Source organism: Amycolatopsis sp. A1MSW2902, from assembly GCF_017312175.1.
GTDB lineage: Bacteria > Actinomycetota > Actinomycetes > Mycobacteriales > Pseudonocardiaceae > Amycolatopsis > Amycolatopsis nivea.
This window is the reverse complement of sequence record NZ_QJPO01000001.1, coordinates 5,992,239-6,048,023: the sequence shown is the minus strand read 5'-3', so window position 1 is coordinate 6,048,023 and position 55,785 is coordinate 5,992,239. Positions and strand designations below refer to the sequence as shown.

Below are 55,785 nucleotides of genomic sequence, written 5' to 3'. Positions count from 1 at the left end.
CAGGCGGAAGTCGCGAATGTCGAGTTCGTCAAAGGCACGATCGAAGCCATTCCCTTGCCGGACAACACTGTCGACGTCGTGATCTCCAACTGCGTCATCGCCCTGTCGCCGGACAAACCGGCTGTGTTCGCGGGAGTCGCACGCGTGCTGCGTCCCGGCGGCCGCCTCGGCGTGACCGACCTCCTCGCCGAGGAAACGCTGACCGCGGCGGAGCGCGCGGCCGCCGACGAGGAATGCCTCGGCGGAACACTGACAGCGGACGATTACCGAGCCTTGCTCCACGCCGCGGGTCTCGTGGACGTGGACATCCGGCGTACGCACGAGGTCGGAAACAAGCTGTACTCGGCGATCATCCGCGCCAGCAAGCCTCACTGACGAAGCAGCGGCCCCACTCCCGGAACCCGCGTGATCTCGTCCGCGAGAAAGTCCCGCAAAAGCCGCACCCGCGTCAGCTCCGCCCGCTCCGGCACGACGAGCAGATTCACTGGCACCGGCGCGCAACCGTACTCAGACAGCACCGCCCGCAGCGCTCCGTCACGCAGAAGGTCGTCCACCAGCCACCAAGGCACGGGCGCGATTCCGCGGCCAGCAACGAGCGCTTCCCGAGCCGCGAGACCGTGATCGACCCGAAGCCGAGGCGTGAAGGTCGCGACGTGCTCCGTGCCCTGTTCGTCGATCAGCGTCAGTTCGCCGCTCTTGGCGACGCTGGTCCGGCGAATCACGTCGTGCGACGAGAGATCTTCCGGCGACTCAGGCGTTCCGCGCCGCGCGAGATAATCGGGTGACGCGACCAGAATCTGATGCGCCATCCCGAGCGGGCGCAGGCGTAGTTCGCTGTCCGGCTGCGGCCCGAGCTGAATCGCGATGTCCACGCCGTCGCGGATCAGGTCGGAGCGCTCGTCGGTGAGGACGAAGTCGACGCGAATGTCCGGATAGCGATCCTGGAAGCCGAAGATCAACCGGCTCAGGTGCATCACTCCGAAGAAGGCCGAACACGAGATCCGCACTTTCCCGGACGCGCCGGTCCTGGCGTCTTCGACTTCCTGCTGAGCCTGTTCGACCAGCCGGAGGATCTCCGTGGCACGGGCGTAATAGCGGCGGCCCTCGTCGGTCAGCGAAATGCTCCTGGTGGTGCGGCTGAACACGGAGACCCCGAGCGCCTCCTCCAGGTCGCCGACATGCCGGGTGACGGTGGACTGCCCGACGCCGAGATCCCGGGCCACCGCGGAGAAACTGCCGCTTTCGGCGACCCGGACGAACGTGCGCATGCGGTCGAGCGTGACTTCTGGCTTATGCATCGCGTGGATAAATCCTCTCCGCCTACGAGGCTAAATGAATCGCCCGCCCGCGGCTACCGTCGAAATTCCGACGGAAAGAAGCGGAGAATGCCCATGGGACCCGTGCGGGCTTGGCCGGACGGCAAGAAGGTCGCGGTGAAGATCTGCGTCGCGCTCGAGTCGTGGTCCGACGGCCACTGGCCGGTCTACGCGCCGATGGCCGCCGCCTGGCCGCTGCCCGGCGTGGAGTGCCGGCACAGCATGTCGTGGGCCGAATACGGGGCGACGACCGGAGTGTGGCGGCTGCTCGAAATCCTGGACCGGCACGACCTGCCGGCCACCTTCGGCGTCAGCGGCCTTCTCGCCGAGCGACACCCCGAACCGGTGCTCGCCGCACACGCCGCCGGACACGAGATCGCCGCGCATTCCTACGCCCAGGACGTCATTCCCGGGCAGCTCGATCCCGACGCCGAAGTGGAAAACATCAACCGCTGCACCGAAATCCTGCGAGACATCACCGGCTCCAGGCCCACCGGCTGGCTCAGCCCACGCGCCACCGAATCCCGCCGCACCCCGGACCTGCTCGCCGCGTCCGGCTACCTCTGGTCCGGCGACCACAGCGACCAGGATTTGCCGTACGTCACGACCACGTCCGCAGGCCCCTTGGTCTACTTGATGCACAGCGACTTCACCGACGTACGCGGCGTCATGGCGGGCCCGCGCGCATACCGGGACATCCACGTCGACTTTCTCGATTACCTCCTCCGCCAGCCGACCCCAGGAATCCTCAACCTGACCGTCCACGCCCACGTCGGCGGACGCCCTCTGTTCGCCGACCAATTCGACCAGTTGCTCCAGGAAGTCGCCCTCCTCCGAGACGACCTCTGGATCGCCACCCACCACGAACTCGCCGAGCACGTGCTCGAGAAGGCCGCGTCATGACCCACACCCTCGTCATCGGCGGAACCGGAGCCATGGGCAGCCGTGTCGTCACCCGGCTCCTGGCCGGTACAGACGACGAAGTCACCGTGCTCACCCGCGACCCAGATTCACCGCGCGCGACAGCCCTTTCCCACGACCGAGTGCGGTTAGTCCGAGGCGACGCAAGCGATCCGCGAAGCATCGAGCGCGCGCTGAACGGCGTCTCCCGAGTCTTCTGCAACACCGATTTCTTCTCCACGCGAAGCCCGCTCGCCGAGTTCACGCAAGGCACGGGCATCCTCGAAGCAGCCCGACAACACGGCGTCGACCGATTCGTGTGGTCCTCGCTGGACAGCACCGCGACGCTCACCGCCGGCCGCGTTCTCGTGCCGCATTACGAAGCCAAAGCCGCAGTCGCCGCACACATCCAGCTGCACCGATCCGAAGAAATGATGCGCCGCGAACCGGACGGGTGGTATTCCGAGCACGTCTCGATCCTGGTGACCTCGCCGTACTTCGAGAACCTCCAGTCCCGCCTGTCACCCGAGGGCGACGAGGCCGTGGTCTTCACCCTCCCGCTCGGTACCGGCCGGTACCCCATGATCGCCCTGGCCGACATCGCCTGGTTCGCGGTACACCTGCTGGAACACTGGCAATCCTGGGGCGCACGCGATCTAGCGGTGTCCGCGGACAGCCTCACCGGCCCCGAAATCGCCGCAACTTTCGAGCGGGTAACCGGGACGCCCTCCCGCTACGAAGACCTGCCACTCGGCGCCCTCCGCACGAGCATCCCCGACGTCGGCCACGACTACGCCGGAATGTTCGGCTTCTTCCAGCAACACGACGTCGCCGCTCACGACCGCGACCTCGCCCTGCTGCGCCGCCTCCACCCCGGCCTGATGACCTTCGAAGACTGGCTGCACCGAACCGGCTGGGACGGCAGCCGCCGCGAGGTCCAGCAGTTCCGGCCTCGCCCTCGTAGCAGGCTCGCTCACAGCCCTGGACCTCGTGACTGACTCCGCCCGCCGTACCGCCCTCCATCGGAACACCGCTCGCTTCCGCGACCAGTTGACGGCTGCTGGCTTTTGCCTCCTGCCCGGCGGAACATCCCATCGTGCCAGTGATGTTCGGCGACGCGGCCGAGGCCGTCCGCGTCGCGGCATGCGGGGACGAAGCAGAGTCAGCGCACGATGCGCAGGTGGCGCCCGGTGAGCTGGTCGAGCCGGCGATTGGCGTCCTCGGCGGAAAATGCGTGCGGGTCGAAGTCGCCGGGCGAAGCCAAACCGAGCCATCCGAGCATGTCCTCGTGTTCGTCGTCGCCCGGATCGGCCAGTATCGCCTTCAGCTCCTGGTAGCCGTACGGGCCGCCGCAGTCCTCCGGCGGACACGCCCCTTTGCCGACGGTGCAGATCGCACCGGTCGTTCCGGCTTCGGCAGGCAGGATTTCCTCCAGGGTGAGGTCGTGTTCCCAGCCGTCGCCGAAGTCGTAGGTGTAGCCCAGCCGGTCGCCTGCCTCGGTCAGCAGCTGGGACAGACGCACCGCCCGCTCGTTCGCGTGGCCGAGATCCGGGTCGGGCATTCCGTACTCGGCATCGCCCGCGGAGAACACGTGCAGATGGCAGTTCTCCCAGCCCATCGCGGTCTGGATCACCTCGTGCACCTGGCCGAGGTCGAGATCGGCCGGCACCTCCAGGCGTCGCCACACCGGCGGGTGCGTCACGTCGCGCAGGGCGAGTTTGATCCGGTAACGGGCGTCAGGGCGCACCGCGGCGGCCGGTGGCGGCGCGCTCGTCCGGACGAGCGCGTCTGGTGGACTGTCGCGCCGTCTGGCCATCGGAGGGACCGGAAGCAACTTGACCAGCCGGTCGGCTGCCGGATGGCCAGTGCCGGCCAGCAGCGGCAGGATTTCCGCCAGTTCCGCTCCCGCCTGGTCCTGGAACAGGCCGGACAGCGTGTGCGGGGACAGATCGGGTGCCAGCGTGTCCTGCAGGATGCCGAGTGCGTCCACGGCGGTCCAGGCCAGATCGTTCTCGGCAGGCTCCGTGCCGTCCTGCTCGGCGAGCCAGATCCGCGCGTAGGCGCCGAACCCTTCCCTGCCCGCCCACTCCCGCCAAGCCGGGGCCGCGTCCGGGCCGCATGTGCGAGCCAGCTCCAGCGCGGCGGGCCGCTGCGGCCCCGAGGAGGATTCGCCGGCCGCGATCAGTTCAGCTGCGGCCTCGGCCGGCGAACGGGCGGACAGCCAGGGCCGCGCCAGCAGCGCGGCCACCCGGTCCGGCAGCGCGACGACCGCATTCACCAGCGTGGCGGCATCGGCTCCGGCCGCGGGGGCGTTCCGGCGGAACAGGAAATCGGTGAACCAATGTCCCAGCGGGGTCAGTTCGGCGGTTTCGCCGCGCAGGACAGCGAGACCGAACTCGGCGAGGGCTTCGACGATCTCGCTGCCGTCTTCCGTCGTGCCTGCCGGGTCATCGTGCAGGCCGGCCGCCCGCTCGCAAGACGGGCAAGTACAGCCCGGTGCGACGTCGGCGGCGAGGACCCCCGCGATGTCCTCGCTCAGGTCGTCCAGCGAGATCGCGCCGTCCCGCTCGTACAGCACGGCCAACCCGTCCAGAACCTCCGGATCGGGCTCGCCCGCCTCACCGGCCAGCCCGAAACACTCCATCGTGCACCGGGTCCAGACGGTCAGCACCTCGTCCGCGGTCCCCTTGGCCCAGGTCTCCAGCGCGGCGCCTGCCGTCGCGCGACCACGTTCCACCTCGACGAATCCGGCCGCCGACGCGGCGAACCACGCCATCATCAGTTGCCCGATGTCCAGTGCGCTGCGGGGCTTGCGGGTCGTCAGTTCGATCCCGAGCAGGTCGCACGCCTCGACGGCGGCAGCGGGCCTGAGCACTCCGCGAGCGGTCAGCGGCCGACCGGGCCCGACCCATTCGGCCAGCTTCGCCGCCTCGGCGAGCGCCGGGCAGTTTCGCGCCGCCGACGCGAGCTCTTCGGGCGAGAAAATTGGCTCTCGTCCTTCCGCGCGGGATTGCATGGAAGCACCCTAGGGGAGGCGGTCACCAGCGGAACGGCAGGCGCGGTCCCATGAAACGCAAGCGGCCGGTCCGCACGGGTGGCGGAACCGGCCGCTTGTTCGCGATGCCGGCCGGCAGACGGCCCGAGGTGGACCGAAAGCAGGCGTTTACCAGGTCAAACCCGGTCTTGCATCACACGTCGTAGTACAGCGAGAACTCGTACGGGTGCGGGCGAAGCCGCAGCGGGTCGATTTCGTTCTCGCGCTTGTACTGGATCCACGTCTCGATCACGTCGGGCGTGAAGACGCCGCCCTCGAGCAGGTAGTCGTGGTCCTGCTCCAGGGTGTCCAGCACGGTGCCCAGGTCGCCCGGGACCAGCTTGACGTTCTTGGCCTCCTCGGGCGGCAGCTCGTAGAGGTCCTTGTCGATCGGCTCCGGCGGCTCGATCTTGTTCTTGATGCCGTCGAGCCCGGCCATCATCATCGCGGAGAACGCGAGGTACGGGTTGCCCGACGAGTCCGGGCAGCGGAACTCGGCGCGCTTGGCCTTCGCGTTGTTGCCGGTGATCGGGATGCGGACGCACGCGGAGCGGTTGCGCTGCGAGTACACCAGCGAAACCGGGGCCTCGAAGCCCGGCACCAGGCGGTGGTAGGAGTTCACCGTCGGGTTGGTGAACGCCAGCAGGCTCGGCGCGTGCTTGAGCAGGCCGCCGATGTAGTGCCGCGCCGTGTCGGACAGGCCCGCGTAGCCGGACTCGTCGTGGAACAGCGGCTGGCCGTCCTTCCACAGCGACTGGTGGCAGTGCATGCCCGAGCCGTTGTCGCCGGCGAGCGGCTTCGGCATGAACGTCGCGGTCTTGCCCGCGGCGAACACGGTGTTCTTCACGATGTACTTGAACAGCTGCAGGTCGTCGGCAGCGTGCAGCAGCGTGTTGAACTTGTAGTTGATCTCCGTCTGGCCGGCGGTGCCCACCTCGTGGTGCGCGCGCTCGATCTCGAAGCCGGAGTTCGTCAGCGTGCGGACGATGTCGTCGCGCAGGTCGGCGAAGTGGTCGACCGGCGGGACGGGGAAGTATCCGCCCTTGAACTTCGTCTTGTAGCCCTGGTTCCCGCCCTCGGTGTCGGCACCGGTGTTCCACCAGCCCTCGACCGAGTCGATCTCGTGGAACGACAGGTGCTCGGCGTCCTCGAAGCGGACCGAGTCGAAGATGTAGAACTCCGCCTCGGGGCCGAAGAAGACGTTGTCGGCGACGCCGTATTCCGCGATGTACTGCTCGGCCTTGCGCGCGATGTTGCGCGGGTCGCGGCTGTAGGCCTCGCGGGTGAACGGGTCGTGCACGAAGAAGTTCAGCGAGAGCGTCTTCGCCTTGCGGAACGGGTCGATCCGCGCCGTCTCGGGGTCCGGCAGCAGCAGCATGTCGGACTCGTGGATCGACTGGAAGCCGCGCACCGAGGAGCCGTCGAAGGCGAGACCCTCTTCGTACGCCTCCAGGTCGAACGCCTTGGCCGGCACCGTGAAGTGCTGCATGACGCCCGGCAGGTCGCAGAACCTGACGTCGATCGACTCGACCTTCTCGTCGGCGATGAGGCGCTGAATGTCGTCTGGAGTAGTGGGCACCCTCGGTGACTCCTTCTCGTTCGTTACCGGCGGCTGTACTCTCTTCGGCTCACGCTAAGAGGGCGGTGTTGCCCGACCGTCACCCGAATGTTTCGCGGGTGTTAACGGGCCGCCGTCACTGCCCAGTCGACCAGGCCGGATGTGGTCCGCGCCACCGGCATACCCTGGACGGGTGGCGAGATGGACGGGTGAATGGCTGCCGGGCACGGGCGACGGCTCCACCGCGGCGGGCCCGCGCGAGGCCCCGAAGTGGCGCGGCGAGTCGATGGGCCTGCCCGAATCGGGCGTCGGCGCGGTCGCGGGCGGCGGCCCGCGCTTCCTCGCGCTCGTGCTCGACCTGGTGCTCGCCTCCCTGATCACGGCCCTGTTCGTGCGCTACGACCTGCAGAACGCCACCGCGATGCAGACGTTCAACCTCTGGGCGGGCGCCGTCTGGGCGGTCATCACGGTCATTCCGGTCACGTTCTTCGGCTTCACCCCCGGCATGGCGGCCCTCGGCATCCGGGTGGCGCGCCTGGACGGGGCGGCGATGGTCGGCGCGTGGCGCGCGCTGGTGCGGATGGTGCTCACGGTGCTGCTGCTCCCGCCGCTGGTGCGCAACGCCGACGGCCGCAACTGGCTCGACCGCATCACCAACACCGTCGTCATCCGGATGCGCTGACTCCTGGACGCGAAGACCCCCCGGTCGTGGCGGACCGGGGGTTCTCGACAACCAAGTGTCAGCGACGGCGGATGGTGCGCTGCACGTTCCGCATCTTCGCGCCCGCGGGCATCGGGCCCTTCGGCATCGCGGCGCCGCGCGAGCCGAGCGCGGCCAGCTTCGCCTCGAGGGCGTCGATCTGGGCCGGCTTGAGGTTGCGCGGCAGCTTCGTCAGGTGCGACTGCAGCTTCTTGAGGGGGACCTGCTTCTCCTCGTGCCCGATCGTCACGTCGTAGATCGGGGTGTCGCCGACCAGCCGCGACACGCGCTTCTTCTCCTGCGCGAGCAGGCTCTTCACCCGGTGCGGCGCGCCTTCGGCCACGAGGATCACGCCGGGGTGGCCGAGCACGCGGTGGACGGCGTCGAGCTGGGTCGTCGCGGCGACGGTCGGCGTGACCTTCCACTTGCCGCGCATGTTCTCCAGCGCCCAGGCTCCCGCGCCGGGCTGGCCGTCGGCCTTGCCGTAGACCGTGCGCTGCACGCGCCTGCCGAAGATGATCACGGCGAGCAGGATGCCGAGCACGATGCCCAGCGGCAGCAGCGTCCACTGGATGCCGAAGATGAGCCCGATGCAAAACAGCACACCGGCGACGACCACGATCGAACCGACCATCCAGGGGATGAGCATCGGGTCTTCGCGGCGCTGCATCTTGAACGCCTCGAACAGCTGGCCGCGCCGGGCCTTGCTCGCAGCGCGCTTTTCCCGCTTGGCCTGCTTGGCCGCTTCCTTGTCCTGCTTGCCCGCCATATGACCAGGATACGGCCGCGTGCCCGGCCGGGAATCCGTCGGCCCCCTCTGCGAGGATCGCGGGGTGGCCATCGCATCGTCTCCCCAGAGCCGGCAGAGCCGCGCGAGCCTGCTCGACGGGCTTGATCCCGAGCAGCGCGCCGCCGCGGCGGCCCCCCGCGGCCCGGTGTGCGTACTCGCCGGCGCGGGCACCGGAAAGACCCGGACGATCACGCACCGCATCGCCCACCTGGTCCGATCGGGCCATGTCGCGGCCGGGCAGGTACTGGCCGTCACCTTCACGACGCGCGCGGCGGGGGAGATGCGCACCCGGCTGCGCGGCCTCGGGGTCGACGCCGCGCAGGCGCTGACGTTCCACGCCGCCGCCCGCCGTCAGCTCCGCTACTTCTGGCCGCGCGTCGTCGGCGACCGGCCGTGGGACCTGATCGACAACAAGTTCCGGCTCGTCGCCCAGGCCGCCCAGCGCGTCCGGCTGAGCACCGAGACCGAGGTGCTGCGCGACCTGGCGAGCGAGATCGAGTGGAGCAAGGCGTCGCTCGTCTCGCCGGACGACTACCCGACGGTCGCCGCGCGGATGCAGCGCGACACTCCCGCGCCGGTCGCGCAGGTCGCCGAGGTCTACCGCTGGTACGAGGAGCTGAAGACGAACGCGCAGGTCCTCGACTTCGACGACCTGCTTCTGCAGACCACCGCGGTGCTGGAGCGGCACGAGGCGGTCGCGACCGAGTTCCGCGACCGGTACCGCTGCTTCGTGGTCGACGAGTACCAGGACGTCACGCCGCTGCAGCAGCGACTGCTCGACGCCTGGCTCGGCGGCCGCGACGACCTCACCGTCGTCGGCGACGCCAACCAGACCATCTACTCCTTCGGCGGGGCCTCGCCGAAGTCGCTGCTGGAGTTCACGCGGCGGTTCCCGGAGGCGACCGTCGTGCGCCTCGAACGCGACTACCGGTCCACGCCGCAGGTCGTCGCGCTCGCGAACCGCGTGATCGGCGCCGCGCGCGGACGTCCGGCCGGGTCGCGGCTGAAGCTCATCGGGCAGCGTCCGGAGGGGCCGGACCCGCGGTTCGCCGAGTACGAGGACGAGGCCGCCGAGGCCAGCGCGGTCGCGCGGCGGGTCCGCGAACTGCTCGACGCGGACGTGCCGGCGAGCGAGATCGCGATCCTGTTCCGGGTGAACGCGCAGTCCGAGGCGTATGAGCAGGCGCTCACCGAAGCCGGGATCCCGTACCTGGTCCGCGGCGGCGAGCGGTTCTTCCAGCGCACGGAGGTGCGGCAGGCGATGGCGGCGCTGCGCACGGCGTCGATGGAGCCGACCTCGCTGGAGCTGGTCACCGCGGTGCGCTCGGTGCTCGCGCGGGTCGGGCTCACCGAGCAGCCGCCGTCGGGCGGAGCGGCGAAGGAGCGCTGGGACGCGCTGCTCGCGCTGGTGGAGCTGGCCGAGGAGCTGGCGGCGGCGGTCGAGGACGCGGATTTGCCGCGCTTCGTCGCGGAGCTCGAACAGCGCGCGGCGGCGCAGCACCCGCCGACCGTCGAGGGCGTCACGCTCGCGTCGCTGCACGCGGCGAAGGGGCTCGAGTGGGACGCGGTGTTCCTCGTCGGGCTGTCCGAGGGCACGATGCCGATCTTGCACGCGGACGGCGACGACGCCGCGATCGAAGAGGAACGACGGCTGTTCTACGTCGGCGTCACGCGGGCTCGGGAGCACCTGTCGCTGTCGTGGTCGCTGTCGCGCGGACAGGGCAGGGGACGCAACCGGCGCCGCTCGCGGTTCCTGTACGGGCTGATCCCGGAGGACCACCCGGCGGCGCGCATCGCCCGATCGCAGCAGACGGCGAAGCCGGGGTCGAACGTCGCCCGCTGCCGGCTGTGCGGCGGTCCGCTGGTGCAGACCATGGAGGTCAAGCTCGGCCGGTGCGGGAAGTGCCCGTCCACAGTGGATGAGGATCTGCTGGAGAAGCTGAAGACGTGGCGCGGGGAGCGTTCGCGGGAGCTGAAGGTCCCGGCGTTCGTCGTGTTCACTGACGCGACGCTGATGGCGATCGCCGAACAACGGCCGACCGACGACGGCGCGCTGGTGTCGATCTCCGGGATCGGCGCGACGAAGCTCGAGCGGTTCGGCGCCGAGGTGCTCGACGTGGTCCGGTCGTCGATGCGATCTTGACCGCGTCTTCGCGGTGATCGATGCGGCGAACCTGCAGCTCGGAGGCGATCTTCAGCTTTTCGGCAGAGATTTGGGAAAATAAGTTGCCCCGGTTGCGCCGGGGCGCATAACCTGCGTAGGCACCCGGGCGAGAGCCCGGTCTGGGGAAGAACACACGACGGCTGCCGCTTCGAGCGGCGCAGTCCGAGAGAGAAAGGCGGTGCCGGTGAAATGATCAGCAATCTGATGCAGACGAACCCTGGCACCGGTCTGTCTCTCTGCATGACCGTTGACGCCCCGCGCCAGGGCACCGGTGTGTCCACGTTCGCGCACATCGACGGAACGCGTCGTCACATCGACGGATTGCGTCGCATCGAGCGCAACGGGGCCCCGGTCGGCATCACTCTCGCGAGCGCCGCCGTCGTTGCCGCGTACCCGCAGGTTGATGTCGATCTGCCGACCATCAAGCAGTTCCGTGTTCCGTTGTCGATACGGGAGCGAAGTTCCTGACCTGACGTCAGGACTCAAGGCTCACGAAGGCCGCGGAACCGGTAACCGGATCCGCGGCCTTCGTGTTTTTTTGGCTGCACAACAAGAAGGAACAAGTTGTCCAGTTCGATCGCCCACCGCCACACCACCACCGCATCGCAAAGGAGCACGGAAATGTCATCCGCCATCGCCCTCGCCGAGGGCCCCTTAGCCGAAGGGTTCGACATCGGCGACCTGCTCGAAGGGGTCGCCGAGCCGGAACTCCCCTGCCGCTCGCGAGACGCGGACCTCTGGTTCGCCGAATCGCCCGCGGAACTCGAGCGGGCCAAGGCGTTCTGCGCCGCTTGCCCGGTCCGCGAGGCCTGCCTCGCGGGTGCACTCGCCCGGCGTGAGCCGTGGGGTGTCTGGGGAGGAGAGATCTTCGAGCGCGGCGCAGTGATCGCACGCAAGCGGCCCCGTGGCCGTCCGCGCAAGAACGCCGCCCTCGAACCCGCCGCAGCAGCACGGAGCGCAGCCGCATGACCGTCGACCTCATCACCACGCGCGATTTCGAGGCCCGCACCGGAAAACCGGTCCGCGTTCAGCCGAAACCCAAGCAGAACAAGTCTCAGGAGACCACGAAGATGTTGCTTCACGAAGAACTGTCCCGAGCGCGAATACGCGACCTGATAACCGAACACGAAGCCCAACGCCCGTGGCGCCAAGCGCGAGCCGCGCGCCGCTGGTCGCGGGTAGCCCGCTGGGCGGCCAGCCGAGCGGAGCGCTACCAACCACCCAATTAATACGGACGGCCTGGTCAGGCAGGGCCGGGTCTCGGCCCGGCTCCTTGCCTGACCGGCCGCTTCGCGCCGGAGCCCCGTCTTCATGCGGGTGCCCCGGCGCGCTGCCATGTCCGGGAGCCCAGGTGTCCGCCGCCAGGATTGCCTCCAGTCCTGGCCTGCGGGTGCCGCTCGCCCGGATGCTGGATTCCGGCGCAGGTTCTTGTCGCCTGATCACCCAGCAGTTGGGTGATCAGGCGACCCATCACGTGCGACCGGTTCCGGCGCGATCCCTTCGCTGAAACGAGCCTGGAAGGTCCGTCGGGGGACAGTCCAGGCTCGTTCTCGCGCGCGGACCGGTGTTCAATGACCCCGTGTCCGGACATACGCACGACCACATCGACTGGGCTGACCGGCTGGTTCTCCTCCGCGCAGCCGATACCCTCGACGCTCCCGCCCACGCCGCCATCGCCGCACGCTTGGTGGCGAAACTCCCCGCCAACCCGACGGTAATCGACCTCGGCTGCGGAGCTGGCGGCATGAGCACCCACTTTGCCCAAGCCCTGGCCACCCAAGGCGGCGGCACGATCATCCTGGTCGACGCGACACCCGAATTGCTCCATGAGGCCGAGCGCGCCGTACGAGCCGCCGCCGATGCCGCGCAGGCCCACCGCAGGGATGGCTCAACGCAGACGCGCAACGGCCGAGTGCCTGACGGCAGCGCTGAGCCCTCGAACGGCCATCTCGCAGCAGCCGAGGACACCGCCACGACAGTCGAAGGCGGCGCATCGACAGCCGAGGGCACCGCGCCGACCATCGAGGTTCGCGCGATAGTCGCCGACCTCGCCGACGGTGCCCTGCCCGATTTGCTGCCTGCCGCGGATCTCGTATGGGCATCGCGTGTCGTGCATCATCTTCCGGACCAGCAGGCCGCGATTGGCACGCTTACCGCGGTCGCACGGGCTGGCGGCGTGGTCGCGCTGGCTGAGGGTGGGTTGTCTTTTTCTTGCCTCCCTTGGGATCTAGGACTTGGACGGCCCGGTCTGGAGGACCGGTTGCAGGCCGCGCAGGCGGAATGGTTCGTCGGAATGCGCGAGGGCATCGACGGTGCCGTGCCGATGCCCTACGGCTGGCCGCTCGCGCTCGAACGCGCCGGACTCGCTGACGTCAGCTCGTTCAGCGCGCTCGTGGACCACCCCGCGCCTGGCCCGGACGGTCTCGCCGACTACGTGCACCACCACCTTTCCCGTCTCGCAACGCACGGTGCCGACCATCTCTCTGACGAAGACCGCGCGACGCTGGCGTCCCTTCTCGATCCGGACAGCGCTCACTACCTCGGCCATCGCCGCGACCTCTACCTGCTCGGTGCCCGCACCGTGCACCACGGACGCCGACCGTGACCGCGCCTGATCCGACGTGCTCGCGGTGCGGCCGAGCACGTTCCGCCGAAACCGATCCGCTCGCGACCTTGGCCTGGGTGAGCACCAAGGAAAACGGGCAACAGCGCTGGCTCTGTCCGGACTGCGCGCGCAACCACGTCCGGGACATCGAAGGCAAGCTGCCCGACGAGTACTGGTGACTGGACCGCGTGTGCGATCCGGTTTGGGAGGCGGATCGCTTGACGAGCGTTCGTGCCCGGGTCGCGGCCAACCATGTTCGGAGCGCTGAGGTCAGGTCTCCTGACGAGTGTTGATGAGAGGTCAGGCATCCTGCCGCGTCCCGGTAATCGGCGTACGTATGCGGGCGTCAGGTTCGAGTCATGCGGCATTTCCTGTCTTGTAGACGGCGCGTACTTTCGGGCGGGGCGTGCGCGCGGCGTGGCGGTAGGCGTTGAGGAGTTCTGTGCTCATCTCCTCCGGGGATTCCCGGAGTTGGCGTGGGGTGCACCGAAACAGCACGGTGCCAGTCGCGGCTAAAGCCAGGTGGCTGAAGTCTTCTGGGCCCGCGGCTGTGCGGTAGCGCCAGGCCAAGCCGATCTCGTCCCACCAAGCGTCTGCGGTGCCGAGGCGGCGGCCGCGGCGGTCGCAGACTGCGACGTTCCATTGCGGGGTGGGCAGCGGGGTTCGCTGGAGGACTCGGAGTGCTTGCCCGTGCGCGAAGGTTTCTTGGTCGTCGAGGTTGCGCAGGACAGTGCGTACGGCGGCTGAACCGCGCTGGTTTCCGGTGTTCAGTTCGGTCGTCAGCTCGGCGCGGTCGGCCAAGCCCCAATACAGCGGCAGCGACACCAACCTGGCGATCTCGTCCGGATCGTTCTCCCGCCGGGCCAGGTCGAGGGCGGCGCGGGCGGCGCTTGCGTAGGGCAGGCCGTCGATCTGGATTGCTTCGGGCATTCGTGCGGTGCGGTAGGTGATGACGCTCGGTTCGTTGGCTGGCCTTCGGTTGTGTGGCACCAAAAGGTGGATTTCCGGAGTCCGCGGATGGCTGATTCCGTGTGCGCACAGCGCATCCGTGCCGGTGATGATGGTTCCGCGTCCGTACCGGGCGACGGCTGCGTGCAGGAGCTCTTCTCGGCTCGGAGGTTTGTCGTGCACGAGATATACGCCGGAATACACCTGTCGCCACGGCCCGCCCGGGCCGGAGAGCTGGGCGGCTCTTCGGTCGGAAATTCCGGCGACGCGCAGGTGCCGTCTGTGGAGTACGCCGTGGGAAACCAGATCACCGAAAGCGAGGGAGTCAGTGCTTGTTGTAGTCGTCATACATCGAGAATGACGCCTTGATCAACTCCGCGAAACCACTCTGCGCAATCTGTGGACAACTCGGTGTTGTCGACCCGCCTTGTGGATAACTCAGGCGGCGAACCCGGGCTGCCACCGTTCCACGATGCCGCGTGCGGGGATCTCGGCGTCGAGCTGGCAGAGGATGCCCGTCGAGCCCGCGGTGACCCGGTGGATCATCAGGTACTCCGGCGGCAGGTTCAGCGAGCGGCCGACGTGGAAGTCGTTGCCGCGCGAGTCGCCGACGCGGCCCGCCTGTCGCTGCATCCAGCGGCGCGTGAAGTGGAACGTCGGCTCGGCCAGCGGCTCGGTGAACGGCGCGAGATAGGCCAGGACCTCGTCCGCTTCCAGCGACGAATCCGCCCGCACGAAACGGTTCTCGCGCAGCAGCCGCATCAGTTCGTCGGAGTGGCCGTCCAGGGCGAGCCGCGTGATTTCGCCCAGGTGGCGCGGAATTCCGTGCGGCAGTTTCGCGACGCCGCCGAAGTCGATCACGCACAGCCTGCCGTCGCTGGTGAGCATGAAGTTGCCGGGGTGCGGGTCGGAATGCAGCAGATGCGCCCGTGCCGGCGACGAGTAGTGGAACTCCGCGAGCAGCCGCCCGGCCAGGTTGCGGGTGGCCGGGTCGCCGTCCGAGATGATCTTGGCCAGCGGCGTGCCGGTGGCCCACTCGCTGACCACGACCTTCGGCGCGCTCGCCACGACGCGCGGGATCAGGAATTCGGGGTCGCCCTCGAACGCCTTCGCGAACGCGCGCTGGTTGTCGGCCTCGGCGAGGTAGTCGAGCTCCTCGTCCATCCGCTCGGCCAGCTCCGTGAGCAGCGGTTTCACGTCGGTGCCCGGGATGAAAGCCTGGAACAGCCTGCTGAAGCGCTGCAGCTGACGCAGGTCGCTGCGCAGCGCCTCGTCCGCGCCCGGGTACTGGACCTTGACCGCGACCTCGCGACCGTCGTGCCAGGTCGCGCGGTGCACCTGGCCGATGCTCGCCGCGGCGGCGGGCTCGTCGTCGAAGTGCGAGAACCGGCCGACCCACGAGCGGCCCAGCTGCTCGGCGAGCACGCGGTGGGTCTGCCTGGCCGGCATCGGCGGAGCGGCCGACTGCAGCTTCGTGAGCGCTTCCCGGTACGGCTGCGCCATGTCGTCCGGCACCGCGGCCTCGAACACGCTCAGCGCCTGCCCGAACTTCATCGCGCCGCCCTTGAGCGTGCCCAGCACCTCGAACAGCTGCTCAGCGGCCTTGGCCGAGAGCGTCGCGCTCACCTGCTCAGCGCTCTGCCCCGCCAGCCGCTTGCCCCAGCCGCCCACCGCTCGTCCGGCGATGCCGAGCGGAAGGCTCGCCAGCTTCGCGGTACGGGCAGCGCCGCGGCGCGGCATGGCGGAATCGCGGTCTCCGGCGCGGTCGCGAAAGTCGGTCACTCTGCGATTCTGCCTTGGCAAGCACGACGCTCGCAGCCCGCTGACGGCACCCAGGTGTGTCCTACGTCTCTTGCAGCACCTCCTCGGAAGCCTCCTCCGCCGCTTCGAGAGCGTCCTCGACGGGAACTGGCGCACCGCAGCCGCAGTCCGGGTGCGGTTCCCAGATCCGGCGGTGGAGTTTTCCGTCGAAGTTGTCGATCTCGAGCGTGGCGTTCCAAGCCGGCGGCGGGGTTTCGCTCGGCGACAGCAGCCGCATCGCTTGGGCGACGGCGAGCGAGGCGCACGCCTGCACAGCACCGAGATCAGCCCCGGGTACCCGGCCTACCAGCTGCGTCGCGATCCTCGGCCACGACAGATCCGCGTCGGTCCGGTGCAGGTCACAGCAGCGGAGGCAGGCACTGCGGCCGGGCACCACGAGCGGTCCGACGATGCCCGTGCCCTCGCACACCCGGACCGGCAGGTGCGTGGTGCCCGAATCGACCAGCTCGGCCACCTCCTCCGGCGGCGGGACGAGGGTGTCGGTGAGCAGCACGAGGTCGGGGAGGCGGCGCTGGTTGCGAGCGGTGGTGACGTCGGGCGCGACCCGGGCGACGACGTTCCGTATCGCGCGTTGCCTGGGTTGGCCCAGCTCAGCGGGGGTGAACCCGGAACCGAGATCGGCTTCGGAGACCGTGCCGGACGCACGGATGTCGAGGTGCCCGACTCCGGACGTCGCGAGCAGCGCGGCGACTGCCACCGCGATGCGTCCGCTGCCGTGGACCGCGATGAGGCTCTGCCAGCGACGATCCGTAAGAGCTGGCTGGTAGTGCCGGGCACGCAGCGACCACAAGCCGGTCTCGACCCGTTTCGCCTCCTTCTTCGCCGCTTCGGTGACCAACCCGAGCGCGGACAGCTGTTTCAGCAGCAGATGGAACTGGTCCCGGTGTTCGCCTACAGCGAGCAGGACGTCCTCGAGCCCACGCCGTCCGTCCAGCCTGCGGACGCTGTCGACGATCGCCGGTGGCAGGCCGTTGGCGATGATGCCGTGGCGGCGGTCGAGGCCGAACTGGATCTCGTTGTCGTCGCGTTCGAGCACGTGGAGGCCCGGAAGCAACGTCGGGTACGCCGGGAGGAGCACGTCCGGCGGCGGAACACTGGACAGGGTCATGCGGTCAGCTTGGCAGCTCCGGAACGCCACTCGTGGGTGAGAAGCTGAGTTGTCCACAGGGAAATCTAGTTGTGGACAAGTCAGGGCTGTGACCTTTCGGCGCTCCAAGTTGTCGGTGCTGAGCCTTACCGTTGTCGAGTGGTCGAAGCACGGATGTCCTCCCTGAGAGGCAGGGGCGAGAAGGCCCCGTCGGACACTTCTCAACACAAGGTCGAGGTGCGGCGCAGCCAGCGCAGGCACCGGACGGTCACCGCGTACTGGAATGACGACACCCTGGTCGTCCTCATCCCGGCACGGATGACGCGCGAAGAAGAGAAACACTGGGTCGCGGAGATGGAGCGCAGGCTGCTGCGCCCGGGAGGACGGAAGACGGCGCCGCCCAAGACGTCGGACGCGGCGCTGCTGGCGCGCTGCGCGGTGCTCGGGGCGAAGTACCTGGACGGGAAGGCGTTGCCGGCGAGCGTCCGGTGGGTGCCGCCGATGCGCACGAGGTGGGCGTCGTGCACGCCGGTGGACGCCACCATCCGGGTCAGCGAACGGCTCCAGAAGGTGCCGCAATGGGTGCTGGACTACGTGCTGGTCCACGAGCTGGCGCACCTGCGGGAGCCGGGGCACGACCCGGCGTTCTGGGCGCTGGTCAACCGGTATCCGAAGACGGAACGGGCGATGGGGTACCTGGAGGGGCTTTCGGCGGCGGCTGGGTGGGGGATTTCGGAGGAGGACGGAGTCGGTGGCTGGGCGCGGCTGGGTCTTGGAGGGGCGGTGCGTGGCCGAGGGCGTCGGCGGAGGGGCCTGCGACCAGGTGTGGGGGAGTGAGGGGTAGGAGGGTGGCTGGGTGAGTAGTCCGTGGGCGCTGGACTGGCTTGATCGATGGTGGCGGCGGACCGTGTGAGGAGATGGAGCGGCGGAACCGGCGGCGTGGCGGAACCGGTGTCGAGGGTGCGGCAGGGCCGGTGACGAGTCAGGTTGGTGGGACTCGCGGCCAGCGGCCGTGGCGAGGCGGTGCGGCGGGACCTGCGGCGGAAGCGTCGCGCAGTTCTTCGTGTGGCGGCGTGCCCGTACTCGTGATCACGCGGTGGGCGGAACCCGTGGTGAGAGGCGAGCGCTGGCGGGACAGACGCAGCGCGGACCGTCTCAACTGAGTGAGACGGTCCGCGCTTAACGGCAGTGTGGCCGGGGCGTAAGGCGACCCCAGACGGGAAGCCTCAGGAAGGCGAGTTCCCCTCGTCCTTCTTGCCTTCGTCCTTCGGAGTCTCGCTGCCCTCGTCGGAGGAACCGGCGTCCTTGGCCTCGCCAGCCTCGCGGGCCTCCCGTTCCGCCTTCTCCGTGCGTTCCAGTTCCGCGATCGGGTCCAGGTCAGCGGCGAGAGACGGCGGTTCGGACATCCGGTCGGCGAAGTCCAGGGGCTCGTCCAGGTCGTCGGCCGTCGGCATGAGGTCGGGGTGCGACCAGAGGCCGTCGCGCTTTTCGAGGCCGTGGCGGTCTCCGACTAGCTTCCACAGGGACGACGCGGCGCGCATCCGGCGCGGGCGCAGTTCGAGACCCACCAAGGTGGCGAAGGTCTGCTCAGCCGGGCCGCCGGTCGCGCGGCGGCGGCGCAGGGTTTCGCGCAGGGCCTCGGCTCCCGGGAGACGGTCGCCGATGGCCTCGGCCACCACTACGTCCACCCAGCCTTCCACCAGGGCCAGCAGGGTTTCCAGGCGCTTCAGGGCCGCCTGCTGCTCCGGCGTGGTTTGCGGTTCCAGCAGGCCGGACGACATCGCTTCCTCGATGCTCGCCGGGTTCGCCGGGTCGATGCTTCCGGCCAGCGACTCGAGTGCGGAGGTGTCCACGGTGATCCCGCGGGCGAACTCCTCGACCGTCGCCAGCAGGCGCTGCCGCAGCCACGGGACGTGCGCGAACAGGCGCTGGTGCGCGGCCTCGCGCGCGGCCAGGAACACCAGCACCTCGCTCGCGGGCAGCTCCAAGCCTTCAGTGAACTTCTCGATGTTCGCCGGGAGCAGCGCCGACGTGGTGGCCTCGCCGAGCGGCAGGCCGACCTCGGTCGAGGTGAGCACTTCCTGCGCGAGCTGCGCCAGCGCGTTGCCGAGCTGGGAGCCGAAGGCCATTCCGCCCATCTGGCCCATCATCGACAGCAGCGGGCCCGCCGCCTGCTTGGCTTCCTCGGGCAGCGCCTGCATCCACGCGCCGGACACCTGCTGCGCCACCGGATCGCACAGTCGCTGCCAGGTCGGCAGCGTCTTCTCGACCCAGGTGCGCGCGGACCACGAGACGGTCGACGTCGCGCCCGCGGGGAGGATCGTCGCCGCGTCGAGCCACAGTTCCGCCAGGTGCGCGGCGTCGCGCACGGCAGTGGCGGAGTCGCCGCCTTCGGACGTGAAGCCGATCTTGGCGTCGTCCCGCCCGCTCAGGTTCTGGAGTGCGATCTGCTTCGCCAGGTCGTAGTTGACCGGCCCGCTCGACGAGCCCGCCTGGCTCAGCATCTGGCCCAGCTGGCTCAGCATCTGCCCGAGCTGGTTGAACGCCTCGGCTCCGCCGGGCTGGCCCGGGTTCGAGGGGTCGTTGTCGCCTCGCTTGTCGGGATCGGGCGGTCCGAAGCCGAACGGGGGATTGCTCATAGCTCCACCGTACGCGGGTGCGACCCGGCTCAGCGCGTCAACCGTGGCCTTCACCGGGAAGCGAACACAGTCACCGTACGCTGTCGCTCGTGACAAAACCGGACGAGGACACCGCGAACCAGTCCCGCCGCGCCGAGCCGTCGCGCGCGCCGGGCCGCAGTGACCGGCGGATGACCCGCCGCGGATGGACGATGCTGGTCAGCGGCGTGCTGTTCCTGGTGTTCGTCGTGGCCGGGTTCCTGGTCCAGGTGCCGTATGTCGCGATCAGCCCCGGGCCCACCTACGACACCCTCGGCCGCGACGCCGCGGGCAACCCGGTGATCCAGGTCAAGGGGCAGCAGACCTACGGCACCAGCGGCGAACTGCGGATGACCACCGTCTCGCTCAACGACGGCATCAACCTCTTCACCGCGCTCGGCCTCTGGGCCAGCGGCCGCTACGCGCTCGCGCCGCGCGAGGAGTACTACAAGCCGGGCGAGACGAACGAGCAGGTCAAGCAGGAGAACATCCAGCAGCTGCAGAACTCGCAGAGCAACGCCCAGGTCGCCGCGCTGCGCCACCTCGGCTACCCGGTGCAGGTCGTCGCGAAGCAGATCGTGTCCGGCAGCCCGGCCGACCACATCCTCGCCCCCGGCGACAAGCTCGTCGCGGTCAACGGCAAGCAGGTGCGCGAGGCCGGCGAGGTCGCCGCCTCCATCGTCAACACCAAGCCGGGCGACACCGTCCAGGTCACCTTCCAGCACCTCGGCCAGCCGGAACGCACCGTGCCGGTCACGCTCGCCCACCGCGACGACCGCACCCAGGGCTTCCTCGGCCTGACCGCCGTCGACCGCGCGGTCGCGCCGTTCTCCGTCGACATCTCGCTGCAGGACGTCGGCGGCCCGTCGGCCGGGCTGATGTTCACCCTCGCGATCATCGACCGGCTCACCCCGCCCGGGAAACCGGGCAGCGACCTCGCGGGCGGCAGGCACATCGCGGGCACCGGCGAGATCAGCGAGACCGGCCAGGTCGGTCCGATCGGCGGCATCTCGTTCAAGGTCGTCGGCGCGAAGGAAGCGGGCGCGACCGACTTCCTCGTCCCCGAGCACAACTGCGCCGAGGCCAAATCGGCCGCGCCGGAAGGGCTCAACCTCATCAAGGTGTCCAACCTCGACGACGCGCTCAAGCAGCTGGACAACCTGAAGGCCGGTCGCCCGACCGCGCACTGCTGACCCAGCGACACGGAAAAGGGCCCGTTGAAGGATCAACGGGCCCTTTTCGTCGTCAGGAAGGATCAGGGCTGCAGGGTCGTCTTCAGCGCTTCGACCAGGTTCGGCGCGAGGTCCGGGCTTTCCACCAGTTCGTCGACCGCGTTCTCGTCCTCGTTGCCCGGCTGGACCCCGCGCAGCCGCATCACGCAAGCCGCGTCGCCTTCGCGCAGGACCGCGGCCACCAGACGGGCCTCGGTGCGGCGCGGGTGGTCCGCGGCGGCGCGGCGGAGGCTTTCGGCGTCCGCCTCGGCGATTCCTTCGAGTTCCGCCTCCACGTCCGGCGGCAGCACGATGATCTCCTGCGCCAGCGCGCAGCCGACCACGATCTCCGGCCACGCGATGCGGCCGAGCGATTCGGCGAGATCGCCGTCCGGCAGCGCCTCCTGGGCCACCGGCGTCAGCGGGTTCGCCCGGTCGAGCTGACCGGCCAGTTCGGGCTGTTCGTCCAGCAGCGCCGCGGTCGGCACCAGCGCGAACAACTGCGGCGGCTGGTTCCAGCCCGCGGCGGCGACGAACTCTTCGACTTCCCGGGCCAGCCCGGCGACAGGGTGGGCGGCAGACGGCTCACTCGGTGGCATGGCGACCATCGTGTCAGGCGTCCCCGCGACGCGCCGCGCGTGCCCGGTTTGGGCGGTCCCGGGAACTCGCGGCACCATCCGTAGAGTTAGAGGTCACGGGGGACACCGCTGTCCCCGGAGAACGTGTTCACGAAGACAGGAGCATTGCCGTGGCGACTCGGCCCCCGGTGAGCCTGAAGCTGTCCCGGCGCAGCCGGATCCTTCTCATCATCGCCGCGGTGATCGTGCTGGCCCTGCTGGCCGGCGTCCGGTTGCTCGACACTTACGTGGACTGGCTGTGGTTCGGCGAAGTGCAGGCGCGGTCGGTGTTCACCACGCAGGTGGTCACCCGCATCGTGCTCTTCCTCGCGGTGGGGCTGCTGGTCGGCGGGGCGCTGGCGGTCAGCCTGCTCATCGCCTACCGCACGCGCCCGGTGTTCGTGCCGGTGTCCGGCCGCGACGATCCGCTGTCGCGCTACCGCTCGGTGATCGTCAGCCGGATCCGGCTGTTCGGCATCGGCATCCCGGTGCTCACCGGCGTCATCTCGGGAGCCTCGGCGAGCGGGGACTGGCAGACGATCCAGCTGTTCCTCAACGGCACCTCGTTCGGGCAGAAGGACCCCGAGTTCGGCATCGACCTCGGCTTCTACGCCTTCTCGCTGCCGTTCGTGAACTGGCTGCTCGGCTGGCTGTTCGTCACCGTCGTCGTCTCGTTCTTCGGCGCGCTGATCGCGCACTACATCTTCGGCGGCATCCGGCTCGCCGGCCGCGGCGGCCAGCTGGCCGGGCCGACGCGCGCGCAGCTCGCCATCACTGTCGGGCTTTTCGTGCTGCTGAAGGCGGTCGAGTACTTCTTCGACCGGTACAACCTGCTGCTGTCCGACCGGAACATGCCGCTGTTCAACGGCGCCACCTACACCGACCTCAACGCGGTGCTCCCGGCGAAGCTGATCCTGCTGTGCATTTCGGTGATCTGCGCGATCGCCTTCTTCGCGGGCGCGTTCCTGCGGAATCTGCAGCTGCCGGCGATTTCGCTGGTGCTGCTGATCCTGTCCGGCGTGCTGGTCGGCGTCGCCTGGCCGGCGATTCTCGACCAGTTCTCGGTCAAGCCGAACGCGAACGAGAAGGAAGCGACGTCGATCCAGCGCAACATGGACGCGACGCGCGCGGCGTACGGCCTCACCAACGTGAAATACGAGCAGTACCCGGGCAAGACCGAAACCACCGCGGACGCGGTGAAGGCCGACACCGGCACGGTGTCCAACATCCGGCTGCTCGACCCGAACATCCTCAGCGACACCTTCACCCAGCGCGTCGGCCGCGAGAACTTCTACGGCTTCCCGTCCAAGCTGGACATCGACCGGTACACCATCGGCGGCACCACGCAGGACTACATCGTGGCCGCCAAGGAAATGAAGACCGACGGGCTCACCGGGAACCAGAACAACTGGATCAACAAGCACATGGTCTACACGCACGGCAACGGCTTCGTGGCCGCGCCGGCGAACACGATCGACCGTGCGGTGAAGGATTCGAACTCTGACGGCGGCTACCCGATCGCCACCACGAGCGACACGAGCAACCCCACCGGCGCGGGCTCGGTCAACGGCCAGCCGGGCATCAAGGTCGACCAGCCGCGGATCTACTACGGCGAGCTCACCAACCAGTCCGACTACGCGATCGTCGGCGGCACGCCGGGCAAGGCCCCCGGCGAGTACGACACCGACGCCCAGCGCGGCTACCTCTACCAGGGCAAGGGCGGCGTCTCGCTCGACAACTGGTTCAACCGGCTGATGTTCGCCGCCGAATACCGCGAACCGAAGATCCTCTTCTCCGACGCCATCGGCGACGGCTCGAAGATCATGTACAACCGCGAACCGCGCGACCGCGTCGCGAAGGTGGCCCCGTGGCTCACCCTCGACGGCGACCCGTACCCCGCGGTGGTCAACGGCCGCATCCAGTGGATCGTCGACGGTTACACCACGCTCGACAACTACCCGTACGCCCAGCAGACGCAACTCGGCGAAGCGACCAACGACTCGCTCAACGGCGTCACCAAACAGGCGAACAACTCGATCAACTACATCCGCAACTCGGTGAAGGCGACCGTCGACGCGTTCGACGGCACCGTCAACCTGTACTCGATCGACGACAACGAACCCGTCCTCAAGGCGTGGGAGAAGGTCTTCCCCGGCACTGTCAAGCCGAGTTCCGAGATCTCGCCGGAACTGCGCTCGCACTTCCGCTACCCCGAGGACCTGTTCAAGATCCAGCGCGAACTGCTCGCCCGCTACCACGTCGACAGCCCGCAGGAGTTCTACGCGCAGCAGGCGTTCTGGAGCGTCCCGCAGGACCCGACCGAGGACGGCAGCTCCACCACGGCTGGCGCGAACGTCGCCAACCAGCCCGGGTACTACGTCCTCGCCAACGCGGCGGGCGAAGGCAGGCCGACGTTCCAGCTGACCAGCGCGCTCACCGGTCTGCAACGGCAATACCTTTCCGCCTGGATGTCCATCTCGTCCGATCCGGAGGACTACGGCACCATCCGCGTCCTGCGACTACCCCCGGCCAGCGGGGCCAACCAGGTAGACGGACCCGTCCAGGTGCAAAACCGGTTCCAGAGCGACCCCCGCGTCGCCCAAGACCGGACATTGCTGAACAACCCCAACGTCATTCCCATTTACGGCAACCTGATCACGCTGCCGGTCGCGGACGGATTCCTGTACGTCGAACCCGTCTACATCCGCCAGCGAAACCAGCTGAGCTACCCGCAGCTGGCGCGCGTGCTCGTCTCCTACGGAGCCAAGATCGGCTTCGCGTCCACCCTCAACGAGGCACTCGACCAAGTCTTCGGCAAGGGCACCGGCGCGGCAGCCACCACGCCGAAGGAAGGCGACCCCGGCACCACGACGACCCCGCCGACGTCCAGCACCGCCGCGCCGCCGCCCAGCACCGGCGGCAGCAACCCGGCCATGGACAAGGCCGTCGCCGACATCCAGGCCGCGCTCGCCAAGCTCAAGGCAGCCCAGCAATCCGGCAACTTCGCCGACCAAGGCGCGGCACTGGCCGCGCTCGACGCGGCGACCAAGGAGTACAACTCCGCCAAACCCACCACGCCGCCGCCGTCCAACGGGCCGACCTCCCAGCCCGGCGGGTGACCTCGGTTACGTAATAGGCACCTGCTTTGCGCCCGCTCGAAACCAGGGCGTAAGGTAGGTCCTACGACGCGGGGTGGAGCAGCTCGGTAGCTCGCTGGGCTCATAACCCAGAGGTCGCAGGTTCAAATCCTGTCCCCGCTACAGAGACAAGAGACCCGTCCTCGCAGAAAGCGCGAGGGCGGGTCTCTTTCGTTATTGCCCTGGGGGTCGAACCCCCAGACCCCCGCCAGGGGGCGCGCCCCCTGGACCCCCGTGTTGGGTTGCGTTGGGCGGGTGGCTTGCGGTTGGTGTGTGGGCTCCGGGGGGGGCTGCGAAAAGGCAACGATTGCCGTCGGAAGCACCATGACTTTTCTCGTTGTGGGGGTTGCGTGTTGGCTGTGTGGAATATTCCAATGCTCCCAACGGTTTTTGACTCTCTACACCGGACGCGAGTAGAGGTCTAAACCTGTCGAGTTCTGGGGGCGGCTGGCTTGCGGTCTGGGTTTTGGTCTTTGGGTGAGGTTGATCTGGCAGGGGCGGGGTGGGGTGTTTTTGCTGGTGAGGGGGTTTTGTGGGGGTGGTGTCGGAGGGGTTTTTCGGGGGTGTAGAGTTGTTTTTACAACGACGCGGGGTGGAGCAGCTCGGTAGCTCGCTGGGCTCATAACCCAGAGGTCGCAGGTTCAAATCCTGTCCCCGCTACGTGGAACGAAAGCCGGGGCTCGTGCGGATGCACGGGCCCCGGCCTTTTTGTGCGCCATTTGGCCGTCGCTCGGGTGGTGGTTGCGGCGCGGTGATCGTTTCGGCGGTGGTTGCTCAGAGTGGCAGAGTCTATTGTGGACATACCTGCGGACTGGGCTGTTAGAGGGGTTGCCGCTGGCCACAATGGACTGATTGGTGACCACTGTGGACACAGCGGCGGATAAGTGGGACCGTAGAGGGGTGTCCGAATTGAATGCAACCGCCGCCGCTCTGCTCGGTCTGCTCCACGACGGTCCCGCCACCGGCGGGCAGCTCGTGTCGGGCGCCGACGAGCGCTTCGGCGCCTTCTTCAGTGTCACCCGCAGCCAGGTCTACCGCGAGCTCCCGGCGCTCTCGAAAGAGGGTCTCGTCCGGCTCGGCAAGCAAGGGCCCCGCTCGAGCCAGCAGTACGTGCTCACCGCGGCGGGCAAGAAGGCCTTCAAGACGTGGCTCACGTCCGAGGCCGGACCCGACCACCTGCGCAGCCCGCTCATCCTGCGGCTCGTGCACGCCGGCTCCCTGACGGCCAAGCAGCGCGGCGCCCTGCTCGACAGCGCCCGCACCACCTACCAGGCCCAGCTCGAAGAGGCCAAGAACGCCGCCAAGACCGCCGACGGCCCCTACGCCAAGGCAGTCGCCGAGTTCGCCCAGGCGCAGGCCAAGGCCGCCCTGAAGCTGCTCGACTCGATCCCGCAGGCCTGAGCGCCGCCCCGGCCCCACGACCGGTTCGCGACCGGTCGTGGGTTTTGCCGTAACCTTGTCCGACGTGAGCGATGAGTTCGATGCGGCACTGAAGGACCTGACCGGCAAGCTGACGCAGATCGAGTCGGTGATGGACCTCGAAGCGCTGCGCGCGCAGGTCGCCGAGCTCGAGGAACAGGCGTCCAGCCCGACCCTCTGGGACAACGTCGAGGAAGCCCAGCAGGTCACCAGCCAGCTGTCCCACCGGCAGGCCGAGCTGCGCCGCGTCTCCGAACTGCGGCAGCGCCTCGACGACCTCGGCGTCCTCTACGAGCTCGCCGCCGACGAAGGCGACACCGGCAGCATGACCGAGGCCGAGGGCGACCTCGCCGACCTCGCCAAGGACATCGACGCGCTCGAGGTCCGCACCCTGCTGTCCGGCGAATACGACGCCCGCAACGCCGTCGTCAACATCCGCTCCGAAGCAGGCGGCGTCGACGCGGCCGACTTCGCCGAGATGCTGCTCCGGATGTACCTGCGCTGGGCCGAGCGGCACGGCTACCCCACGGACGTCTTCGACATCTCCTACGCCGAAGAAGCGGGCATCAAGTCCGCCACCTTCAAGGTGAGCGCCCCGTACGTCTACGGCACCCTCTCGGTCGAACAGGGCACCCACCGCCTCGTGCGGATCTCGCCGTTCGACAACCAGAGCCGCCGGCAGACGTCCTTCGCGCACGTCGAGGTCCTGCCCGAGGTCGAGGAAGTCGACCACGTCGACATCCCGGAAAAGGACATCCGCGTCGACGTGTACCGCTCGTCCGGCCCCGGCGGGCAGAGCGTCAACACGACCGACTCCGCGGTCCGCCTCACCCACATCCCGACCGGCATCGTCGTCTCCTGCCAGAACGAGAAATCGCAGCTGCAGAACAAGGCGGCCGCGATGAAGGTCCTCCAGGCGCGCCTGCTGCAGCGCAAAAAGGAGGAGGAACGGGCCGAAATGGACGCGCTCAAGGACGGCGGCTCCAGCTGGGGCAACCAGATGCGCTCCTACGTGCTGCACCCGTACCAGATGGTGAAGGACCTGCGCACCGAATTCGAGGTCGGCAACCCCACCGCGGTCCTCGACGGCGACATCGACGGCTTCCTCGAGGCCGGGATCCGCTGGCGCAAGCAGGCGAACGCGGCCTGATCCGCGTCGCCGCGGTGACCCGCGCCGGGACGAGGCGCGGGTCACCCAAGGCACCGGCAACCCGGGCTTAACGGGGCCCATGGGTAGGATGCCGAACCGTGATCCGGCTCGAAGAGGTTTCCAAGGTCTACAAGACCTCGACCCGTCCCGCCCTCGAACGGGTGTCGGTCGAGATCGACAAGGGTGAGTTCGTCTTCCTCATCGGCCCGTCCGGCTCCGGGAAGTCGACGTTCCTGCGGCTGCTGCTGCGCGAAGAGGTGCCTTCCAAGGGCCGGGTCATGGTGTCGAACTTCGACGTCGCCAAGCTCGCCCGGCGCAGGGTCCCCCGCCTGCGCCAGACCATCGGCTGCGTGTTCCAGGACTTCCGGCTGCTGGCCAACAAAACCGTCGCGGAAAACGTCGCGTTCGCCCTCGAGGTGATCGGGAAACCGCGGCCCACGATCCGCAAGGTCGTGCCCGAGGTGCTCGAACTCGTCGGCCTCGACGGCAAAGCCGACCGGCTGCCCAACGAGCTCTCCGGCGGCGAGCAGCAGCGCGTCGCGATCGCCCGCGCGTTCGTGAACCGGCCGCTCGTGCTGCTCGCCGACGAGCCGACCGGGAACCTCGACCCGGACACCAGCCAGGACATCATGCTGCTGCTGGAGCGGATCAACCGCACCGGCACCACGGTGCTGATGGCCACGCACGACCATTCCATCGTGGACTCGATGCGGCGGCGGGTCGTCGAGCTGCAGCTCGGTCGCGTGATCCGCGACGACGCCCGCGGCGTCTACGGCATCGGCCGCTGACGCACCCCGCCCTTTTCCGCCCCGACCCAAGGAATTACGAGAGCGATGCGTGCCAGTTTCGTCTTCAGCGAGGTCGTCACCGGTTTGCGCCGGAACGTCACGATGACCATCGCGATGATCCTCACCACCGCGGTCTCGCTCGCCATGCTCGGCGGCGGTCTGCTCGCCGTGCGCACGATCGACAAGATGAAGGCGAACTTCCTCGCCGAAGTCGAAGTTTCGGTCACGCTGGTCGACGACGTGAGCGCGAACGACAAGAACTGCACGCAGGCGCTCTGCACCGGGCTCCGCCAGTCGCTGCAGAACAACCCCGGCGTCGAATCGGTCGTGTACGAGAACCGCGACCAGGCCTACGACCGGTTCAAGAAGATCTTCGCGAGCCAGCCCGAACTGCTCGAGCTGACCGGCCCCGAGGCGCTGCCCGCGTCGCTGCAGGTGAAGCTGAAGGACCCGGACCGGTCCGACGCGATCATCAAGCAGTACACCGGCCAGCCCGGCGTCAAGAAGGTCGACGACCAGAAGAAGTTCCTCGACCGCGTGTTCAACGTCTTCAACGGCGTCCGGAACATCGCGTTCGTGATGGCGCTCATCATGGCCGTCGCCGCCTTGCTGCTGATCGCGAACACTATTCAGGTTTCGGCGTTCACGAGGCGGACGGAAGTCGGCATCATGCGCCTGGTGGGCGCGACGCGGTGGTATACCCAGCTGCCGTTCCTCCTGGAGGCGGTGGTCGCCGGCACGGTCGGCGCCGTGCTCGGGGTGGTGTTCCTGCTTTTGACGAAGCTGTCCTTCCTCGACACGGTCTTCACCGGCGAAGTGTTCCCGCAGATCACCACGCTCGAGGTGCTGTTCCCGGTCGCGCCGATCCTGCTCGCGGTGTCGATCGTGATCTCGGCGATCACCGGGTACGTCACGCTGCGCCTGTACGTGCGGCACTAGCGGAAAGAAATCCGCTGCTCGCCGTCGGACACATCACGTAAAGTGGTCGGTATGCCCAAGGAACGTGGACAGAAGGTCATCGCGTCGAACCGCAAGGCTCGGCACGACTACTCCATCCTGGACACCTATGAGGCCGGGATGGTGCTGCAGGGCACCGAGGTGAAGAGCCTGCGCGCAGGCAAAGCCTCCCTTGTGGACGCGTTCGCGACGGTGGACGACGGCGAGGTGTGGCTGCGCAACGTCCACATCCCCGAGTACACCCAGGGCACCTGGACCAACCACATGCCGCGGCGCACGCGGAAGCTGCTGCTGCACCGGCGCGAGATCGAACGGCTCATCGGCAAGACCAAGGAAAGCGGTCTGTCGCTCGTGCCGCTGTCGATGTACTTCAAGGACGGCAAGGTCAAGGTCGAGATCGCGCTGGCCAAGGGCAAGAAGGCCTACGACAAGCGGCAGTCGCTCGCCAAGCGCGACGCGCAGAAGGACATCAGCCGCGCGATGGGGCGGGCGTTGAAGGGCCGGTTCACGGAGTGACGGCGGGTCCGGCCACCGACGCCGACGTCCCGGGCTGGATCGCCGGGCTCGGCCTCGACGGAATCGTCGACCTGCACGTCCACTTCCTGCCGAAGCCCGTGCTGGACAAGGTGTGGGCGTATTTCGACCGCGCCGAGCAGCACTACGGCACGCCGTGGCCGATCCACTACCGCACGCCGGAGGCGGAACGGATCGGCACGTTGCGCGCGCTGGGCGTGAAAGCCTTCGCGCCGCTGGTGTACCCGCACAAGCCGGGCATGGCGGAGTGGCTCACGTCGTGGGTGCTGGAGTTCGCCGAGCAGGTGCCGGAAGCGGTGCCCACCGGCACGTTCTACCCGGAGCCGAGGGCGGCGTCCTATGTGGACAATGCGTTGCGCGCCGGAGCCCGGTGTTTCAAGGCGCACGTGCAGGTCGGGGCGTACGACCCGCGGGACGAGCTGCTCGACCCGGTGTGGGGCTCGCTCACCGAAGCGGGCGTGCCGGTGGTGATCCACTGTGGACACGGTCCGTTGCGCGGCGATTTCACCGGGCTTGAGGTGTTCGAGGAAGTCCTGCGACGGCATCCGCGGCTCACCGCCGTCCTCGCGCACGCGGCGATGCCGCAGTTCGCCACCGCGTTCGAGCTGCTGGCGCGCTACCCGCGAGTGCACCTCGACACCACCATGGTCGGCGTGCCGTTCGCGGAGGCGATGTCGCCGCTGCCGCCGGACTGGACGGTCCGGTTGGCGGAGGTGGCCGACCGCGTCGTCCTCGGCACCGACTTCCCGAACATCCCCTACTCCTACGCCACACAGCTGCAGGCGATCGCCGGCTGGGCAGCCGACGATCGCCTTGGCGAGCCGTTCCTGCGGGCGGTGCTGCACGACACCCCCGCGAAGCTCCTCAGCGTTTGACCGCCACGAGAGTCCGGCTGCGCGTCATCGACACCTGACGTCCGGCCAGTGCGTATCCGGCCGCGACCAGCGCCACCCAGGGCAGCGGACCGGTCAGCAGGTTGTCGTTGAGCGGGGCGAACCCGTGCGCGGCCAATCCCAGGAGACCGCCGGAGGCGAGCAGGCCCGCCAGCACCAGCTGAGGCGTCCGAGCGGTCACGACCAGGCCGTCCGGCTGCGTTTCGAAGCGCTCGAACAGGCGCAGCAGACCCAGCAGCACCGCGCCGCACACGGCGATCCAGGCGGGTGCCATCAGGAACCACATCGACGAACCCGGGGTCGGCGTCGAGTAGCCGAGGCCGAGGACGGTCACGCCGGAAACCACGACCAGCGCCGGCATGTGCCAGAGGTAGACCGACATGAACCGCGGGCTGAGCCAGCTGAGTGCCGCGGTGACGCGGGGGAGCGAGACGAGCTTCTCGCGGAACGCCAGCAGGAAGCCGATCTGACCGAGCGCGAGGAACAGCAGCAGGACGGTGGGCGGGCTCATGTTGGACACCGGCGCGCCCGGCATGCCGATCATGCTCGCCGGGTACGGACCGAACGCGACCAGCAGCGCCGTCACCCCGAAACCGGCGGCGGAAACGGCCAGCGCGGCACGGCGGCTGAGCGAGCCGAGGCGGCCTTCGACGTAGTGGAAGCCGAGCTGGTGCACGGCGACCCAGACGATGACGGCGTTGGCGTATCCGATCATCCCGAGGTCGGAGAACCGTGCCACGTCAACGAGAACGCCCAGTCCGGCCAGCACCGCCGGAACCGCGAGACCCCAGCGGCGGTGCGCGGCGACCATCAGCGGCGTGAGCAGCACGGTGAGCAGGTAGACGGAGAGGAACCAGAGCAGTTGTGCGGCGATCGCGCTGGCCACCTGGACCGGTTGCGGCGGAACTCCCATGCCGCGCAACAGATCCGGCACGACGAGCCACACCGCCATCAGCGGCAGCACCGGAACGAGCAGCCGGCGAACGCGTCCGGCAAACCAGGCGCGGGTGGATTCCGCGCGGCGCAACGAGATCAGGTTCGCCGCACCGCCTGCGAAGAACACGAGGGGCATGACCTGCGAGGCCCAGGTGATGATCCACCAGCCGGGCGTCGCGAGGGCGTTTCCGGTGGCAAGAGTGTTGCCGGAGAAGGAAAGCACCGGCATCGTCCAGTGCTGCGCGACCACCGCGAGGATCGCTCCGGCGCGTACCACGTCGAGAAATTTGTCCCGGGTCGCCCTGGTGCCGCGGGTCTGCAGCTGGCTCGTCGTCATGCTGAAGAGCCTGTCGGTTTCCGGGCTCCGGAACAGCGGTGCAGACCACCGAAAACGGGGTTGGGTCAGCAGTAGGCGAAAGGTGGGGTTTGCCCTACCGGGCTAGGACAGGGTGTCCGGCTCCGGTTCGGATTCGTGCGCCTGCACCCGGTACGCCCAGCCGTCCTCGGTGAGGCCGAGTTCGTACCGCGTCTCGATTTTCGGTCCGCCGTGCAGGTGGATGTGCCGCACGACGGTGCCCGGAACCGGTTCCTCGTCGGCGAGTTCCTGCACCCGGCCGTCGAGCGGGCCGCCGAAGAAGCGGACGCTGCGGTCGGACATCGGGTTCTCCTCGCTCGGCATCAGTCCATGGTAGGCGAGGGACCCGCGTCGGGGCTGCCGTCAGTTCGAGTGAGGGGTTTCAGCGGCCGAGGTAGGTCAGCACCGCGCGAACCCGGCGATGTTCCTCGGAACTGGCCTCGAGACCGAGCTTCGAGAAGATGTTGCCGATGTGCTTTTCGACCGCTCCGTGCGACACGACCAGCGAGTTCGCGATGGCGTTGTTGGACAGGCCCTGAGCCATCAAGCCGAGCACCTCGGATTCACGCGCGGTGAGCGCATCCAGAGGGTTGCGGCGGCCGCGAGCCATCAATTGGGCGATGACATCGGGGTCGATGGCGGTGCCGCCGTCCGCGACGCGACGGACCGCGTCCAGGAACTCGTCCACGTCGGCGACGCGCTCTTTCAGCAGGTAACCGACGCCTCCGGCACCACCGGACAGCAGCTCGACCGCGTAGCTTTCCTCGACGTACTGGGACAGCACGAGCACCGGCAGACCGGCGATCTCCTTGCGAGCGGCCAGTGCCGCGCGCAAACCCTCGTCGGTGAACGTCGGCGGCATCCGGACGTCGACAATCGCCAGGTCAGGACGGTGTTCGGTGATCGCGCCGAGCAGATCGTCGCCATTGTCGACCGCGGCGACGGTCTCGATGCCCTCGTCGGCGAGCAACCGGGTGACCCCGGCCCGAAGCAACACGGCGTCTTCCGCGATCACTACTCGCATCAAGGCCCCCAGATCAGTGAGTGAACGGCTCGCGGGCCTATTCACTCACGAGTGGGCAATCTCGGGCGCGGCAGGTCGACTTTACCGCCGAACGGGTCAGAGGTCGGCGGATTCGAGCATGTCCGAGACCGACACGCTGAGCACCGCGGCGAGCCCGACGAGCGTCGACATGCGCGGATTCGACGGGCCGGCCGCGTCCTTGCGCCCGGATGCCCGGCCCGACTCGATCAGCTGGACCTGGTTTTTCGTGACCCCAGCTTGGAAGGCGAGAGCTTCCTGGGACATCTGCCGCTCCTCGCGCAAGCGACGCAACGCGCGACCGAACTTCTTCGCCGTCGCCTCGTCCCAGTGCACCAGATCATGCTCTAAGCAAGGTCCGATAAGTGACACCCTATGAAAAAGACCTGCTATAAATTGTCTGCAAGTGCCGACAGAGGTCGCTCAGGAGACGGATATCGGCGCCCCGGCAATCCAGTCAGCATCCGGCGCGGTCGACCACAAAGACGAGCCGGGATTCGCCCGGTGGCTTCGGTAGCCCGGACGGGTGAGCGACGGTCGGCCGGAGTTGTTCTGCGCAGGGAGGGCGTAAGAGTGACTGACAATCGCGGAGCAGCGGGCGCGGGCAGCTACTCGCTGGACGCGGCGGGACTGGACCGTGTAGCGGACGAGTTCGAGAAGCTGGCAAACGAGTTCACGACAGCTGTCGGTAACGCACGGGTTATCGCGCAGATGCTGGCTCCGGCTCTGGACTACGCGAGCGGAAACAACGCGGAGACCTTTCGGAACTCAGGAGGCGTCCTGATCACGTCTCTTCAGGATCGGGCGCAGTACTGCCGTCAGCAGGCAGCCAAGTTCCGAGCGGCTACAGGCAAGTACCAGACGGTTGAAGCCGAGCAAGCGCATGACGTGAAGAAGGTCGGGGGCACCCTGTGAGGCGCGTTGCAATGCTGTCGGCGGCGACGTTGTTTGCCCTGGCAGGGTGCTCCGGGGGCGCCGGAGGGCAGGCAACCCCGATCACGTCGAACAGCGATTCGCCGGCGCCGACCAGCACCGCGGCTGATGCTCAACTGCCCGGGCCAGGAGTGCCGAAGGTGCAGGATCCGATCGACACCGCCAAAGCCTCGCAGGACCCGTGCACGGTTCTTACCGCTGAACAGGTCAAGGGCTTCCTCGGCGGTCCGGTCGCGCCCAAGTCCGAGAACGCGGGCGGAGGGCCTTCCTGCAGCTGGTTCGGCGGTCACCAGTACGAGCACGCCAGCATCAGCGTCATTGTCAATGGCGTCGACAAACGCGGGTTGACCTCCGTTTACGCGGCCAAGGGGGGTCTTTACAAGTTCTTCCAGCCGCTCCCCGCGGTCGACGGATATCCGCTGGTCGCCACCGATACCGCGGAAAAGCGCACCTTCGGCCAATGCCGGGCGTCTTTGGGCGTGCGAGACGACCAGACGATCGAGCTCTTCGTCGAACAGCCGGACTCGCGCAAGGAGAAGAAAGATCCCTGCGATTCCGTTCATGCCGTAGCCGCCGCCGTGGTCGGCAATCTCAAGGGAGGGCGATGATGCAGCCGGAGCGGTGCATGAGCGCTGCCGAGATCTACCGCGAGCTGACCGGCGGAGCCGGAGCCGGGTCGTTGGGCGATACCCAGCGAGCTGCTTCCCAGCTGAGCGATCATCTCCTCGACCTGGCCACGCGGGCCGGGACGCTCGCCGCCTTCCAGCGCGAGGCGTGGCAAGGCGAGGCCGCGAACGAGGCGGCGGCGAATTCGTGCACCCCGCTGCTCGAGACCGCCGCGGAAGACTCGGCACGGTTGGGTGCGGTCCAGGTCGTCGCCCACGAGCAGATGTCGGCTTTCCAGAATGCCAAGAACAGCGTGAAACCGGTGGCCGCGCAGGAACCCGGATTGACCGACGAGGACGTCGTCGCCCTTCTGCACGGGGACGGGCAGAAGTACACCGACCGGGTGACGCAATGGCAAGCGGATTCGCAGCACAATGTGCAGGTTTTCAGCGGATACAGCGCGACCAGCGGATCGAATAACGGCCGGGTGCCCGCGAAGTACGCGGAATTGCGGGACAGCGGGGCGCAGATCACCCTGGCCAGTGCCGAAGATCCGGCCCGGCCCGGACAGTCGCGCACTGGCGGCCAGGGCGGCGGATTGCGCCGCCCGCCGTCGTCCGGGCCTGGGCCGGTCGAGCGCGGTCCGGATCCGAGCCCGGCGCCCAGTCCGGCTCCTGCCCCGCCGCCGTCGCCGTCGCCGACGCCGGGTCCGGTCCCGACGCCAGGTCCGGTCCGTCGTCCCGGCGGCCAGCCGCCTGTACAGCCGCCGCCAGTACAGCCGCCGCCCGGTTGGCGGGTCCCGTCCGAACGCGACGACGAGAGTGTCAAGAAGCAGTCGTGGCCGCCGGTCCCGCCGCGTTTCCAGCCGGTTCCGTCGCCGAGTCCGATCAGTCTCGGGCAAGGAGACGGGACCGGCGGCCACGGCGGCGCGTTCGGCCCGCTCGGCTATTCGCCGGGCGGCGCGGGCGTCGACAGCGAACCGGGCGCGGGCGGTCGTACCGGTGCCCGGACGCCGGGTGAATCGGCCCCCGGGCGCGGCGGTGCGGCCGGGGCTCCGGGCTCGTCCGGGAAGAACGCGGCCTCGATGGCCGGTCCGTTGGGCGGAAAAGGCGGGAAAGGTGAAGAGGACAAGGAAAAGAAGGCCGCGCCCTACCTGCGGGAAGCCGATCCGGACGGAGTGTTCGGCGGCAACGAGGTGAAGCCGGTCCCGCCGGTCATCGGTGATCGTCCGCAGCGATAGCGCATCAGTTCAGGGGAGGGACGACGGTGCTGTTCGCGCGCACAACTGAAATTACACTGAGTGCTCTGCAGTATTCATTTCGTGAAGTCAAGCTGAATGACCCGCACCCGTTGTTCGGCTTCGGCGCGATGCACGTGCCGGAGTCGTTGGCGGGCGAGTTGGCCGATGAGGCTCGCGACGAGTTGCACCGGCTGGGACTTCTCGACCGCGGCCGCGTGTCCGACGCGTTCGAGGACGCGCTGTACACGCTCGCGCGGCCCGAAACGGAGTATGTGGCACGCGTCGACAACCAGGGCGAGCAGTACAGCGTGTTCGTGGGGGCTCGTGGGCGGGGCGTAGTGACTGCGGTCCATGACGGGGCTCGGGTGCTGGTGAAGGCCTCGGACAGCCGAGAGTCGCCAGCCGCCGCTCTCGTCGCGCGTCTGCCGACGTTCCGCCCGGCGAAACTCGCCTTGATTTCTCTGTCGCAACACGAATTCCGCGGCGACGACAGCGACTTCCCGGACGAGCGCAGCCGCGCCGCGCGGACCGTCGACGAACTACTCACCCGGCCTGCTTTTGGGCGTGGCGAGATCAATGTGTCGATTCGCGGGACAGGGCGGAGCAGGCGGGTCGCTGACGGCGTTCTGACCTACCGCGACCTCAGCGACGGCCGGGTCGCGTTCGAGGTCTCCGGGTCAGAACGGAACCGCTACATCACGGTCATGGCTGGGGAAGGACAGATGCTCGTTCAGCGAGTGGCCGCGCTTCGCGCCAGCCTCGACGGGTGACTTACCACTGACACGGCAGGTCCGCCCTGATGACCGTCGGCCCGCCGACCGGGCTTACGACGGTGATCACGCCGTCGATGGTCGCTGCTCGGTCGGCCAGCCCGGCGAGCCCGCCGCCGGGGCGTACTTCGGCGCCGCCGTGGCCGTTGTCGGTGATTTCGGTGATGACGTGCGTGTCCGAGCGCCACACCTTCACCATCGCCTCGGTCGCGCCGGAGTGCTTGGCGATGTTGGTGAGGGTCTCGCCGACGATGAAGTACGCGGTGGTCTCGACCGCGGCCGGCGGGCGGGGCTCGACGTCGACGTGTACGTCCACCGGGATCGGCGATTTCGCGGCCTGCGCGGACAAAGCCGCGTCGAGACCGCGGTCGCCCAGTACGGCGGGGTAGATGCCGCGGGCGAGGTCGCGCAGTTCGGAAACGGCGAGCTTGGCGTCCGAATGGGCCTCGTCGATCAGGTCGCGCACCGCGTTCGGGTCGTTGTCGAACTTCGACTTCGCCCGGCCGAGGCTCATCGCGACCGCCACGAGCCGCTGCTGAGCGCCGTCGTGCAGGTCACGCTCGATCCGGCGGCGTTCGGCCTCCGCGGCGTCCACGCCCCGAGCCCGCGACGCCTGCAGGTGCTCGGCCTTCTTCTCCAGCTTCTTCGTGCGGTTCGGGCCCAGCAGCGACAGCGCCAGGTTGCCGTGCAGCCAGCCCAGCCACGGCGTCACCCAGATCGCCATCGGCAGCAGCACGATCGACGCGAGCGCGATCGGCAGCTCGACAATCGACAGCGGGAACGCGGCCAGGAGATAAGCCAGGTCGCGCCAGGTCGTCGGGTCGGACAGCCGGGTGAGCCAGCGGCGGGTCATCGGCTGCCCTTCCAGCGGCAGCCGCTCGACCGGGCCCAGCGGGGTGCCGAGCATCCGGCGGGCCCAGCGTCGCTCGAGGTCGCCGGACCAGCGGATGAAGCCGGTGACGGCCAGCAGGATCGGGAAGCCGACCCAGATGATCAGCGTCGCCGTGCCGACGGTCGCGCCGACCACGATGAGGATGAACTGCAGCAGGCGCAGCACGAACGTCGGGATCATGTACCCGATCGTGCGAGCCGGATGCGGACGAGGGTGCTCCGGAGGCGGGTCTTGCGCAGTCATCCGGCCACCGTGATCCCGTCGATCTCGTTCCAGGAGCGCTCCATGCGCCGCCGCTGGGCAACCGTGGGCCGCAGGAACCCGGCCGCGAACGCGGCGTGCAGGGCCGCGAGCCCCTTGGTGAGGGCCACGGCGATCGCGGCGAACAGCACCCCCAGCGCCGCCCAAGGCAGCGCGGCCACCGTCGAGTCGACGACGAACCACTGCACATCGTAGCTCGGGAAGGCGTAGACCCCGTCCGGAAGGAAGCGGTAGTAGATCGGCAGCGCGACCAGGCCGAGACTGACCGCCCACACCGTCACGACCAGCACGAACTCCACCAGGCCGAGCGGGAAGAGCAGGAAAAGGTAGGACAGGTCGCGCCAGGTCGCCGGGTCCTTCAGCCGGGTCAGCCAGCGCTGCTTCTGCCCCGACGGCGGCAACGGCAGATACGGATCGTCGATGTACACGTCGAGCAGCGCGAACACCCGTCCCCGCTCGACCCGCCCCGCGGTCCGCGCGAACAGGACCAGCAGCGCGAGCAGCGGAACGCCGAGCCACACGACGATCGTCCCCAGCCCGGCCGACCCCAGCGTCACGATGAGCGTGAACGAGAGGATCCCGATAGGCAGGTTGAGCAGGAGATACGCCAGCGCCCCGCCCAACGGCGGAGTGCGGCGCCCAAAACTGCGACCGGCGGGCACGGTGACCATGGCGGGGCTCCCTCACTGCGGAAACTGACCTGCTCAGCATGGCCGGACCGGTGCCGGGCAACCAGGGGGCGAGCGGGCATCTTCGAGGTGGGGACAGCCCTACCCCGTGCCGGAATTATCGGGTTGCCGGGCGGGTTATGATGGTGAGGTTACAAGCACCTACAAGGGGGTGAACGGTTTCGACTCTGGACGTTGAATCAAGGGAAGCGTGCCGGTGCAGGCGAGAGACCACCGTAAGCGTCATCGCAACCTAATAAGCGCCAAGGCCAATAGCCAGCGCGACTTCGCTCTCGCTGCCTGATCGCAGTAGAGCAAGTCTGTCGGCCCGGGGTCGCCTCCGACCCGGTCGCCGGCATCAGCTAGGAGGCTTACCGCCGGTCCCGGCCACGGGGCCCGGTAGGGAAGCAAACAGTGGCTGGGCTCGTCACTTCAGCTTGTTCGCGTGACTGAAGGGGCCAAGCAGAGACATAGCGGACTGCGCACGGAGAAGCCTTGAGGAGGCGCTAGAGGACCCGGGTTCAATTCCCGGCACCTCCACTCGATTCGCGGGAGAGCCCTGGCCAACGCTTGCGCGTTGGCCAGGGCTCTTCTTCGTCCTTGCCTTTGGGGGTCGGACCCCCAAACCCCCGCCAGGGGGCTGCGCCCCCTGGACCCCCATCGTGGTGGTTGCGTTGCGTGGGCTGGGTGCGTTGGCCGACGGCATCAAGGAAGCAATTGCCTAGGCGGAATGGGTGTTCGGCACTGGCCCCCAGCATCGCGGGAAGCCTTCTGTGGCACCGGCTGCCCTGCGACCGGATCTCATCTTGGGCGGGTGCCGCCGATGTGTGTGGTTAGGGTTGCGGCTGTCGCGGCGACGGCTTCGGCTAGGTCGGGGAAGGTCTCTTCGCAAGGGCCCTCGTCTGGGCAGAGGTGGCGCAGTGTCACGCTGATCGCGGCCATCGGCCTGGAGCCGTGGTCGAACACTGGGGCGGCGACAGAGGCGAAGCCTGCTGTCACGTGACCGTCTTCTACTGACCAGCCGAGGCGGCGTTCGGTCGCCAAGGTGCGGCGTAGTGCGGCCAGCGAATTGGGGCCGCGTGGAGTGCGCAGGACGAACGACGTGGCGGCTGGGAACAGGGCGCGGACGTGTGCGGCTGGCAGGTGTTGCAGCATCGCGCGGCCGGACGCGGTCAGGTGTGCGGGCAGTCGCACGCCGACGTCGGTGACGAGGGTTTCCGGGCGGGCTGGGCGTTCCTTGATCAGGTACAGCGATTCGTTGCCGTGCAGGACGCCCAAATGTGCGGTGTGGCCGATGCGGTCGACGAGTTTGCGCAGCAGCGGTCCGGCCAAGCGCTCCAGTGGGTCGTGGCGCAGGTAGGCCGAGCCGAGTTCGAAGGCGGCGATGCCGAGGCCGTAGCGGCGTTCGGCGGGCAGGTGGGTGACGAAACCGGCTGCGGTCAGTTCGTTGAGCAGGTGATACGTCGTCGACCGAGGCAACTCCAGGTCGCGCGCGATGGCCGCGGCCGAGACCGGGCCCGCGTGGCCGGCGAGCAGGCGCAGCACGGAGAGGCCGTTGCGCAGGGCGGGAACGTCGGAACTGCTCACTGGGCCTCCTCCGGAAGTGGCGCGAGGGGACCCCTCGCACTGCCCGAACGGAGTATGAGGGGTCCCTTCGCGCCGGTGGTCGAGGCTCTCGCCACGTGTTGTCTTGGATACCAGACACTACCGCGAACTCCGCCCTGTCGCGCGGGCCCGCCGGGAGGTGCAATGGCGGCATGCCGGAACCAGTCCTCCTGAGCTCGAAGCCGATGACCGCGGCGCAGGTTGTCGACATCGTCCGTGGGCACGCGCACGTCGGGCTCGCCGAGACGGTCGAGAAGAACCTCGCCGCCACCCGCCAGCACATCGAAGACCTCGCCGACGCCACGTCGCCGACCTATGGGGTCTCGACCGGGTTCGGCGCGCTCGCCACGCGCCACATCCCCGTCGAGAGCCGTACCGCGCTGCAGCGCAGCCTGATCCGCTCGCACGCCGCGGGCGCCGGGCCCGCGGTGGAGCCGGAGGTGGTGCGCGCCCTGATGCTGCTGCGCCTGCGCACGCTGGCCAGCGGTTACACCGGGGTGCGCCCGCAGACGGCGCAAACGCTTGCGGCGCTGCTCAACGCGGACATCACGCCGGTGGTGCACGAGTACGGTTCGCTCGGCTGCTCCGGCGACCTCGCGCCGCTGGCCGCGGTCGCGCTCGCGTTGATGGGCGAGGGCGAGGTGTTCCACGCGGGCGAGCGGAAGCCCGCCGCGGACGCGTTGCGGGCGGCCGGGATCACGCCGCTCGTGCTGGCCGAGAAGGAGGGCCTCGCGCTCACCAACGGCACCGACGGCATGCTCGGCATGCTGCTGCTCGCTGCCGCCGACCTGCATCGGCTGCTGGACGTCGCCGACCTCACCGCGGCGATGAGCGTCGAGGCGCTGCTGGGCACCGATCGCGCGTTCGCCGCCGATCTGCAGGCGCTGCGTCCGCATCCCGGCCAGGCGACCAGCGCGGCGCGGATGTTCGCGGCGTTGCAGGGGTCGAAGATCGTGGAGAGCCACCGCGGCCCGGACTGCAACCGCGTGCAGGACGCGTACTCGCTGCGGTGCGCGCCGCAGGTGCACGGCGCCGCGCGGGACACGCTGACGCACGCGGAACTGGTCGCGGAGCGGGAACTCTGGTCCGCGGTGGACAACCCGGTGGTGCTGGCCGACGGCCGGGTGGAGTCGAACGGCAACTTCCACGGCGCGCCGGTCGCGTACGTGCTCGACTTCCTCGCGGTGCCGGTGGCGGACGTGGCGAGCATCGCCGAACGCCGCACCGACCGGATGCTCGACCAGGCGCGTTCGCACGGGCTGCCGCCGTTCCTCGCGCACGACCCCGGCGTCGACTCCGGGCACATGATCGCGCAGTACACGCAGGCCGCCGTGGTCAGCGAGCTGAAGCGGCTCGCGGTGCCCGCCTCGGTCGACTCGATCCCGAGCAGCGCGATGCAGGAGGACCACGTGTCCATGGGCTGGTCCGCCGCGCGCAAGCTGCGCAAGGCGGTCGACGGCCTGACCACCGTGCTCGCCGTCGAACTGCTCACCGCTGCCCGCGCGCTCGATTTCCGCGCGCCGCTGCAGCCCTCGCCGGTCACCGGACGCGTCCGGGACCTGCTGCGCACCAAGGTCGCGGGTCCTGGCCCCGATCGTCACCTGGCGCCCGAGATCGCGGCCGCCGAAGAACTCGTGCGGTCGGGCGCTGTCCTGGCCGCGGCCGAACTGGAGGCCTGAGCATGACTAGCACCGCCCGTACCGTCCGCGCCGCCCGCGGCACCTCGCTGACCGCGAAGAACTGGCAGACCGAGGCCGCGCTGCGGATGTTCCACAACAACCTCGACCCCGAGGTCGCCGAACGGCCCGAGGACCTGGTCGTCTACGGCGGCACCGGCCGCGCCGCGCGCAACTGGGCGAGCTTCGACGCGATCACCCGCGAGCTGACCGCGCTGGAGCAGGACGAGACGCTGCTGGTCCAGTCCGGCAAGCCGGTCGGCGTGTTCCGCACGCACGAATGGGCGCCGCGGGTGCTGATCGCGAACTCGAACCTGGTGGGCGACTGGGCGACCTGGCCGGAGTTCCGCAGGCTCGAGCAGCAGGGCCTCACCATGTACGGGCAGATGACCGCCGGTTCGTGGATTTACATTGGCACGCAAGGCATCCTGCAGGGCACCTACGAGACGTTCGCCGCGGTCGCGAAGAAGCGGTTCGGCGGAACGCTGCGCGGCACGCTCACCGTCACCGCCGGGCTCGGCGGCATGGGCGGCGCGCAGCCGCTCGCGGTCACGATGAACGACGGCGTGGCGTTGTGCATCGAGGTCGACGCCCAGCGCGCGCACCGCCGCGTCGAGCACCGCTACCTCGACGAGGTGGCCGACGACCTGGACGACGCGATCCGGCGGGTCACCGCGGCGAAGAAGGAGCGGCGTCCGCTGTCGGTCGGCGTGGTCGGCAACGCCGCCGAGGTGCTGCCGGAGCTGCTGCGCCGCGACGTCGAGGTGGACATCGTCACCGACCAGACGTCCGCGCACGACCCGCTGTCCTACCTGCCCAAGGGCATCAGCGTGGACGACTGGCAGGACTACGCGGCCAAGAAGCCGGACGAGTTCACCGACCGGGCGCGCGAGTCGATGGCCGAGCACGTCGACGCGATGCTCGGGTTCCTCGACCGCGGCGCCGAGGTCTTCGACTACGGCAACTCCCTGCGCGGCGAGGCGAAACTCGGCGGCTGCGAGCGCGCGTTCGACTTCCCGGGCTTCGTGCCCGCCTACATCCGGCCGCTGTTCTGCGAGGGCAACGGGCCGTTCCGCTGGGCCGCGCTCTCCGGCGACCCGGAGGACATCGCCGCGACCGACCGCGCGATGCTCGAACTGTTCCCGGAGAACGAATCGCTGGCCCGCTGGATCAAGATGGCCGGCGAGCGCGTCGCCTTCCAGGGCCTGCCCGCCCGGATCTGCTGGCTCGGCTACGGCGAACGGCACCTGGCCGGTCTGCGCTTCAACGAGATGGTGGCCAGCGGCGAGCTGAAGGCCCCGGTCGTGATCGGCCGCGACCACCTCGACTCGGGCAGTGTCGCGTCGCCGTACCGCGAGACCGAGGGCATGGCCGACGGCTCCGACGCGATCGCCGACTGGCCGCTGCTCAACGCGCTGGTCAACACCTCGTCCGGGGCGAGCTGGGTGTCCATCCACCACGGCGGTGGGGTCGGCATGGGCCGGTCCATCCACGCCGGGCAGGTGAGCGTCGCGGACGGCACGCCGCTGGCGGCGCAGAAGCTGGAGCGGGTGCTCACGAACGACCCGGGCATGGGCGTCATCCGGCACGTCGACGCCGGATACGACCGCGCGGCCGAGGTCGCCGGCGAGCGTGGCGTGCGGGTGCCGATGCGGGAGCAGGCGTGACCGCATCCGGGCTGCTCGGCGAGATCGCCGACGTCGGGCGCGACGCCCGGCGCGGCGGTTACTCGCGGCACGCGTTCGATTCGCCGGAACACGACCTGCGCACGTGGTTCGTCGAACGGGCGCAGCAGTTGGGCCTCGACGTCGAGACCGATCGCAACGGCAACCTGTGGGCGTGGTGGGGCGCTCCTGGCGCGGACGCGGTCGTCACCGGCAGCCATCTGGACTCGGTGCCGGGTGGCGGCGCGTTCGACGGTCCGCTCGGCGTCGTGAGTGCGCTGGCGGCGGTGGAAACGTTGCAGGCCAAGGGTTTCCGCCCGGCCAAACCGTTCGCGGTGGTGGTCTTCGCCGAAGAGGAGGGCGGGCGCTTCGGCGTGCCGTGTCTCGGTTCGCGGCTGCTCACCGGGACGATCGACGCGGACCGGGCGCGGGCGCTGCGGGATCCGTCCGGCGTCACGTTCGCGGAGGCCGCGGCGAAGTCCGGGCTGGACGTGGACCGGGTCGGCGCGGATCCGGACCGGCTCGGGATGATCGGGCAGTTCCTGGAATTGCACGTCGAACAGGGCAGGGGGCTGACCGACCTCGGGTCGCCGGTGGCGGTCGGCAACACGGTGATCGCGCACGGCCGGTGGCGATTCTCCTTTGCCGGGCAGGGAAACCACGCGGGTGCGACGTTGCTCGCGGACCGGGTCGACCCGATGCTTCCCGCCGCCGAGACCGTGGTCGCGGTGCGGCGGCTGGCGCGGAAGACGTCGGACGCGCGGGCGACCGTGGGACGGCTGGTGCCCACGCCGGGCGGGACGAACGTGATCGCGTCCACTGTGGACATGTGGCTGGACGCACGCGTTCCGGGCACTGCGACGCCGGCGCTGGTCGAGGAGATCACTCAAGCGGCGCGGGCCGCTGCCGAGGCGGAAGGGTGCGAGCTGGCGGTCACGCGCGAGTCGTACTCCGACGATGTGGTGTTCGACGAGGCGCTGCGGCGGTCGCTGGGGGAGTGGCTGGGCAATCCGCCCGAGCTGCCCACCGGCGCCGGGCACGACGCGGCGATCCTGTCGGGATTCGTGCCGTCCGGGATGCTGTACGTTCGCAATCCGACCGGGATCAGCCACGCGCCCGAGGAATTCGCTGAGGCGGACGACGTCGAGGCCGGTGCGCGGGCGCTCGCCGAGGTGCTGGAGCGGCTCGCGAGATGACCACGTACTGGTGCGAACGGGCCTGGCTGCCCGACGGGGTCGCGGAAGCGGTCCGGATCGAGATCGCCGACGGCCGGATCGTTTCGGTGACCGCCAATGCGGAGAAGACCGGAACCATCCTTAACGGACTGACGCTCCCCGGGTTCGCCAACGGGCATTCGCACGCGTTCCACCGCGCGTTGCGGGGCCGGACGCACCACGAGCGGGGCACGTTCTGGACGTGGCGGGAGCGGATGTACTCGCTCGCCGCCCGGCTCGATCCGGATTCGTACTACCGGCTCGCCCGGGGTGTTTACGCCGAGATGGTGCTGGCGGGGTACACGAGCGTCGCCGAGTTCCACTATCTGCACCACGGTCCGGGCGGCAAGCCGTACGCGTCGCCCAACGCGATGGGCGACGCGTTGCGGCAGGCCGCGCGGGACGCCGGGATCCGGATGACCCTGCTCGACACCTGCTATCTCGCGGGCGGCATCGGCGTGCCGCCGGACGAGGTGCAGCAGCGGTTTTCGGACGGTTCCGCCGAGAAGTGGGCGGAACGCGTTGCGCTGCTGAAAGAAGACGACCTGTTCCGCGTTGGCGGGGCGATCCACTCGGTGCGTGCGGTGCCGGAGTACGAGCTGCCGAAGGTGGACAACGCGGTGCCGAAGGACCGGCCGTTGCACATCCACCTGTCCGAACAGCGTGCGGAGAACGAGCAGTGCGAGGCCGCGTATCGCTGGACGCCGACCGGGTTGCTGTGGGATTACGGCGTGCTCGGCGAACGGCTCACCGCGGTGCATGCGACGCATCTGACCGAGCAGGACATCAAGTGGCTGGGTGATTCCCGAAGCGGCGCGTGCTTCTGCCCGACCACCGAACGGGATCTCGGCGACGGCATCGGCCCGGCCCGGAGCCTGCTCGACGCGGGCGCGCGGCTCGGCATCGGGAGCGACAGCAACGCGGTGGTCGACGCGTTCGAGGAGACCCGGGCGCTGGAGCTGGACGATCGGCTCGCCAGCGAGGAGCGCGGCCGGTTCAGCGCGGAAGAGCTGCTCGCCGCTGGCACCGAGCACATCTCCGCGGGCTGGCCGGAGACCGGCACTCTCGCGGCTGGCGCCGGAGCGGACCTGGTCACGGTCGCAACGGACACGGTGCGCACGGCCGGGATCGAACCGTCTGGCGTGCTGTTCGCCGCCGCGGCCGCGGACGTCCGTACCGTGGTGGTGGCCGGGCGGGAAGTGGTGCGCGACGGTGCGCACGTGCTGATCGAACGACCGGAAACCTTACTGGCCAAGGAGATCGAGGCGCTGTGGCAGTTCTGATCACCGGAATCGGCGAGCTCACCACGAACGACCCGGAACTGGGCAAGCTCCGCGACGCCGCGCTGGTGCTCGACGGCGAGACCGTCGCGTGGGCGGGTCCGGCTGCGCAGGCGCCGGACGCCGACGAGCGCGTCGACGTCGAGGGCCGTGCCGTGCTGCCTGGGTGGGTCGACAGCCACACGCATCTCGTATTCGCGGGCGACCGCACCGCCGAGTTCGAGGCGCGGATGGCCGGACAGGCTTACGCGGCAGGCGGAATCGCGGTCACCGTCGATGCGACGCGGGCGGCTTCGGACGAGCAACTGGCGGCGAATCTGCGTCGACATGTCGAGGAAGCGGCTGCGCAGGGCACGACCTGCCTGGAGACGAAGACGGGATACGGCCTCACCGTCGCCGACGAGGCACGGTCGGCGCGGATCGCGGGCGAGGTCGCGGACGAGGTGACCTTCCTGGGAGCGCATCTCGTGCCGCCGGGCGCCGACGCGGAGTCCTATGTGGACTTGGTCTGCGGCGAGATGCTGGACGCGGTCGCGCCGCACGTGCGGTGGGCCGATGTGTTCTGCGAGACCGGCGCGTTCGACGAGGCGCAGTCGGCGCGCGTGCTCAAAGCGGCGGCGGAGCGCGGGCTTGGGCTGCGGGTGCACGGCAATCAGCTCGGCGAAGGGCCGGGCGTGCGGCTGGCGGTGGAGCTGGACGCGGCGAGTGTCGACCACTGCACGTATCTGAGCGATGCCGACGTCGAGGCGCTCGCGTCGTCCAACACGGTCGCGACGATCCTGCCCGCCTGCGATCTGTCCACCAGGCAAGCGCTGGCACCGGCGCGTCGGCTGCTCGACGCCGGCGCGACGGTCGCGTTGGCCAGCAACGCCAATCCCGGCAGCTCGTACACCACGTCGGTGGCGTTCTGCGTGACGACGGCCGTGCTTCAGCTGCGGATGACCGTCGACGAGGCGGTGTGGTCGGCGACCGCCGGCGGGGCGCGGGCACTTCGCCGCGACGACGTCGGCTATTTGCGCCCGGGTGCGCGGGCGGATGTGCACGTACTCGACGCGCCGTCCACTACGCATCTCGCTTATCGGCCCGGGGTCCCGTTGACCCACTCGGTGTGGCGGAAAGGGGCAAGGGTGCGTTAATTCGGTGGCGACGGCGTCCGCGGCTGCGCTAACGTGAAAGGGAACAGGACGCGCGAAAGACCATTGTCCGGTATGGGTTAGGCCGGACGACTCATTCGCTCTGTTTCCGAGCGCCCGGCTAAGGCGGGCCGAGCCCAGTGCGTCCCTCTCGAACCAGAACGTTGGTACGGAAGGGACTTCGCTGATGGCGAATAACGTGAACAACGCGGACAACACTGTGCTCGTGATCGGGGCCGGGCTCGGCGGGCTGTGCCTCGCGCAGGGCCTGCGCAAAGCCGGGATCCCGTGCGAGGTCTACGAACGCGATTCCGCGCTGGACGCGCGTCGGCAGGGTTATCGGCTGCACATCGATTCCCGCGGCGACCAGGCGTTGCGGGAAGTTCTGCCGCCGCACCTGCACGAGTTGTTCCTCGCTACCTCGGGCCAGCCACGCAACGCCACCACGATCTACGACAGCCAGCTGACGCCACGCACCGAGTTCGTGCTGGACGACGGCGAGGTCCAGCGCAACGTCAACCGGTTCACCCTGCGGCAGATTCTGTTCGAGGGCCTCGACAACGTCCATTTCGGCAAAGAGTTCGTGCGGTACGAGAAGCACGACAACGGCGTGATCGCGCACTTCGCCGACGGCACCCAGGCGCGCGGCGCGGTTCTCGTCGGCGCGGACGGGGTGAATTCGCCGGTGCGCCGCCAATATCTCCCGCACGCGCGGGTCGTCGACACCGGATTGCGCCAGCTGTACGCGAAGATCCCGCTCACCGAGGCGACCCGGGAACTGTTCGACCCGGAGATGTTCGCCGTGTTCAGCATCGTTTCCGGGCCGCACAAGCAGATGATCGGGTTCGCGCCGGTCGACTACCCGGAGCCGATCGCCGACGCCTGCGCGCGGCTCGCGCCGAACGTTCGGCTCAGCCCTGACGAGCCGTACATGACCTGCGCTTTCGGTGCGCGGCAGGAAGTCTTCGGGCGGACGGACGACGAACTCCGCGCGCTGTCCGCGGACGAGATGCAGAAGCTCGTGCTCGACCGGGTCGCGGACTGGAACCCGCGCGTGCGCCGGATGGTCGAAAGCTGGCTTCCGGACTCGCCGTTCCTCGTTTCGATCCGGACCAGCGTGCCGATCGGACCGTGGGAGCCGTCGCGGGTGTGCCTGGTCGGTGACGCGATCCACGCGATGAGCCCGGCCGCCGGGGCGGGTGCCAACACCGCGATGCGCGACGGTGCTGCGCTCGCTGCCGCGTTGAGCAGCGGCTCGGCGGATGCGATCGGGGAATACGAGGCGGAAATGCGCCGGTATGGCTTCGCCGCGGTCCGGGAATCCGCCGCGAACGGGGCGCAGCATCTGGGGCAGAACCCATTGCCGGAAATGTCTTCGGCGTCCTTTTCCTGACAGGGTGCGGGGGCAGAGTTCCTGCCCCCGCGCCCAGCCGCGCGCGCAGTCCGGAAGCTCAAGGGCGACGATGAAAAAGGACCAGCAGGTAAACGGCGGAAAACCGGCGGCATCGGCAAGATCTCGTTCATTCAGAGTTCAACTACTGGCCACTCGCTGAGGGATCTGGAGACCCCGCCCGCGTAGGTACCGTCACTCCCGCAGGACACTCCGGACTGGAGAGCGGGCATGGACTTTTCTCTCATCGTCCTGGTGGTGATCGTCGCGGCGCTGGCCTTCGACTTCACCAACGGGTTCCACGACACGGCCAACGCGATGGCCACCTCGATCGCCACCGGTGCGCTGAAGCCCCGGGTCGCGGTCGCGATCTCGGCGGTGCTGAATCTCGTCGGCGCGTTCCTTTCGATCGAGGTCGCGAAAACCATTTCCGGCGGGATCGTCGACGACACCAAAGTCACGCCGGTGGTGATTTTCGCCGGATTGGTCGGGGCCATCGTCTGGAATCTCGTGACGTGGCTGGTCGGGCTGCCGTCGAGTTCGTCGCACGCGTTGTTCGGCGGGCTGATCGGGGCGACCTGGATCGCGTCCGGCGCGGACGCCGTGCACTTCGCGAAGGTTGTCGAAAAGGTGCTGATCCCGGCGATCGCGTCGCCGGTGGTGGCGGGAATCGTCGCGATCGTCGGCACTTTCCTCGTTTACCGGATCACCGCCAAGGCCCGGCAGGACGTGGTCGGCAAGGGGTTCAAGACCGGTCAGGTGCTTTCGGCGAGCCTCGTGTCGCTCGCGCACGGCACCAACGACGCGCAGAAGACGATGGGCGTCATCACGCTCGCACTGATCGCGGGCGGTTCGCTCGCGCCGGGGTCGAACCCGCCAGTGTGGGTCATCCTCGCCTCCGGCGCGGCGATCGCGCTCGGCACCTACTTCGGAGGCTGGCGGATCATCCAGACGATGGGCAAGAAGCTCACCGAAATCCAGACGCCGCAAGGCTTTGCCGCCGAGACGAGTTCCGCGGCGGTCATCCTGGCCTCGTCGCACCTCGGCTTCGCGCTGTCGACCACGCACGTCACCTCGGGCGGCATCATCGGCTCCGGGCTGGGCCGGAAACTCGCCGAGGTCCGCTGGGGCGTCGCGGGCAAGATGGTGCTCGCCTGGGCGCTCACGCTGCCCGCCGCCGCGATCGTCGGGGCCGTCGCCGCCGCGGTTTCCACCCGGGGCAGCTGGGGAACCGTCCTCGTCGGCGGCGTCGGAGTGCTGCTCGCGCTGGGCATCTGGCTCGCGTCGCGGCGCAACCCGGTCACGCCGGCCACCGTCAACAACGAGCCGGAGGCCGCCGAGGCCGCTCCGGCCGCGGCCTGAGGGAGCACGACATGGCGATCAACTGGGGTGCCCTGGGCATCGTTTTCGTGGTGGCACTGGCCGCGGCGGTTGTGCTGACCGGGCTGTTCGCGTACGGGGTGCGCGGCCTCTCGGAGCGGGTGACGGCGCGGGCGCACGGTGGCAGTGGCACGGTTCAGCTGACCGGCGCGGTGGTGTGTTTCGCGGTTTGTGCCGCGGTGATCGGGTACGGGATCTATCTGATCGTGGCTTAGGCGAGCGCCGCTTCGGCGCGGGTTCGCAGTTCCTCCGGAAGTTCGCCGAGCAGCGGTCGTACCGTCGCTCGGCGGGCTTCGTTCAGATGGGCCAGCACATCCAGCGCCGGTGCCCACAGCGACTCGTCCGCCGCGGCGGTGCGTACCAGTGCGGGCAGGCGATCCTCGCCGACCAGGCTGAGTACGTGGTCGATCCGGCTCCGGTCGTCCAGGACGTACGCGGTGTGCAGGAGACCGGCGTCGTCCAGCAGGCCTACGCAGCGGCGGACCGTGTCGTCCGGCAGGTGGCCGACGAAGCGGCCCAGCGTGATCCAGTCTTCGCGGCGGGTCAGTTCCTCGGCGACCGCCACGACGGTCGTCACCGGGATCCGGGTGATGATCGAAGTGGCCCGCCGCGGGTCCAGTTCCGCCGCGACCGAGGCGAGGAACTTCGGCGACAGCCGTTTCGCGACGTCGACGCCGCGTGACACGTCGACCAGTCCGGCGATCCGCGCGCACAGCAGCGGGCCGAACACCTTCTCCGCGATTTTCGCGGTCACCCCGGCCGGCAGCAGCTTGCTCGCCAGCGCCATCCGCTCCAGCACGACGAGGTTCGCGTCGAACAGCGTGGTCGTCATCTGCTCGCGCAGCAGCCGGACCTCGCCCTGGTCGACGTCGGCGAGGTAGTCGAGCCGGGCGGGGTCGACGTCGAGCACCCGGGCGAGTTTGAGGATTTCCGGGTTCACAGGCCGACCGCTTTCCGCACCGCGCCGCGCAGCAGCGCGGGCACGTATTTCAGGCTTTCCTCACCCGCGCGGGCGAGCGCCTGCGCCTGCCGGTGCCGGGCGTCCCGCAAGGCCGCCGACAGATCCTGTTTGTGCTGCTCAGGCAGGGATTCGATGCCGTCCGGCAAGGGAGCGCCGAGCTGCTCGGCCAGGGTGCGTTCAGCCATGGTGACCCATCATGCCTCACGATCTCGACCTTGACTTTCGGCAGTGGTGACGAATCGGGCGGCCCTTGTAGCGTCAGCGGAATGAAGGAGGCGACGCGAGTCCGCTGGCGCGTGACGTTCGACGCGCTGCTCTGGGCCGCGTTGTGCGGGTTCGTCGTGCTCGACGGCCCGCTCGACCCGAACGTCTGGGAACTCGTCTACGGCCTGGTGTCGGTCACCCTGGCGATGGCCACCGCCCGCGTCTACCCGGCGTTCGCGCTGGCGGTGGCGATGGCGACGGCGCTCGTCATCGCGTTCGGCTGGGGCGGCCGGGTGGCGGTGTGGGAGTTCTTCCTGATCGTCGTGATCTCGTACCTGGCCGGGCTGCGGCTGGCCAGGGCACGCGTGGCGATGATCTGCTTCTTCGCCATCGCAGTGGCCGGGATCCCGCTGGCTTTCCTGCCGACGGCGGGCTTCGACGCGTGGGGCGCGGTGCTCGGCACGCTCGCGTTCGCCGGGGTCGCGCCGTGTCTGCTCGGCAGGCACGTGCGGCTGCGGCGCGAGCTCGCGCAGGACGGGTGGCGGCGCGCGGAGGAGATGGAGAGCAGGCACCGGCTGGTCGCGCAGGAGGCGCGGCTGCGGGAGCGGGCCCGGATCGCCAGCGACATGCACGATTCGCTCGGCCATGAGCTGAGCCTGATCGCGGTGCGCGCGGCGGCTCTGGAGGTTGACAGCGAGCTCGGCGAAGAGCAACGCGAGGCCGCCGGACAGCTTCGGGCGGGCGCGGCGACGGCGACGGAACGGCTGCGCGAGATCATCGGCGTGCTGCGCGAGGACGCCGCGCCGATCGAGCCGGTGCAGGGTGATCTGGGGGAGCTGATCGACCGCGCGCGGGCGTCCGGGATCGAGATCGGCGCGCGGATCGACAAGCTGGACGGCGCACCGCCGATGGTCGCGCGCGCGACCTACCGCGTGGTGCAGGAAGGGCTCACGAACGCGGCGAAGTACGCGCCCGGCGCGGCCGTCACGGTGGTCGTGACCAGCAACAATGAGTCCACCGACGTCCGGGTCCGGAATGCGCCGCCGCCAGCCGGACCGTTGCCCGGCCGGTCCGGGCAACGGGGGCTGATCGGCCTGCAGGAGCGGGTGCGGCTGGTCGGCGGGAGCCTGACCGCGGGCCCGGCGGACGGCGGGTTCGAGGTGGCGGCCCGTCTGCCGCACGATTCGGCACCCGCGCCGGAGCAGGACGACGGGATCGGACAGGCCGCGCGCGAGCTGGAACGCGCCCGTCGCGCCGTGCGGTCGAGCCTGGTGCAGGCGATCGTGGTGCCGCTGGCGCTGTTCGGAGTGGTCATCGGCGGGGCGGGCGTGACCTTCCTGGTTCAGTGGTCATCGTCGGAACTGCCGCCGGACTCGTACGCGCGGATCCAGATCGGCATGCCGCACTCGGCCGTCGAACCGCTGCTGCCCGCCCGCCAGCGCACGACGCTGCCGTCGATCAACGTGCCGCCCCAGCCTTACCGGAGCACCTGCGAGTACTACGGAGCAGGCCGGAGCTGGCTCAACTTCAACTATGCCGTCTATCGACTGTGCTTTGTGGACGATCGAGTGGCGAGCAAGGATCTTTACAGTGAGGACGAACCGTGATTCGCGTACTGCTGGCCGACGACGAAGCGATGATCCGCGCCGGCGTGGCCGCGATTCTGGCCTCGGACAAGGAAATCGAGGTGGTGGCCGAGGCCGCGGACGGACGTGCGGCGGTCGAACTGGCGCGTGCGAACCGGCCGGACGTCGCGCTGCTCGACATTCGCATGCCCGGGCTCGACGGGCTGGCCGCGGCGGAGGAAATCCGCAAACTGCTGCCGGACACCGGCGTTCTCATGCTGACGACGTTCGGGGAGGACGAGTACATCGAACGCGCGCTCGGCCTCGGCGCGAGCGGATTCCTGCTCAAGGCGGGCGATCCGCGCGAACTGCTCGCCGGGGTGCACGCGGTGGCCGACGGCGCGGCGTTCCTTTCGCCGAAGGTCGCGCACCGGGTGATCACGCGATTGTCCGGCAGCCGGTTCAGCAGGGCCGCGACCGCGCGCGAGCGGGTGAGCGTCTTGACGAACCGCGAGCGGGAGGTGCTGGTGCTGCTCGCCGAGGGACTGTCCAATGCGGACATCGCGGCGCGGATGTTCGTGGTGGAAGGCACGGTGAAGGCGCACGTGAGCACGATCCTGACCCGGTTGGACGTGCGGAACCGGGTGCAGGCCGCGATCACGGCGTTCGAGGCTGGACTGGTGTGAGCGTCGGCGGTTGCCAGCGGCTGATGCCGGCTCCGACGCGAGTGGTGACCGCTGCGGGCAGCAACCGGGTGAACGCCGCTCGCAGTGCGACCGCCGCCGGGTTGCGGAGGAGCGGACCGCTGGCGCCGGCCTGGATCGACGCCTTCGCGACCTTCTGCGTGCGCGGGCGGCGTTCCGCGTCATAACTACGGAGCGCTTCGTCCACTGTGGACTTATGGACGTGCGAGGCCAGCACTACCGCGTCCTCCAATGCCTGGCAGCCGCCCTGCCCGAGGAACGGCGGCATGGCGTGCGCGGCGTCCCCGAGCAGCGCGATGCGGCCGCGGGTGTAGCGGGGCAGCGGCGTCGCGAGGTGATGCGTGTCGTGCAGCAGGATTTCCGGCGTGGCGTCGATGAGCTGCGGAATCGGGTCGTGCCAGCGGGCGTACTTCGCGCTCAGGTACGCGCGGATGTCGTCGTGCCGGATCCCGGCCGGGCGAGCCTCGGAAACCCACCAGTAGACCTCGTCGTCCAGCAACGGCAGGACGCCGATTTCGATTCCCGCCGCCCACGTCGTGCTCAAACTGGGTTTCAGCGGCAGCTTGGCGATCCCGCGGAACGCCGCGCCACCGCTGTACTCCACGCGTGCGGCCGGGAAGAGCGACTGCCGGATCGGGCTGTTGATTCCGTCGGCCGCCACGACCAGGTCCGCCTCGACCGAGCCGGAATCGTGGTGCACCACGCCGTTCTGCTCGACGCTCGTCACCTCGACCCCGGTCTTGAGGCATTCGCCCGGCAGCGCCGACCGCAGCGTTTCGATCAGATTCGCCCGGTGGATCGCGCCCAGCGGCAGCCCGTGACTGCGGACGAAGAGGTCCGCGTCCCAACTCGCGAGCCGACGTCCGCGCCAGTCGACCAAGCCACCGCCGCGCTGCGCCGAGATCCGCGGCTCGACGCCCAGTTCGGCCAGTGCCCGCTGCGCGTTGGGCCACAACGAGATTCCCGCCCCGATGGCGGTCAGCTCCGGTGCCCGTTCGAGCACCGTGACCTCCCAGCCGACCCGGCGCAACCCGATCGCCGCGGCCAGTCCGCCGATGCCGCCCCCGACCACGACCGCGCGGTGCGTAGCCATGCCGACCTCCTCTACGTCTGTAGAGGACTCTACACCTGTAGTGTGCCGAGGGTGGAACGGACAGCTGTGATCGGCGACGCAGCCATCGAGGTCATCGCGGCCGAGGGCATGCGCGGGCTGACGCACCGCGCCGTCGATCGGGCAGCCGGGCTGCCCGCGGGTTCGACGTCGTACTACGCGCGCACCCGCGTCGCGTTGCTGGAGCTGGCCGCGGACCGGATGGTCGCGCTGGACCAGGCCGAAATCGTCCCGCCGGAAGGGAAACTCGCGGAGTTCCTGGGCGCGACGGTCCACCGCTCGATCACCGTCGGACGCACGAGAATGCTCGCGCGCTACGAATTCGCGCTCGAATCGACCCGGCGGCCGGAGCTGCGCGCTCGATACGACGCCGGCGGGCTGGAATTGCGCCGCCGGTGCGCGGAAGTGCTTGCCGCGGCCGGGTCTCCGACTCCCGAGGACCACACCCGCGTGCTCATCGGGTGGCTCGACGGATCGATCTTCGACGCGCTGGCAGGCACGGGCTCCGTCAACCCGCCGACCGAAGCCGAACTGGTTGCCGGCGCCCGTGCCGTGCTCGCCGGATTGGGGCTGCCGCACGCCTGATCAGGCGTCGCGGCGGTTCAGCAGCGCGGTTCCCGCGGCGATCCCGGCGGCCGCCCAGGCGAGGCAGACCAGCACGCCGACCCAAGGCCCGTAGGGCGGCAGGCTGCCCAGCAACGGGTTCGCGTCGCCAGGCGGCACCATCGCGTTCATGCCCGCGAAGGCCGGGAAGTAGTTCATCGCCGGAGGGAACACGTACGACGACATCAGCATCGGCAACGGCAGCAGCAGCACGATCACCACCACCAACGTGCCCGCCGCACTGCGCAGCACGAACGAAATCCCCAGGCACAGCACGCCGAGCAGCGCGAAATACGCACCCATGCCCAGCGCGGTGACCGCCCCTTGCGACAGCGACGTGGAACCCCCAGCCCCACGCATCAGCACCGAGGCGACCCCCATGCCCAGCGCGGCGACGACCACGCCGTAGACGAACAGCACCGGCACCAGCACCGCGGCCTTGGCGGCGGTGACCCTCGCCCGCACCGGAACCCATTGCAGCGTCGAGCGAATCGACCCGCTGGTGTACTCGCTGGTCACGAACAGCGTCGCGACCGCGAGCACGCAGAACTCGACCAGGCAGATCGCACCGCTGTTGACGATGCCGTGCGCGGTCTGCTGCCGTTCGCCGCCCGCGTGCTGGGAGATCCCGGTGACGACGGAATAGAACGCCATCAGCAGCACTCCGCCGATCAGCGACCACCACGTCGCCCGCACCGACCAGAACTTGGTCCACTCCGCCGAAATCGCCAGCTTCGTCATGCCGTAACCCCGTATTCCACCGATCCGGCGGTCAGTTCCATGTACGCCTGCTCGAGCGAAGCGGTCCGCTCGGCAAGTCCGTGCAACCGGACGCCCAGTTCGTAAGCCAGGTCCCCGATCTCGGCCGCGGACGCCTCGTCGACGAGCAGTTCGCTGTCCTCCCCGGGCAGCACCGACCGGCCGTTCCCCCGAAGCCAGTCCGCGAGTTTCGCGCGCTCCGCCGGATCCGGCACGAGGACCGCGACCGACCGGCTCGAGTTGCCCGCGATGAAGTCGCCGATCGCCGCGTCGGCGAGGATCGAGCCCTTGCCGATGACCAGCAGCCGGTCCGCGGTCAGCTGCATTTCGCTCATCAGATGGCTGGACACGAACACAGTGCGTCCTTCGGCGGCGAGCGAACGCATCAGCTGCCGCACCCAGCGGACGCCGTCCGGGTCGAGGCCGTTGACCGGCTCGTCGAACATCAGCACGCCGGGGTCGCCGAGCAGTGCGCCGGCGATGCCGAGCCGCTGGCTCATGCCGAGCGAGAACGTCCCGGAGCGCTTGCCCGCGACGTCGCTCAGCC

At 69.1% G+C, this 55,785-nt stretch carries 54 protein-coding genes, 2 tRNA genes, 1 other RNA gene and 1 pseudogene (2 of these 58 running past the window's edge); 37 read left to right on the top strand and 21 right to left on the bottom strand.

Going from position 1 to position 55,785, the window contains the following annotated elements:
• On the top strand, positions 1–375 hold the 3' portion of the coding sequence (locus DMP23_RS27775; RefSeq protein WP_337823005.1) for a methyltransferase domain-containing protein. The gene continues 318 nt to the left of window position 1, outside the view; only the last 375 of its 693 coding nucleotides appear in the window; its start codon lies beyond the left edge, outside the window; the stop codon is at positions 373–375.
• Here DMP23_RS27775 and DMP23_RS27770 read toward each other — a convergent pair.
• The gene (locus DMP23_RS27770) at positions 369–1,298 is read right to left on the bottom strand and encodes a LysR family transcriptional regulator (RefSeq protein ID WP_337823004.1); all 930 of its coding nucleotides are present in this window, start codon (positions 1,296–1,298) and stop codon (positions 369–371) included. The genes DMP23_RS27775 and DMP23_RS27770 overlap by 7 nt on opposite strands.
• An 87-nt stretch (positions 1,299–1,385) precedes the next feature.
• On the opposite strand from DMP23_RS27770, the gene DMP23_RS27765 reads away from it, so the two are divergent.
• Together DMP23_RS27765 and DMP23_RS27760 are read left to right on the top strand one after the other, a co-directional pair.
• Positions 1,386–2,219 (top strand): polysaccharide deacetylase family protein, encoded by an 834-nt coding sequence (locus DMP23_RS27765; protein WP_337823003.1) that lies wholly within the window; start codon positions 1,386–1,388, stop codon positions 2,217–2,219.
• Positions 2,216–3,214, top strand: a complete 999-nt coding sequence (locus tag DMP23_RS27760; RefSeq protein WP_337823002.1) for an NmrA/HSCARG family protein — start codon at positions 2,216–2,218, stop codon at positions 3,212–3,214. Before DMP23_RS27765 ends, DMP23_RS27760 begins: the two co-directional genes overlap by 4 nt.
• Before the next feature lie 164 nt (positions 3,215–3,378).
• On the opposite strand, the gene DMP23_RS27755 is transcribed toward DMP23_RS27760, so the two are convergent.
• Both DMP23_RS27755 and glnA read right to left on the bottom strand, forming a co-directional pair.
• Complete coding sequence (locus tag DMP23_RS27755) at positions 3,379–5,232, bottom strand: plasmid pRiA4b ORF-3 family protein (protein ID WP_337823001.1); 1,854 nt, start codon at positions 5,230–5,232, stop codon at positions 3,379–3,381.
• A gap of 172 nt (positions 5,233–5,404) precedes the next feature.
• Positions 5,405–6,829: a type I glutamate--ammonia ligase gene (glnA, locus tag DMP23_RS27750; RefSeq protein ID WP_037818277.1), complete on the bottom strand. Its 1,425-nt coding sequence runs from the start codon at positions 6,827–6,829 to the stop codon at positions 5,405–5,407.
• Between the two features lie 172 nt (positions 6,830–7,001).
• Between glnA and DMP23_RS27745 the strand changes: the two genes are divergently transcribed.
• Entirely contained in the window at positions 7,002–7,490 is a 489-nt protein-coding gene (locus DMP23_RS27745) for an RDD family protein (protein WP_337823000.1), read from the top strand.
• A 58-nt stretch (positions 7,491–7,548) separates the two neighbouring features.
• On the opposite strand, the gene DMP23_RS27740 is transcribed toward DMP23_RS27745, so the two are convergent.
• Positions 7,549–8,277, bottom strand: a complete 729-nt coding sequence (locus DMP23_RS27740; protein WP_134669710.1) for a DUF4191 domain-containing protein — start codon at positions 8,275–8,277, stop codon at positions 7,549–7,551.
• Positions 8,278–8,341: 64 nt separating this feature from the next.
• On the opposite strand from DMP23_RS27740, the gene DMP23_RS27735 reads away from it, so the two are divergent.
• The 6 genes from DMP23_RS27735 to DMP23_RS27710 all read left to right on the top strand — a co-directional run bounded on the left by DMP23_RS27735 (position 8,342) and on the right by DMP23_RS27710 (position 13,246).
• Positions 8,342–10,441, top strand: coding sequence for an ATP-dependent DNA helicase UvrD2 (locus DMP23_RS27735; RefSeq protein WP_037818280.1), 2,100 nt, complete (start codon positions 8,342–8,344; stop codon positions 10,439–10,441).
• Positions 10,442–10,651: 210 nt separating this feature from the next.
• Positions 10,652–10,930 (top strand): hypothetical protein, encoded by a 279-nt coding sequence (locus DMP23_RS27730; RefSeq protein ID WP_134732811.1) that lies wholly within the window; start codon positions 10,652–10,654, stop codon positions 10,928–10,930.
• A 153-nt stretch (positions 10,931–11,083) separates the two neighbouring features.
• Positions 11,084–11,431, top strand: a complete 348-nt coding sequence (locus DMP23_RS27725; RefSeq protein ID WP_037818282.1) for a WhiB family transcriptional regulator — start codon at positions 11,084–11,086, stop codon at positions 11,429–11,431.
• Complete coding sequence (locus DMP23_RS27720; RefSeq protein ID WP_037818283.1) at positions 11,428–11,691, top strand: hypothetical protein; 264 nt, start codon at positions 11,428–11,430, stop codon at positions 11,689–11,691. The genes DMP23_RS27725 and DMP23_RS27720 overlap by 4 nt, the downstream gene beginning before the upstream one ends.
• Positions 11,692–12,041: 350 nt before the next feature.
• Entirely contained in the window at positions 12,042–13,067 is a 1,026-nt protein-coding gene (locus tag DMP23_RS27715; protein WP_337822999.1) for a methyltransferase domain-containing protein, read from the top strand.
• Positions 13,064–13,246: a hypothetical protein gene (locus DMP23_RS27710; RefSeq protein WP_134669703.1), complete on the top strand. Its 183-nt coding sequence runs from the start codon at positions 13,064–13,066 to the stop codon at positions 13,244–13,246. The genes DMP23_RS27715 and DMP23_RS27710 overlap by 4 nt, the downstream gene beginning before the upstream one ends.
• 178 nt (positions 13,247–13,424) lie before the next feature.
• On the opposite strand, the gene DMP23_RS27705 is transcribed toward DMP23_RS27710, so the two are convergent.
• From DMP23_RS27705 to DMP23_RS27695, 3 genes are all read right to left on the bottom strand, one after another.
• The gene (locus DMP23_RS27705) at positions 13,425–13,997 is read right to left on the bottom strand and encodes a hypothetical protein (RefSeq protein ID WP_337822998.1); all 573 of its coding nucleotides are present in this window, start codon (positions 13,995–13,997) and stop codon (positions 13,425–13,427) included.
• Between the two features lie 456 nt (positions 13,998–14,453).
• Positions 14,454–15,797, bottom strand: a complete 1,344-nt coding sequence (locus DMP23_RS27700; protein WP_134732809.1) for an ABC1 kinase family protein — start codon at positions 15,795–15,797, stop codon at positions 14,454–14,456.
• Between the two features lie 61 nt (positions 15,798–15,858).
• A complete protein-coding gene (locus DMP23_RS27695; protein WP_337822997.1) occupies positions 15,859–16,944 on the bottom strand; it encodes a ThiF family adenylyltransferase in 1,086 nt (361 codons plus the stop codon).
• A gap of 216 nt (positions 16,945–17,160) precedes the next feature.
• On the opposite strand from DMP23_RS27695, the pseudogene DMP23_RS27690 reads away from it, so the two are divergent.
• A pseudogene (locus DMP23_RS27690) lies at positions 17,161–17,667 on the top strand (M48 metallopeptidase family protein); the annotation flags it as partial.
• Between the two features lie 482 nt (positions 17,668–18,149).
• On the opposite strand, the gene DMP23_RS27685 reads toward DMP23_RS27690, so the two are convergent.
• Positions 18,150–19,562: a zinc-dependent metalloprotease gene (locus DMP23_RS27685; RefSeq protein ID WP_337822996.1), complete on the bottom strand. Its 1,413-nt coding sequence runs from the start codon at positions 19,560–19,562 to the stop codon at positions 18,150–18,152.
• Positions 19,563–19,753: 191 nt separating this feature from the next.
• Between DMP23_RS27685 and DMP23_RS27680 the strand changes: the two genes are divergently transcribed.
• A complete protein-coding gene (locus DMP23_RS27680) occupies positions 19,754–20,773 on the top strand; it encodes a YlbL family protein (protein ID WP_106961313.1) in 1,020 nt (339 codons plus the stop codon).
• A 62-nt stretch (positions 20,774–20,835) separates the two neighbouring features.
• Here DMP23_RS27680 and DMP23_RS27675 read toward each other — a convergent pair whose 3' ends face one another.
• Positions 20,836–21,390, bottom strand: coding sequence for a PPA1309 family protein (locus DMP23_RS27675; RefSeq protein ID WP_037818414.1), 555 nt, complete (start codon positions 21,388–21,390; stop codon positions 20,836–20,838).
• Positions 21,391–21,557: 167 nt separating this feature from the next.
• On the opposite strand from DMP23_RS27675, the gene DMP23_RS27670 reads away from it, so the two are divergent.
• The 9 genes from DMP23_RS27670 (at position 21,558) to DMP23_RS27630 (ending at position 30,268) form a co-directional block, all read left to right on the top strand.
• Entirely contained in the window at positions 21,558–24,527 is a 2,970-nt protein-coding gene (locus DMP23_RS27670) for a UPF0182 family protein (protein WP_199818068.1), read from the top strand.
• 67 nt (positions 24,528–24,594) lie between these two features.
• Positions 24,595–24,668, top strand: a tRNA-Met gene (locus tag DMP23_RS27665).
• Positions 24,669–25,131: 463 nt separating this feature from the next.
• A tRNA-Met gene (locus DMP23_RS27660) sits at positions 25,132–25,205 on the top strand.
• Positions 25,206–25,445: 240 nt separating this feature from the next.
• Entirely contained in the window at positions 25,446–25,946 is a 501-nt protein-coding gene (locus DMP23_RS27655) for a PadR family transcriptional regulator (RefSeq protein ID WP_043832318.1), read from the top strand.
• 64 nt (positions 25,947–26,010) lie between these two features.
• Entirely contained in the window at positions 26,011–27,114 is a 1,104-nt protein-coding gene (gene prfB, locus DMP23_RS27650; RefSeq protein WP_037818293.1) for a peptide chain release factor 2, read from the top strand.
• 98 nt (positions 27,115–27,212) lie between these two features.
• On the top strand, positions 27,213–27,902 hold the full coding sequence (gene ftsE / locus DMP23_RS27645) for a cell division ATP-binding protein FtsE (protein WP_009073292.1): 690 nt from the start codon (positions 27,213–27,215) through the stop codon (positions 27,900–27,902).
• 45 nt (positions 27,903–27,947) lie between these two features.
• Positions 27,948–28,841 (top strand): permease-like cell division protein FtsX, encoded by an 894-nt coding sequence (ftsX, locus tag DMP23_RS27640; protein ID WP_037818294.1) that lies wholly within the window; start codon positions 27,948–27,950, stop codon positions 28,839–28,841.
• Between the two features lie 51 nt (positions 28,842–28,892).
• Positions 28,893–29,375: an SsrA-binding protein SmpB gene (gene smpB, locus DMP23_RS27635; protein ID WP_037818295.1), complete on the top strand. Its 483-nt coding sequence runs from the start codon at positions 28,893–28,895 to the stop codon at positions 29,373–29,375.
• Positions 29,372–30,268, top strand: a complete 897-nt coding sequence (locus DMP23_RS27630) for an amidohydrolase family protein (RefSeq protein ID WP_337822995.1) — start codon at positions 29,372–29,374, stop codon at positions 30,266–30,268. The genes smpB and DMP23_RS27630 overlap by 4 nt, the downstream gene beginning before the upstream one ends.
• Here DMP23_RS27630 and DMP23_RS27625 read toward each other — a convergent pair.
• The 4 genes from DMP23_RS27625 to DMP23_RS27610 all read right to left on the bottom strand — a co-directional run bounded on the left by DMP23_RS27625 (position 30,258) and on the right by DMP23_RS27610 (position 32,955).
• On the bottom strand, positions 30,258–31,559 hold the full coding sequence (locus tag DMP23_RS27625; RefSeq protein WP_337822994.1) for an acyltransferase family protein: 1,302 nt from the start codon (positions 31,557–31,559) through the stop codon (positions 30,258–30,260). The genes DMP23_RS27630 and DMP23_RS27625 overlap by 11 nt on opposite strands.
• 102 nt (positions 31,560–31,661) lie before the next feature.
• On the bottom strand, positions 31,662–31,880 hold the full coding sequence (locus DMP23_RS27620) for a hypothetical protein (RefSeq protein ID WP_037818298.1): 219 nt from the start codon (positions 31,878–31,880) through the stop codon (positions 31,662–31,664).
• A gap of 79 nt (positions 31,881–31,959) precedes the next feature.
• Positions 31,960–32,601, bottom strand: a complete 642-nt coding sequence (locus tag DMP23_RS27615) for a response regulator transcription factor (RefSeq protein ID WP_037818299.1) — start codon at positions 32,599–32,601, stop codon at positions 31,960–31,962.
• Positions 32,602–32,697: 96 nt separating this feature from the next.
• Positions 32,698–32,955, bottom strand: coding sequence for a helix-turn-helix domain-containing protein (locus DMP23_RS27610; RefSeq protein WP_337822993.1), 258 nt, complete (start codon positions 32,953–32,955; stop codon positions 32,698–32,700).
• Positions 32,956–33,192: 237 nt separating this feature from the next.
• Between DMP23_RS27610 and DMP23_RS27605 the strand changes: the two genes are divergently transcribed.
• Genes DMP23_RS27605 through DMP23_RS27590 form a run of 4 tightly spaced genes read left to right on the top strand, consistent with a single transcriptional unit; the run spans position 33,193 to position 36,168 of the window.
• Positions 33,193–33,534 (top strand): hypothetical protein, encoded by a 342-nt coding sequence (locus DMP23_RS27605; RefSeq protein WP_051172159.1) that lies wholly within the window; start codon positions 33,193–33,195, stop codon positions 33,532–33,534.
• An 11-nt stretch (positions 33,535–33,545) separates the two neighbouring features.
• Entirely contained in the window at positions 33,546–34,160 is a 615-nt protein-coding gene (locus tag DMP23_RS27600; RefSeq protein WP_337822992.1) for a DUF3558 domain-containing protein, read from the top strand.
• A 17-nt stretch (positions 34,161–34,177) separates the two neighbouring features.
• The gene (locus DMP23_RS27595) at positions 34,178–35,398 is read left to right on the top strand and encodes a hypothetical protein (RefSeq protein WP_337822991.1); all 1,221 of its coding nucleotides are present in this window, start codon (positions 34,178–34,180) and stop codon (positions 35,396–35,398) included.
• Between the two features lie 26 nt (positions 35,399–35,424).
• Positions 35,425–36,168 carry an ESX secretion-associated protein EspG gene (locus tag DMP23_RS27590; RefSeq protein ID WP_337822990.1) on the top strand — a complete coding sequence of 248 codons (744 nt, stop codon included), beginning with the start codon at positions 35,425–35,427 and terminating at the stop codon, positions 36,166–36,168.
• Between the two features lies 1 nt (position 36,169).
• Here the strand turns inward: DMP23_RS27590 and DMP23_RS27585 are convergent, their stop codons facing one another.
• Positions 36,170–37,303, bottom strand: coding sequence for a sensor histidine kinase (locus DMP23_RS27585; protein WP_037818300.1), 1,134 nt, complete (start codon positions 37,301–37,303; stop codon positions 36,170–36,172).
• Positions 37,300–37,992 carry a sensor domain-containing protein gene (locus DMP23_RS27580; protein ID WP_037818301.1) on the bottom strand — a complete coding sequence of 231 codons (693 nt, stop codon included), beginning with the start codon at positions 37,990–37,992 and terminating at the stop codon, positions 37,300–37,302. Before DMP23_RS27580 ends, DMP23_RS27585 begins: the two co-directional genes overlap by 4 nt.
• Before the next feature lie 165 nt (positions 37,993–38,157).
• Here DMP23_RS27580 and ssrA point away from each other — a divergent pair.
• Positions 38,158–38,532: a transfer-messenger RNA gene (gene ssrA / locus DMP23_RS27575) on the top strand.
• A 258-nt stretch (positions 38,533–38,790) separates the two neighbouring features.
• Here ssrA and DMP23_RS27570 read toward each other — a convergent pair.
• Positions 38,791–39,576 (bottom strand): IclR family transcriptional regulator, encoded by a 786-nt coding sequence (locus tag DMP23_RS27570; protein WP_337822989.1) that lies wholly within the window; start codon positions 39,574–39,576, stop codon positions 38,791–38,793.
• A gap of 170 nt (positions 39,577–39,746) precedes the next feature.
• Between DMP23_RS27570 and hutH the strand changes: the two genes are divergently transcribed.
• The 8 genes from hutH (at position 39,747) to DMP23_RS27530 (ending at position 49,546) form a co-directional block, all read left to right on the top strand.
• Positions 39,747–41,273, top strand: coding sequence for a histidine ammonia-lyase (hutH, locus tag DMP23_RS27565; protein WP_337822988.1), 1,527 nt, complete (start codon positions 39,747–39,749; stop codon positions 41,271–41,273).
• 2 nt (positions 41,274–41,275) lie between these two features.
• On the top strand, positions 41,276–42,937 hold the full coding sequence (gene hutU / locus DMP23_RS27560) for a urocanate hydratase (protein ID WP_337822987.1): 1,662 nt from the start codon (positions 41,276–41,278) through the stop codon (positions 42,935–42,937).
• Positions 42,934–44,130 (top strand): allantoate amidohydrolase, encoded by a 1,197-nt coding sequence (locus tag DMP23_RS27555; RefSeq protein WP_337822986.1) that lies wholly within the window; start codon positions 42,934–42,936, stop codon positions 44,128–44,130. The genes hutU and DMP23_RS27555 overlap by 4 nt, the downstream gene beginning before the upstream one ends.
• Complete coding sequence (locus tag DMP23_RS27550) at positions 44,127–45,431, top strand: formimidoylglutamate deiminase (protein WP_337822985.1); 1,305 nt, start codon at positions 44,127–44,129, stop codon at positions 45,429–45,431. The genes DMP23_RS27555 and DMP23_RS27550 overlap by 4 nt, the downstream gene beginning before the upstream one ends.
• Positions 45,419–46,564 carry an imidazolonepropionase gene (gene hutI, locus DMP23_RS27545; protein WP_037818308.1) on the top strand — a complete coding sequence of 382 codons (1,146 nt, stop codon included), beginning with the start codon at positions 45,419–45,421 and terminating at the stop codon, positions 46,562–46,564. The genes DMP23_RS27550 and hutI overlap by 13 nt, the downstream gene beginning before the upstream one ends.
• Positions 46,565–46,748: 184 nt before the next feature.
• A complete protein-coding gene (locus tag DMP23_RS27540) occupies positions 46,749–47,954 on the top strand; it encodes an FAD-dependent oxidoreductase (RefSeq protein WP_337822984.1) in 1,206 nt (401 codons plus the stop codon).
• A 228-nt stretch (positions 47,955–48,182) separates the two neighbouring features.
• A complete protein-coding gene (locus tag DMP23_RS27535) occupies positions 48,183–49,313 on the top strand; it encodes an inorganic phosphate transporter (protein ID WP_337822983.1) in 1,131 nt (376 codons plus the stop codon).
• An 11-nt stretch (positions 49,314–49,324) separates the two neighbouring features.
• On the top strand, positions 49,325–49,546 hold the full coding sequence (locus DMP23_RS27530; RefSeq protein ID WP_134663390.1) for a hypothetical protein: 222 nt from the start codon (positions 49,325–49,327) through the stop codon (positions 49,544–49,546).
• Here DMP23_RS27530 and DMP23_RS27525 read toward each other — a convergent pair.
• Together DMP23_RS27525 and DMP23_RS27520 are read right to left on the bottom strand one after the other, a co-directional pair.
• Positions 49,543–50,271 carry a hypothetical protein gene (locus tag DMP23_RS27525; RefSeq protein ID WP_337822982.1) on the bottom strand — a complete coding sequence of 243 codons (729 nt, stop codon included), beginning with the start codon at positions 50,269–50,271 and terminating at the stop codon, positions 49,543–49,545. The two genes, DMP23_RS27530 and DMP23_RS27525, sit on opposite strands and share 4 nt — an antisense overlap.
• Entirely contained in the window at positions 50,268–50,477 is a 210-nt protein-coding gene (locus DMP23_RS27520) for a hypothetical protein (protein ID WP_037818312.1), read from the bottom strand. The genes DMP23_RS27525 and DMP23_RS27520 overlap by 4 nt, the downstream gene beginning before the upstream one ends.
• 81 nt (positions 50,478–50,558) lie before the next feature.
• On the opposite strand from DMP23_RS27520, the gene DMP23_RS27515 reads away from it, so the two are divergent.
• The gene (locus tag DMP23_RS27515) at positions 50,559–52,103 is read left to right on the top strand and encodes a sensor histidine kinase (RefSeq protein ID WP_337822981.1); all 1,545 of its coding nucleotides are present in this window, start codon (positions 50,559–50,561) and stop codon (positions 52,101–52,103) included.
• Positions 52,100–52,747 (top strand): response regulator, encoded by a 648-nt coding sequence (locus tag DMP23_RS27510; protein ID WP_037818314.1) that lies wholly within the window; start codon positions 52,100–52,102, stop codon positions 52,745–52,747. Before DMP23_RS27515 ends, DMP23_RS27510 begins: the two co-directional genes overlap by 4 nt.
• Here DMP23_RS27510 and DMP23_RS27505 read toward each other — a convergent pair.
• On the bottom strand, positions 52,719–53,858 hold the full coding sequence (locus DMP23_RS27505) for an FAD-dependent monooxygenase (protein WP_337822980.1): 1,140 nt from the start codon (positions 53,856–53,858) through the stop codon (positions 52,719–52,721). The two genes, DMP23_RS27510 and DMP23_RS27505, sit on opposite strands and share 29 nt — an antisense overlap.
• 51 nt (positions 53,859–53,909) lie before the next feature.
• Here DMP23_RS27505 and DMP23_RS27500 point away from each other — a divergent pair, with 51 nt between their 5' ends.
• On the top strand, positions 53,910–54,461 hold the full coding sequence (locus DMP23_RS27500) for a TetR/AcrR family transcriptional regulator (RefSeq protein ID WP_134663386.1): 552 nt from the start codon (positions 53,910–53,912) through the stop codon (positions 54,459–54,461).
• Here DMP23_RS27500 and DMP23_RS27495 read toward each other — a convergent pair whose 3' ends face one another.
• Together DMP23_RS27495 and DMP23_RS27490 are read right to left on the bottom strand one after the other, a co-directional pair.
• Positions 54,462–55,220, bottom strand: a complete 759-nt coding sequence (locus DMP23_RS27495) for an ABC transporter permease (RefSeq protein WP_337822979.1) — start codon at positions 55,218–55,220, stop codon at positions 54,462–54,464.
• Positions 55,217–55,785, bottom strand: the 3' portion of a protein-coding gene (locus DMP23_RS27490) for an ATP-binding cassette domain-containing protein (protein WP_337822978.1). Its footprint extends 346 nt past the window's final position; the window shows 569 of its 915 coding nt (coding positions 347–915); its start codon lies off the right edge, out of view; the stop codon is at positions 55,217–55,219. Before DMP23_RS27490 ends, DMP23_RS27495 begins: the two co-directional genes overlap by 4 nt.

Excerpts from the sequence above, each read along its gene's own strand:
- DMP23_RS27770 (WP_337823004.1), bottom strand. The coding sequence starts at position 1,298 with ATGCATAAGCCAGAAGTCACGCTCGACCGCATGCGCACGTTCGTCCGG.
- DMP23_RS27765 (WP_337823003.1), top strand. The coding sequence starts at position 1,386 with ATGCCCATGGGACCCGTGCGGGCTTGGCCGGACGGCAAGAAGGTCGCG.
- DMP23_RS27760 (WP_337823002.1), top strand. The coding sequence starts at position 2,216 with ATGACCCACACCCTCGTCATCGGCGGAACCGGAGCCATGGGCAGCCGT.
- DMP23_RS27755 (WP_337823001.1), bottom strand. The coding sequence starts at position 5,232 with ATGCAATCCCGCGCGGAAGGACGAGAGCCAATTTTCTCGCCCGAAGAG.
- DMP23_RS27740 (WP_134669710.1), bottom strand. The coding sequence starts at position 8,277 with ATGGCGGGCAAGCAGGACAAGGAAGCGGCCAAGCAGGCCAAGCGGGAA.
- DMP23_RS27730 (WP_134732811.1), top strand. The coding sequence starts at position 10,652 with ATGATCAGCAATCTGATGCAGACGAACCCTGGCACCGGTCTGTCTCTC.
- DMP23_RS27725 (WP_037818282.1), top strand. The coding sequence starts at position 11,084 with ATGTCATCCGCCATCGCCCTCGCCGAGGGCCCCTTAGCCGAAGGGTTC.
- DMP23_RS27720 (WP_037818283.1), top strand. The coding sequence starts at position 11,428 with ATGACCGTCGACCTCATCACCACGCGCGATTTCGAGGCCCGCACCGGA.
- DMP23_RS27705 (WP_337822998.1), bottom strand. The coding sequence starts at position 13,997 with ATGCCCGAAGCAATCCAGATCGACGGCCTGCCCTACGCAAGCGCCGCC.
- DMP23_RS27695 (WP_337822997.1), bottom strand. The coding sequence starts at position 16,944 with ATGACCCTGTCCAGTGTTCCGCCGCCGGACGTGCTCCTCCCGGCGTAC.
- DMP23_RS27685 (WP_337822996.1), bottom strand. The coding sequence starts at position 19,562 with ATGAGCAATCCCCCGTTCGGCTTCGGACCGCCCGATCCCGACAAGCGA.
- DMP23_RS27680 (WP_106961313.1), top strand. The coding sequence starts at position 19,754 with ATGCTGGTCAGCGGCGTGCTGTTCCTGGTGTTCGTCGTGGCCGGGTTC.
- DMP23_RS27675 (WP_037818414.1), bottom strand. The coding sequence starts at position 21,390 with ATGCCACCGAGTGAGCCGTCTGCCGCCCACCCTGTCGCCGGGCTGGCC.
- ftsX (WP_037818294.1), top strand. The coding sequence starts at position 27,948 with ATGCGTGCCAGTTTCGTCTTCAGCGAGGTCGTCACCGGTTTGCGCCGG.
- smpB (WP_037818295.1), top strand. The coding sequence starts at position 28,893 with ATGCCCAAGGAACGTGGACAGAAGGTCATCGCGTCGAACCGCAAGGCT.
- DMP23_RS27625 (WP_337822994.1), bottom strand. The coding sequence starts at position 31,559 with ATGACGACGAGCCAGCTGCAGACCCGCGGCACCAGGGCGACCCGGGAC.
- DMP23_RS27620 (WP_037818298.1), bottom strand. The coding sequence starts at position 31,880 with ATGTCCGACCGCAGCGTCCGCTTCTTCGGCGGCCCGCTCGACGGCCGG.
- DMP23_RS27615 (WP_037818299.1), bottom strand. The coding sequence starts at position 32,601 with ATGCGAGTAGTGATCGCGGAAGACGCCGTGTTGCTTCGGGCCGGGGTC.
- DMP23_RS27600 (WP_337822992.1), top strand. The coding sequence starts at position 33,546 with ATGCTGTCGGCGGCGACGTTGTTTGCCCTGGCAGGGTGCTCCGGGGGC.
- DMP23_RS27595 (WP_337822991.1), top strand. The coding sequence starts at position 34,178 with ATGAGCGCTGCCGAGATCTACCGCGAGCTGACCGGCGGAGCCGGAGCC.
- DMP23_RS27585 (WP_037818300.1), bottom strand. The coding sequence starts at position 37,303 with ATGACTGCGCAAGACCCGCCTCCGGAGCACCCTCGTCCGCATCCGGCT.
- DMP23_RS27580 (WP_037818301.1), bottom strand. The coding sequence starts at position 37,992 with ATGGTCACCGTGCCCGCCGGTCGCAGTTTTGGGCGCCGCACTCCGCCG.
- hutH (WP_337822988.1), top strand. The coding sequence starts at position 39,747 with ATGCCGGAACCAGTCCTCCTGAGCTCGAAGCCGATGACCGCGGCGCAG.
- hutU (WP_337822987.1), top strand. The coding sequence starts at position 41,276 with ATGACTAGCACCGCCCGTACCGTCCGCGCCGCCCGCGGCACCTCGCTG.
- DMP23_RS27550 (WP_337822985.1), top strand. The coding sequence starts at position 44,127 with ATGACCACGTACTGGTGCGAACGGGCCTGGCTGCCCGACGGGGTCGCG.
- DMP23_RS27540 (WP_337822984.1), top strand. The coding sequence starts at position 46,749 with ATGGCGAATAACGTGAACAACGCGGACAACACTGTGCTCGTGATCGGG.
- DMP23_RS27535 (WP_337822983.1), top strand. The coding sequence starts at position 48,183 with ATGGACTTTTCTCTCATCGTCCTGGTGGTGATCGTCGCGGCGCTGGCC.
- DMP23_RS27530 (WP_134663390.1), top strand. The coding sequence starts at position 49,325 with ATGGCGATCAACTGGGGTGCCCTGGGCATCGTTTTCGTGGTGGCACTG.
- DMP23_RS27520 (WP_037818312.1), bottom strand. The coding sequence starts at position 50,477 with ATGGCTGAACGCACCCTGGCCGAGCAGCTCGGCGCTCCCTTGCCGGAC.
- DMP23_RS27515 (WP_337822981.1), top strand. The coding sequence starts at position 50,559 with ATGAAGGAGGCGACGCGAGTCCGCTGGCGCGTGACGTTCGACGCGCTG.
- DMP23_RS27505 (WP_337822980.1), bottom strand. The coding sequence starts at position 53,858 with ATGGCTACGCACCGCGCGGTCGTGGTCGGGGGCGGCATCGGCGGACTG.
- DMP23_RS27495 (WP_337822979.1), bottom strand. The coding sequence starts at position 55,220 with ATGACGAAGCTGGCGATTTCGGCGGAGTGGACCAAGTTCTGGTCGGTG.